The sequence below is a fragment of the Robertmurraya mangrovi genome (genome assembly GCF_034427655.1).
GTDB lineage: Bacteria > Bacillota > Bacilli > Bacillales > Cytobacillaceae > Robertmurraya_A > Robertmurraya_A mangrovi.
The window spans coordinates 346,030-403,700 of record NZ_JAXOFX010000003.1 but is presented as its reverse complement, the minus strand read 5'-3'; the positions used below and the strand labels follow the sequence as shown (position 1 = coordinate 403,700).

Here is a 57,671-nt window from a genome sequence, read left to right as displayed (position 1 = left end):
CTGATTTGTCATTTGTAGCCCAACTAAATAATTTACGAACAGAAGAAGTTATTCAAATTCACACCTCAAATTCTTATCATGTATATTTCCTTGGATTTTCACCAGGATTCCCCTTCCTAGGAGGAATGGACAATCGGATTGCTACCCCGAGAAGAGATACACCAAGGGAAAAAATTGCGTCTGGTTCAATAGGGATAGCCGGGGCACAAACGGGGATTTATCCGATTGAGACACCCGGCGGCTGGCGAATTATCGGTAGAACCCCCCTTACCCTCTTTAATCCAAAGAAAACTCATCCCACCTTATTAAAGCCGGGAGATACGATTTTATTTTTCCCGATAACAAAGGATGAGTTTTATAGCTGGGAGGATCGAACATGGGAATTACAGTAATTAAACCTGGGCTATTCACAACCATTCAAGACTATGGCCGATTTGGATACCAGCAGCTGGGTATCGTTCCTTCAGGTGCGATGGATTCTTATGCTTTAAGAATTGCGAACATGATAGTAGATAATCAAGATATGGAATCGACCATTGAAATAACGATGATGGGCCCCACCCTCCGCTTTGATAAAAGTGCTACTATTAGCATTTTTGGTGCTAACATGTCTCCAGAAATAAATGGAATCCCTGTACAAACGGGAAAACCCTTACTTATTCAAAGAGGGGAAATTGTTAGTTTTAGGAAGCTTGTATCTGGTGCTCGCTGTTATTTAGCTGTCCATGGGGGTATACAAGTTCCAAAGATTTTAGACAGTAAGAGTACATATGTAAAGGGAAGAATCGGAGGATTAAACGGACTACCTTTAAAAGCTCAAGATATTATACCTATCCAAGAGAGTAGAATGAATAAGAGAGCTAAATGGTTTTTAGCTCCAGAATGGTTTCAGTATTGTGTAAGTAAGTCCCCCATTCGAATCATAGAAGGTAAGCAGTTTAATATGTTTAATAAAAATGCAAAGAGGGATTTTTTACAAACCATTTATAAAATACAATCGAACTCAGATAGAATGGGATACCGACTACAAGGTGAACCTCTTTCCTTATCCGCACCAAAGGAGCTTATAACGGAAGGTGTAACAATGGGTTCTATTCAGGTCCCTCCTGATGGACAGCCAATTATCCTAATGGCTGATAGACAAACAACCGGTGGCTACCCGAAAATAGCCCAAGTAGCCTCTGTAGACCTTCCCATTTTAGCTCAAAAAAAACCGGGTGACGAGATTCACTTTGAAATGATTTCATTAGAGGCAGCTCAAAGCTTACTTATAGAACGAGAAAAACAACTACGTGTACTTAAAAAGATGATAAAAGAGCAGAATAGAGGTGAAGTTCAATATGTTCAAAATTGATTTAAATTGTGATTTAGGAGAAAGCTATGGTCCCTATAAAATAGGGAATGACCAAGAAATGATGAAATACATATCGTCTGCAAATATAGCATGCGGCTTTCACGGTGGAGATCCCTCCATTATGAGAGAAACGGTTCTCCTTGCATTAGAAAATGATGTTTCTATCGGCGCACACCCTGGACTCCCTGATTTAAATGGATTCGGACGCAGAGAAATGAATCTATCTTTAACGGAAGCTTATAGCATGGTAGTCTACCAGATAGGTGCCTTGCAAGCATTTGTCCAATCGGAAGGTGGAAAATTAACACATGTTAAGCCACACGGTGCCCTCTATAACATGTGTGCATCTAATGCATTATTAGCTGAGAAAGTGTGTGAAGCAATATATAGAGTGAATCCTGAATTAGTTTTATTTGGGCTTAGTAATAGTGAATTGATAACTGCAGGAGAAAAGATTGGATTAAAAACGGCAAGTGAAGTTTTTGCAGATAGAACTTATCAAAGGGACGGCTCTTTGACACCGAGATCGAAAAGTAACGCATTAATTGAAAATGTTCATGAAGCTTTAACTCAAGTACTAAAAATGGTAAAAGAACAGAAAGTAACAACAATCGATGGGATGGATGTTCCCATTAAAGCGGAAACAATCTGTTTACATGGGGATGGTCTACATGCTTTAGACTTTGCGAAACATATTAGTGCAACATTGTTAAAGGAAGGAATTGAAATCTCACCCCTATCCATTTGATAGGTAACAGTAGAAAAAGGACGAACGGTTAGTCCTTTTTCTACTATTTAACCCCTCACCTATTTTATTTTAATAGTAAAAGACTAAAGTTTTCATCTAATCTTTTGAGTTTAACTCCATTTCATCCCTCATACGTTCTTCTTCTTCATCTACACTGATTCGAGCAATTTGTTCCACAAGTTGATGATGGACTAAATCCATATCTTCTTGACATTCATAGACGTTTTCTTTTTTCATGAAAATCACTCCCTAATAGTGAAATTATTATTATAATTCCCTATTTTTACTGGATTATCAGACTGGGAGTGTCCGTAATTAAGGTGGAATTTATAATATTTTAATTCCTGTTAACTTTTTCAATGCCAAGCAAAATTGAGGCCATTCTTTTGGAAATGATTGTAAACCTTCCCTTTCATATATTTTTTCTTCTGTACAAAGTTTAATGGACCAGAAAATTCCATCAAGAACTAAGTATTCTAGTTGATAATCCTCTTCCCAATCTTGGATAGTTATTCGAGAAATCTCCTTCTTAAATTGAGAGACTGATCCAATCGTCTTTGGATTCCTTGTGGGAATGGGTTTACCTTCATCATTCCATTCAAAAACGTAAAATGTCTCTTTTATGAAATTAACTGTAATCTTATAGCATGGTCCTTGAAATGCTTCAAGTACAACTGTCAAGGCTATTAATTTAGGACTAGGTTTAATTGAGACTAGGTCATCTACCACTAGAAACAGGTCATTTTTTTGAGTTAGCACCGACCTTATCTGGGACACTTGTAATTTAAATTCATTTTCTACTTTTTTGTAATTCAAACTGTTTACTTCATCACATAAAGAGGATAACGTAACAGGACCTTTTTCTTCAATAATATTTATAATGAAGTCAAATATATTCATTTTTATTTTCCTCCAAACTGAAAAGAGCTTGTACATATACTTGATTATAGATTTTCATTTGCTCTTTGACTGTAACATTTAGCACTTTTCAAGTTATAGTAGGATAGTTTTACAAGGAGGGATTGAAGCTTAAAATCCAGGTAGAGGCAAAAAAAGAACCAGTCATATACTGGCTCCTTAACTATATGAATTTGCGCAATCTTGATGTTGCCCATAGATCATAGACAACATGATTTTTGATGCGTCTTCAGAAACAGCAGAATAGTCCTTTGCAAAGTGTTTCAAACTATCACAATATCCGACATTATCCTCTCCTACACCTTCTGACCAACTGACAAAGTTTCTAAAGTCTTCTAATGGATCATAGGATTCAAATGTAGCCACAATGTCAGAAGAAATACCTAACATAGACACTTCTATTCCTTTATATGTTTGTGGCTGATGCTCATCATATTTGACACATGCATAGAAAATCATTTGATTAAAACCACTCCTGTTATTGTAATGTACAATGTTTTAAAGCTTCCATTTAATTATTTTTCACTTAAAAAAGGCAAATTATGATTTTAATTTGGAATAGTTCATTACCTGTAACGTAGTATTACAGTTTAATCGTGCTAAAAAAGTCCATTTCCCATATAATTAAGGTTATACATAGTGATAAAAAATGGATTTCCCTGGAGGATATATATATGCATAAAAACCCAAAGCTTTATGAATATCTTTTGGACCATTGTTCCATCATTACAGAAAAGTGGATATCAACTTTAGGGTACTCCTCTCAGTCCGTCTATTCCCGACTAGCACCTTCTTCTGTAATTGAAATGTTAAAGGAACAGAATGAGCATCTTATTAAGATGTTAAGTAAAGTTTTTATTGAGGAAGAAAACGTATTCAAGAAGGATTTCCGAATTTGGGCTAAAAACGTGGCTGAAGAAAGGGTAAAAACGAACACACAGCTAATTGAAATTATTCAGCAATTTAAAAATTTTAGGCTGATTTTTTTTCAATTTATTCATCAATTTATTAATGAACATTCTAAATCGGTTAGTACTCAAGAAGTTTTACTTTGGACTGATTTAGTTAATCACGCCTTTTTAGAAATTATAGAGAGCTTTACTATCACCTATACTGAGATTACTGAAAAACAACTCCATGCACAGCAAGAAGTGATTAATGAGTTAAGTTCTCCTGTTATTCCAATTGCAAAGGGAAAAGGTGTTCTTCCACTAGTGGGATTAATTGATTCGGAACGAGCAAAATTCATTTTACAATCAACGTTGGAACAGTGCGGCGATAAAAAAATTACCGAAATATATATTGATTTATCAGGGGTACCTGTTATTGACACAATGGTTGCACATGATTTGTTTCAGTTAATTACAGCTTTAAAGTTTATTGGTGTTAAATCGACTCTATCAGGAATGAGGCCAGAGTTAGCCCAAACGGCAGTCCAATTAGGAATTGATTTTACAGAAATCTCCATTAAAAGTAATCTGCAAAAAGCTCTATCTTTATAAATAAAACTATTAAACTTCAAGACGCAAAGGATAAATAAATATCCTTGCGTTTATTTTTTATAATGATTAAAAAAACAAGTATGCTAATTTACATTAATAAAAAAAACACTACCACAAAGGTAGTGCCAAATAATATTATTTGAATAATGCAAAAGGTAAGTGATAAACAGTGTAGTTCTCTTGCTTAATAAAACCAAACTTTTCTGCTATTCGAATGGAATCTAGTCGAAAGCTTTCCGTTGTCCAGTGAGGAATAAGTCCATTTCTTAAACAGTCTTTTATGAAATCAAAAGCCATAATAGAAGCAAGACCTTTCCCTCGATGCTCCGTGCTGTATGTGTTTATCCCGATTTCGACATCTACACCACTGACGTAAACACCAATACAAGTACCGACCACCTGATCATTATAGAGAACTGAATACCCTAATCCTTTTTCAAAAAAAGAAGATGTTGTTGGCCAAAATTTTAAAATCTCTTCTGCGACGATATTGGAAGAGTCCTCCTCCAATAATTTTGGGCTGATTTTTATACACTTATATGGAGACGGAATACTAGTTTGGCTAGATTGATTAAACGTAAGTTCATCAAAATCAAATGGTACTCTCTCTCCCATTAAAAGTTTATTATTTTTAAAGATAGAATGTATTTTTGGCTCCCAAAGATTTCTCGGGTACAATTCTAGATTAAAACCGTCGTCACCGGTGGATAGTGCCTCTTCCTTTATCTTCTCAACAACAAATTTTTCTAAAGTATGATTAAATTCATCATTAAGATGATTGCCGCAAAGGAAAAACATTTCATTAGTTGCCCAAATAAAAGCCGTGGTTGGGTTTTCATATTGGTCTACAAATACTTTACCTCGGTTATTTTGCCCAACAACCCCACCAATAACTGGATTGTTAATCCCTTTAATAATAGGAAGTACTCTTTTATACTCATCTTGCTTTAGTTCAACTATCATTACAATCTCTCCGATCTGTAGTATATTCATATATTCTTAAAGAAGAATAACTACAGAAATGCGAAATGCTTTGTCGTTACAAAACACCCCCTTTAAATAAAGACTCTCTTCTAAAACTTTAATGCTTCTCACATATATAAACTGCTTAACAATTATTACGAAAACAGATTAAATAAATGGATAGGACGCTATGAGTTCACCCCATGGTGCTAACCCTTTTGGAGTAAAGCCTACGCTCTCATATAATTTATGTGCACTGAGATTTTCTTGATGATACCCAACCATAACGAGCTTGCAGTCTGGTTTCTTTTTGAGGTAGTCAATTACGTTCTCTAAAGCTGCTTTTCCATAACCTTTTCCTTGGTGCTTTTCATCAATCATCATTCTATAAATCCAATAATTTGAATCATCTGGGTCTAGTCCAAACATGGTAAAACCAATCATTTCGTTATTATTATAAATTGCCATCGCTTCAAAATTATTTAGAAACTGTACTTCCGCAATAGAGTAGAGGTTAGAGGCTACAAAGTGCTCCTGTTTCTTCCCCACTCTTAGTTCTATACACTCATCCCAATTATCTTTTGTAACTTTTTTTAATTGAATAGACACAATGACTTCCTCCTAAAATATCTTTAAACCTTTAGCGGAAGTACCTAGTCTATTAGTCTTCCGTTCTTAATTAAAAACCACCATAGAGATCATTTTCATACTACATCACTCCTTTAATCTTCTTTTTTTATATTACAAAGGAAATCTTTTCTTGTACAGTATAATTTTTGAAAGAGAATAATACCAACTATTAACGTCGTATTTTCGAAACCATACATATTTATTGGTTTCTTTTAACAACCTATTTCTAGGGAGGTGCTAATTTTGGAACCAAGAAAACCTGGAAATGAAAAAATGCCCGACTTTGATATCCTAAATGACCGAATGATTGCCAAACCAACTTCGCAACCATTTCTAGTTATTAAAACTAATTTAGATCCAAAGGACAGTACAGTAGATAATCCTTATTATCATGGCAAAGAAACTAATGACCAAGAGGAATTTAGAGATTATTTTGAAGAAAAATAAAAGACTTATTAGTGCAAAAAAGACACTGGCGTGTCTTTTTTTATTTTACATAACATTAACTTAAAAATAATATTAAATAAATTGAGACTTTTTATTAGAGACCATCGTCTAAACAGCAGAATTAAAAATGCTAAAATAAATGTTTAATGCAGGGTCCCGGGAACCGTGCTACCACCTTGGAGGTTTACTGACGTGAACAGTAGAAGCAATCTTGAAACCATAATTGCCACGACTGACGATCGATCCATTGTAATTGAATGTATTATGGACGAATACGGTACAGTCATAAAGAGGCTTATCTTTTCCTATGTAAAAGACTGGGATATAGCAAGTGACCTTACTCAAGAAGTGTTTATTACTTGCTATGAAAAATTAGAAACCTTTCAACAGAAATCTTCTTTTAAAACTTGGATTTATCGTATCGCAATCAATAAAAGTAAAGATTATTTAAAAAGCTGGAGTTACCGAAACATGGTGTTAAATGAAAAAATACTATTCTTTAAGAAAGACAATAATAAAGGGCCAGATGCCTCCATAATAGATAAAGAATTTAGTACCGAATTATCTAAAATCATCTGGGACTTGCCCGTAAAATACCGTGAAGTTATACTATTGTATTTTTATCAAGAACACACTCTTCATGAGATTAGTGAAATGTTAACGCTGCCCCTTTCCACTGTCAAAAGCCGTCTATATCGAGGGCAAGATAGGATAAAGAAAATGTATTTATTTAGTGATAGAGGTGAACAACATGGATAACGTAAAGAAAGAAATTCAAGGAGCTATTAACCATGAAATGAAAGATAGTAAGTCTACTTTTTCCGAATTTGAGAAACAAAAAGTGAGAAACCGAATTAATACACGTGAAAAATCAATAAAAAACACCAGATATCTTCTTCCTAAAGCTTTAACAGGTGTGGCAGTAGCGAGCTTTATTTTCATAGTTGGTGGATTCGTTGGTAGTCAAACAGGATTATTTGATGCACCTTTAGGCGAACATTCTAATACTCAAGCGGATGAATTATTTCCTAATCTTATGGTGGGTGACCAAATAAACGGTTGGACCTTAGTTGAAAAGAATCGGTTTAAAGAATCGAAACTTCTTACAGCAAGCTTTAGAGGAAGTTCAGCAGTAACGGGAACGATTAAGTATACGAAAAATCAATCTTCAGCTTACGCAACGTTTATTCCGGATCAAGATTCATTAGCTAACTTGCCGATTGATGATTATAGTCTCGCACCGATTATTGCCTTTAATTCCAAGGATCAACAACTTGTAGAAAAAACATTTGGCCTAGCAGCTTCAGCAGATATCGAAGGGGTAACGCTCATTCTGAATCAATATATTGTGAAGCATAAAGAAAATGAAGTGATACAAGATGAAGCAGCCATCGAAAGGATCTTGTTACCTAAGGAAGACGAACCTATCCAAAAACCTTTTTCGATTCAAAAAGATTCGGAAAATAGAATGGTTTTACAAGGTCATCTAAATTCCATCTATAATGAATTTAAATCTACAAAAACAGATGATTTATTAGCAGAGTTATCACCATCCGACGTTTTCCAGTTATGGATGTATGCGGAAGAAATCAAAGATTATCGTACGCAGTATGCACTATTTATAGATGATAAACAGTATGTAAAGACCTTTGAAACGGTTGAGGAGTATATAGATGCGAAGAAAGAACCGAATTCTTCCTCATTACTTCAATCAGTAAAAGAGGGCCAACTAAATGAGGTTATTGTAAACGACGGAACATCTTATATCTCAATAGAAGAAGAACTTGGTCTTGGCTTTGGGCTTTCAAAAGATGAAAAGGGAATTTGGAAAGTGAATTGGTCCCCGATTCAATAACTAGTATTGTCATTTGACGATCATAAAATAAATATGGAGACTCAGTCAATCCTATGAGTCTCCATTTTTTTCCGTTTATGCATAACTAATCATGTTTTGGATATTTTCCTACTACATGAATAGCCGTAATGATCCTCTTATTAATCCATTTACGATTTTCAGGCGTATTTAACTTTTCATATACCATTTTTCGACCTTCCTCACTTGTAATGTAATGGCTTGGAAGGTTATTTAAACTTAAAGCGATAATATCGTTTTTACACTTCTCACATTTACAGAAAGTTTGATAGTCTGGACCATTTATAGACATAGTTACTAACGCAATTACAATCTCTTCCATCACATTCTTGTAGCCAATCATATTTCCACTCCAACTTTATAATCGAAATTCATACTTAATTTTCAATATTTCTGCATTAGTTAATCAATGTCCTTTAATTTTTGATTCAAATATGTAAGTTAGTCAATTATACCTATACTCCTTGTACCTCAAAGCGGTGCAAATCACGGTTTTCTCCGATTACGATTAAGATATCATTTTTATAAATACGTTCATCTGCTACAGGCGAAATGATGATATCTTCTCCCCTTTGGATCCCAATAATATTACATCCAAACTTAGCACGTACATCTAAGTCTTGTAAGGTTCTTTGATGTAATTTTTCAGAGCAGACAATTTCAACAATGCTATGATCCTTAGATAGCTCGATATAATCAATTATTTTCTCAGAAATGACATGATGGGCAATTCTCTTGGCCATATCACGCTCGGGATGGATGACTCGGTCCGCACCGATCTTTTCTAAAACCCTTTGGTGGTAGATATTTGATGCTTTCACCCATACTTGATTTACCCCTAGTTCTTTTAAAAAAAGGGTCGTTAGTATGCTTGTTTCAATATCATGACCAAAAGAAACAATGACATGGTCCATGTTTTTTATTCCAAGCTCTTTAAGTGTATTTTCATTTATGGCATTTGCTTGAACGGCATGAGTAGCAAATTTACTGTATCTTTCAACCTTTTCTTCGTCTCGGTCAACTGCTAATACATCAACACCTAGATAGTGAAATTCCTCTACCAAACTTCCGCCGAATCTTCCTAGTCCAATCACTGCAAATTGTTTTTTCAAACTACCATCCCTCCTACATTCAGAAGTCCAAGGCTTGCTAAACTTACTATAATCATCCCCATTTATAGCTAATTGATGCATTAAACACCTATTCTATTGGTGTTTTAAACATTGAAAAAAAGCTAGAGAAATCTCTAGCTTCAAGAAGGTTATATTCAAACATTAATGACCTTGTTGACGGAATGTCATGTGTTGTTGTGTGTTATACGAAGGAATGTGTTGGCCGCTAACCGGTTGGTAGCTAGAGATTCCCATTTGAGTAGACATTTGTTGTTCCATTTGGTTACAAAGGTTAATCACTTCTTGACAACGTTGGATCGCAATATGATGATTTTGTAAGCTTTGTTGAAGATATTGAGCCGCTTGGCGCTCACGTTGAACTAATTGCTCAAGCATTTGAGCGTTTTGTTGTTCCTGTTGTAACATTTGTCTGTATTGTTGGTTCCCTTGTTCTGTTTGATTAATTAATTGTTGAGCAAGTTGTCTACATTCATTAATGACATTATGTGTATTATTCATAGTCATTCCTCCATTTAAATCTTTTAGGATTATGTTTATTGAAAACCATTTCTTAACTGATCTTCATTTGGTGCTTCTATATATTTTGCTAAAAGGTCATTTTGATTCACTAAAGTAGGGACTTGATAAAAACCTCGTCTATTCATATATTCAAATAATTCATAGGCTTGATCAGAACAGTTTTTAGCACTTTGAATAATCGTATCTCTTAAGTTTTTGTTCGAGATTTCAAGAGAAGCTGTCATTTTTACGACTGCACTTGATTTATGGATACTCAACATCCCTTGTGCAAGATCTTGGTCAGTCATATTCTGTATAGAAGGTTTAGGATAAACCTGCATTGGATTATCTAATCCGTATCTAGGCACAAACTCTGAAAAGACTTTATATGTGCTCTTCCCTTCTGTCATTGTTTCAGGTTTTTGTGTTAGCTGTATAAGCTGGTTGTACTCATTGATCATAAAATTCAATTGATGATGTAATATTTCTAATAAAGACTCATCCGTTACAAGTGTTTCATAAATATGAAATTGATTAATGCTATTAATCGCACAAGTTAAAACTTCATGGAGTTCTAGTACTTCATGTGCACCAAGTTGTTCAGTGTTCATTTCTTACCCCCGGGTAGTCATTTGGAATTCCAACGTTATCATCATCTAATTTACATTTACTTATACGAAGAATTTTTACCAAATTTTATATAATGAAAAATGGATTATTTTTATATATAAAAATGAAAAATAATTAGTGAGGTGTTAACTATGGAATATTGGCAAATTATTTTTAGAGCGATTATAGCTTTTTTCGTGTTATTAATTTGGTGTAGGTTATTAGGTAAAAAGTTAATAGCCCAAGTAACGTTTTTTGATTATGTAGCCGGAATTACGATTGGTTCCGTTGCTGCAAATATGATGTTAAATGTAAATATATCCCTTTGGGTAGGCGTAGCTGGTTTATCTATGTTTTGTTTACTCGCACTCGTTTTAGATTGGCTTGGTGTAAAATCTTACAAAGTTCGTAAAGTAGGAGATGGTGAGCCACTTCTTATTATTAAGCAGGGAAAAATATTAGAGGAAGCGATGAAAAAAGGCCGTTTGAATATGGATAATCTTCTTTTCATGCTCCGAAAGAAGAACATTTTTTACTTAGATGAAGTAGAACTTGCATACTTTGAAACAGATGGAACGATTAGTGCATTAAAAAAATCCGACATACAACCTGTCACACGTCAGGACATGAATTTATCAGCTCTTTCACGAGGAGTACCGCAAGCAGTCGTAATTGATGGGCATTTAATTAAAAAAGGACTGCAGGAATTAGGTAAAGACGAGAGATGGCTAAAGAAACAACTAGAGCATGTTGGAGTAGATGACTGGACAGAGGTTAAATTAGCTCAGGTTGATCAAACGAACCAAATGTATGTAGACAGAAAAAATGATCTACTGCACTAAAATTAAAATAGAGCCAGGGATTAGTATCCTCAATATATACTAATCCCTGTCTCTAAGGAGTTAAAAATGTTATTAAAATCTGGTGTTTCGGGTTTTTATTATAGAGATGAACCTCCGATGACAAATAGAAAAGAATTTAAAGAAACCTGCATTCATCTCTGTAGATTAACTGCTGGTACTTTATTAGAATTTAACCAACCTGAAATCAATGTGAATTTTTACGAAGCTATATTAGAATATGAAAAGGAAATCATTCACATTTTATTAAACGCTCATTACCCCTATTTAGCTTTTGCAAAATCCGTGAACGCTTTTAACATTGATTTTATTGACATACCAAGGTTCTTACCATATCAAGAAGGTTATCGTGTGTTAACATTTACTGAGTTATATGAACCGATACAATATAAAAATCACAAAAATCATCTGATATTAAATGAGAATGAATTAAACATCGCTGAACTAAATCAGATTAAGAGATGGAAGCCAGCAATAGTAGGTGAAATCATTTTTAACTTTTGGGATTAGATAGTGCCTAAGTGTATATCTCTTCCCATTCCTCTCTTAAAATACCCATTCGGATAGAATCATAATACTCCCCATTGTATTGTCGACACTTACGCATACGCCCTTCTAATTGAAGACCAAGTTTTTCAGCCACTTTCATCATGCGATCATTTCCTGACCAAGTGGTAATACCAACTCTTGGTACATCCTTTGTCTTAAAAATGGTATCAACCCAAAGCTTTAACGCTTCTGTTCCATATCCTCCGTTCCAATACTTTGGATTATAAATAACAATTCCTGCTTCAAGCCAATTGGAAGGTTGATGTTCCCAATAAAAGCTTACGGTACCAATAATTTCGCCATCCACATCAATAGCCATCCACCTTACTTCTTCTCCATTGATTTCTTTTATTTCTCTTTTATAAAAGGTTTCATAATCGATATGATTTAGTGGGAAGTATGGGGCATCCCATTTTTTCCATTCTGGATTTACCACTCCATAAATCAACTGCCATAATATTTTTAAATCATCTTCTTTTATTTTTCTTAACTTAACTTTATTACCGATAATGAATTCCATATTCATAAGCCCCCAAATCGTTCTTTATTTTCTATTAATAGACTTGGAAGATTCAAATCTAGAAAAATAAGTTACCCGTAAACTATTTATACCATTTATTGGCTAAAGATAAAAATAAAAAAGCCAGTTCCATTCAAGATAATTGGAACTAACTTATAAAGGGACCTCAAGTAAAATTTTCGTACCTTTTCCTATTTCTGATTGAATCAATAAGTCTCCACCCACTGATTTAGCTCTCTCATCCATGCTAAATAATCCGACACCACGGTTAGTATTAGACACATCAAAGCCTTTTCCCATGTCTTCTATTACCACTCTTAACGTATCTTCTGCTTCTCTTAAAGTGACCGACACCTTTTCCGTTTCGGCATACTTTCGAATGTTTGTTAGTGCCTCTTGAATAATACGATAAATGGTAATTTCCTTATTAGCCGTGAGACGAACATTTAAATAACAGTCAAATTGGACATCAATTTTATAATGATCAGAGTATCGTATTAAATAGGAACGTATTGCTGGAACGAGACCTAAGTCATCTAATACGGAAGGTCTTAATTCTTGCGAGATTTTCCTAACTTCTTCAATTAATTCTGTTGCTTCAACTTGTAGCTGATCAATTAGTGGGTGTTCAACTTGTGATTGAAGAATATTGATTGAGATTAAATGACTATACAAATTTTGTCCAATACCATCATGCAAGTTCCTCGATAGTCTTTTTCTCTCTTCCTCTTGTACATCGATAATTTTTGTCATCATTTGTTGTAATTGAACTTCGACCTTTTTTCTTTCGGTAATTTCGTAGCGTATCGCTAAATATTGATACGGCTTTCCCTCCTCATCGAGAAATGGAACGATAGTTGTGTCTACCCAGTAATAGGAACCATCTTTAGCCTTATTTTTAATTTCACCCTTCCAAACCTTACCGGAAGAGATCGTTTTCCATAAATCTTTAAAGAATTCTTTAGAATGATGCCCAGAATTAATAATTCGGTGATCTTTCCCTAATAATTCTTCTTTTGAGTATTTAGAGATGTTTGAAAATTGTTCATTAACAAACTTAATCATCCCTTTTTGATCTGTAATCGCCACAATGGAAGACGTATCAAGGGCAAATTTTAAATCAACAAGCTCTTGCATGGATTTCTTTAATTCTTCAACTACTCGTTTATAATCCGTTATTTCTTTTCTAATGGCTAAAAATTTATATGGTTTTCCATGTTCGTCTAAAAAAGGAACAATGGTTGTATCAACCCAGTAATATGTACCATCTTTCGCTTTGTTTTTAATTTCTCCGCTCCAGACTTTACCTGATGAAATAGTTTTCCATAAATGACTCATAAACTCTTTAGAATGATAACCTGAATTAATAATTCGATGGTCTTTTCCAAGTAGTTCTTCTCTACCGTACTTTGACACCTCACAAAATTTATCATTTACATATTGGATGACACCATGTTTGTCTGTAAATGCGACAATGGTGGATTCATCAAGAGCAAATTTTAAATCTACTAACTCACTAAAGGGGTTATTTTCTTTTAAATCAAAAAAACTTATAAAAAAATAGGGGTGTTCACCTAAACTAAAATAATTCGTTCGGAATAATAGCGGAAACTGTTTACCTGACGAATGTTTGGCAAATAACTGAGTAATGGCACCCTCTTCAACTTTGTCCAGAACAATGTCTGGTAATAGATGATTGATTTGGTAATCCTTAATATTTTTTTCAGTAAGTCCAAATATTTGACAAGCATGTTGGTTCATGTAGGAAATCTTTCCTGACTGATCAACTACAATAGTTGCTTCATTTGAATTCTTAGGAAAATGAATTCCTTTTCCCTTTGTAATTCTTTGCATATAGTCACCTTCTATATCAAATAAGATGATTTAACATGTCATCTAATTTGTTAGCGTACTTTTGTACAATCAATTGTTCTTCAACTGTAATGATATTCTTTGTTCTTCTTCCAACCAATAACACCCCTTTAGGGATTCCTTTAACATGGATGGGTACTGCATAGGAAAAAAGGAGTTTTTCTGCAAGCATAATCGGGTACTCCAATACTTTCCCTACAATATTGTTTGGAAAGTCATTTACACTCATCGGTCTTCCTGTTAGAATGACTCCCCCTGCAATTCCTTTCCCGTAACGAACTGTAATCCTCTTGTATTTGTCAGTGAGATTACCTGCAGCAAAGCGCCAGTTAATATCCGGTCCTCTTTTATTCTGTATAGCTAAACCAACAAAGTCACATTGAATCTCTTTTAACAATTCTTGACAAGCTTCATCAATCATTTCAGTTGCTTTTCCTACTAGCAATTCGTCTTTATACTCCATAACCTAGTAATCCTTTTTTAAGTGCATAAGTAACTAACTCAGGTCTTGTTTTCATCTGAAGTTTCTCCATTAAATTACCTTTATGAGTTTCAACGGTTTTTACACTAATAACGAGCTGTTCCGCTATTTCTTTATTAGAATATCCCTTTGCAATCAAAGTTAACACTTCTCGTTCTCGATCAGATAATAAATTGAATGAATCCGTATCACCCTGTTTCACTCCAACAATATATTCTTCCATTAATCTTTTTGTAGCAGAAGGATGGAGATAGGCATTCCCATTTGCCACTGTATGGATGGCTCCTATCAGTTCATCATGTGGAGCACTTTTTAAAATACAACCTGAAGCCCCCGCCTGGATGGCTCTAAACAGATATTCTTCATCGTCATGCATAGTTAAAATTAAGATAACTACTTCAGGCATGAGTTTCTTTAGTTCAGATGTAGCTGAAAGCCCATCCTTTCCGTGTGGCATGCTTAAATCCATCACGACAACATTGGGCTTTAATTCGAGTGCTTTCTGAATGCCTTCATTTCCTTCTGAAGCTTCTCCTATCACTTCCATTTCAGGGTGGTTATTTAATAGCATCTTCAAACCCATCCTGACAACAGAATGATCATCACATAATAATATTTTTATCAACTTTTTGATCCTCCTCGTCAAACATGACACCATTTAAATCATTGAAAGATTCACTTTTGATATTCCACTATTATAACGGTAGAAATACTCTAATAGTAGTACCTTCACCCATGATGGAAGAAATAGTACATTTTCCCCCTATTAGTAACATTCGCTCCTTCATGGCTGCTAAACCTGCTGATTTATCTTCAACAAGATTGACATCGAATCCGTTACCGTAATCAGTAATCTCAATAGATAGATGATCAGACTCCCATTTCAGCAGCATTTGCACTTTTGAAGTGTCTGCATATTTAGCAATATTCCCTAGCGCCTCTTGGCATACACGAAAAAGGGTAATGTTCTCTTGATCTTTTAAATTGTGTTCTTCCCCTTCGTTGATAAGGTCAACCATAATTCCATAAGTGGACGTATATAAATTTAGATAGCTTTTCAATGCAGGTGATAGTCCTAGAGTAGTTAATGTTGGTGGATGAAGCTCCACGGATAATAATCTAATCTCTTGGATTGTATGAGCGAGCATTTGATTCATTTCTTGTATATAGTTCTTCATATCTTCTTGTTCCATTCCAGACTCAATCACTTGAAGACCTGTAAATAGACTATATAAAGTTTGTCCTACTCCTTCATGAAGCTCTAGAGCAATCCGTTTAATTTCTTCCTCTTGAGATTGTATAATATAGGAACTGATTCGATTTTTAGCTTGAATAGTCTCCATTTAACCTTCCTCCCCCTTTTAGCACCTAAAACCTATAAGCAATATCACTAACTTGAAAAATAATAAAAAATAGAGATGGTCCCTCTCATCTTCAGAAGAAATGAAGAATATTGGAGACCATCTATTTAACTTATATTGTTTATGCGACTCTCTTAGATTCAGGAATTAATTTATGTCCAGCTCTTTGGTAGTAGTACCAGTTTAAACCAATCGAAATGACATAGAATGCAATGAAGAAGTAGAATGCTGTTACCGGAGTTCCAGTAGCTCCAACTGACCAACCAAATAACTTAGGAATAAAGAAGGAACCGTAAGCTGCAAATGCTGCAGTGAAACCTAGAACAGGTGCTGCTTCTTTAACAGGGAAGATATCCGGGATCATTTGGAAAGTAGAACCTGAACCGATACCTGCTGCTGCAAATAAGACTAAGAATGAAGCTAAGAATCCTGCAAAGTGTTTTTCAGTTGTAAAGTAGATAACAAAACCTGCTCCTACAGACATGAAAACTAAAACCCAAGCAGTTACTAACGCTCCACCTAATTTATCTGAAATCCAACCACCAATTGGTCTGAAGGCAGCTGCTAAGAATGCTCCTAAGAAGGCTAAACCAATATGCTCAGGGAACTGAGATTTTAATAATAATGGAAATGCTGCAGAATAACCGATAAATGAACCAAATGTTGCTACATATAACCATGTCATAACCCAAGTATGCTTACGTTTTACAATGACAAATTGATCCGCAACTGATTGTTTTGCATTAGGAAGATTATCCATTCCAAAGTAAGCTACGATTGTTAATATTACAATTGGAATTACCCAAACAAATGCTGCATTTTGAAGCCAAACTGTTGCTCCAGTTGGTAATACTTGACCATTACCAATTAATGCAAAAGTGCTTGATGTAATCACTAAAGGAGTAACGAATTGAACAACAGATACCCCCATGTTACCAAGACCACCGTTGATTCCTAAAGCTGTACCTTTTTCTTTCTTTGGAAAGAAGAAACTCATATTGGCTGATGCAGATGAGAAGTTACCTCCACCAAGTCCACAAAGTGCCGCTAGTAATAACATAACAGAGTAAGGTGTGTCTGGATTTTGTACAGCGAAACCAATACCTACTGCGGGAATGGCTAAAATAGCAGTTGAGAATACCACCCAGTTTCGCCCACCAAATTTACCTACTGAGAATGTATAGAAGAATCGTAGAGTTGCTCCCACTAAACCAGGCATAGCAGCTAAAGTAAACAACTGCTCTGGAGTATAGTTAAAGCCTACATCATTTAGTCTAACAGCAACAACGGACCAAATTTGCCATACAATAAACGCTAACATTAAAGTGGGTACTGAGATAAGTAAGTTTCTACGAGCGTGTTTTTTTCCTTCTGTTTGCCAAAAATGTTCGTCTTCTGGTTCCCAACGTGTAATTCGGTTTGTTCTACTCATGATTAATCTACCTTTCTGATGACGTAATATAATTCACTAAATGTATCAAAGGCGATCCATTCATCTTTGTTCATGGTAACTTTCGATGTTAATGGAACAGCAAAGAATCTTTTATGATCAAAGAAAATGCGGAGATGAGTATCATCTGGGCAAGTTTCTAACTTCACTAAACTTTTTCTAATGTAAGGAGCCTTTTCTTCTCCGTTTTTATCTTGAATAGAAATGTCTACAGCTGTAGAAACATATTCTTGTAGACTTTCTAAATTAATGGTTTCCACAACTTCCACACCCTTTTCGATTTGAATAAACATATAATTGATAGCCTTGTAGATAATTCCAAAACTCTTCGCCGCCGTTTTTTTCTAAATGAGTAATCACATCATCTTCCGAATCAAAACGACTCATCCCTTTTACTTCAGCTACAACCACTTGTGCCCCTTCTATCGACTTTTCTTCTAGATACCAATTAACACGAACATTCTTAAATACTTCTGACAGAATGTTGTCAATTTCCTTAGAAAAGTTTTCAGTAGACGGCTTCACAAAGCAAAAATCTAAATATGTTTCATTGTTCATTTATTTCACACCCTTTTGATCTTTTTTGAAGATCAAGATAGCAATTGGAAATAGTAAAATGTTTAATCCAGCAAGAATAATAGAGTTTGTATAGTTTTCAAAATAATATTGATGTACCATTTTTTGAGTAAAAATGATGTTAAGCATTAAAATCACTAGTAGTGCTGTAATTCCAAAGTATTTAGACTTCATAACGTTTCACCCTAACTGCGTAAACCGCTCCATTTTCCACTTGCACCTGAATTTCCGGTAGAGGACGTCTTGGAGGACCTGCTGTTGGTGCTCCTGTGTTCACATCAAATTTACCGTGGTGACATGGACAAATCATTTCACCCTTCTCTTTTTCCCAGAAAACAGGACAGCGCAAATGTGTACAAGCAGATTGATAGGCTACATACTTATCCTCAGATAAGCGAATCAGAATCGCATCGTCATGTTCACCAGGAAACTTGAAATCTACTGCATTTCCTATAGGAATGGCTTTCACATCTGTTATTTTCTTGTGTGGATACTCTTTATCTCCTAACCCCATTAATTCCTTTGCTGCCACAGCCCCCCATGGGAGAGAGGAAATAGCGAATACTCCTGCAGCCCCCACTAGAGTCTTCATAAACCCACGTCGATCTAATCTTCTTTCATTATTTCGATCAATGTTGTGTGTATAATTATCTTCGTTAAAGGGGATTTTATTATTTTTATCGTTCATGGAAATCCCTCCTAGAATAGCTTTGTGATACCCTGTAAAATACCAGGGAGATTGACTTTTACATTTGTTTCTCCTTCTAGATAAGGCATGCTTGTTACCCATTTATCGTTATCTAGATTAAATTTCTTTCTTTTAGCTTCAATTTCTTCATCGGTTAACCATTGTAAAGTGTCTGTTGGACATACACTTGCACACATCGGAGGAATTCCATCTTTTGTACGGTCGATACATAAGTCGCACTTATACATTAAGTTTTGTTCTGTATCAAATTTAGGAATTCCGTATGGACACGCAATCGTACAGTTTTGACATCCGATACATTTCTCAACTAACGCTGATAATACTGCACCTGTTTCGTGTATTTGAATTGCTTGAGCCGGACAGCTTCTCGCACATGCTGGATTCACACAATGAAGGCACATGAGTGGCATTGTTTGTCTGTTAACAAGTGGATTCACATCGTACACGTAGTTTCTGTTTCTTTCCTCATGACCACCACACTGTGTACATGCAGCTAGACAAGAACGGCATCCTATACAGTTTTCAAGTTCTAAATAAAGCCTCTTCTTCATTTATTGCACCTTCTTTGTTTCTAGTTTTACAATTTGTGCTGCACAAGCCTTAAATTCAGGCATACGTGACATTGGATCAAGTGCTGCGATTGTTAGTAGATTAATAGAGTCATCATGACCGAAATGATACGGTACAAACACTGTATCCTTACGTATCGCTTCTGTAATTTTCACTTTATATTTAGCTTCTCCACGTCGAGTATATAGACGGATGTACTCTTCGTGCTGAATGTTATATTTAGCTGCTGTTTCCGGATGAACTTCTACATATGGTTCTGGACACATATCAAGTAAGAACTGAATTCGTCTCGTCTGATTACCAGATAAGTAGTGATAAACGACGCGGCCAGTCGTTAACCGAAGCGGATACTCTGCACAAGGTTCTTCCGCTGGTGGACGGTACGGTAAGGCACAAATTTTTGCTTTTTTGTCTGGATGATAGAATTGTTTATCTAAGAACATATGAGGTGTTCCTTCATCCTCCGCATCCTTACAAGGCCAGAATACTCCATCTTGCTTCTCGATTTTATCCCAGGTAGCTCCGTAATAATCGGCATAGCCTCCTTTTGTTGCTAAGCGGAATTCATCACCGACATCTTTTGCTGTTTTTAAGTGTGAGAAATACTTCCCTCTACCCAATCGTTCAGCAAGTTCAACTTGCATTTCCCAGTCTGTCTTTGATTCTCCTAATGGCTCTTGAGCTTTGTTAATTTTAATAATACGACCTTCAATATTTGTAACCGTTCCTTCGTCTTCAGCCCAAGTTGTAGCCGGTAAAATAACGTCTGCAAACTCAGCTGATTCTGATAGATAGAAATCTGAACAAACCATAAAGTCTAAGTCTTTCATTGCTTTTCTTACAAAGTTTAAATTTGGTGCTGATACAGCTGGGTTCGAACATAATAAGTACAGCCCACGAATCACTTTTTGATCCATTAATTCAAACATTTCATATGCGGAAACCCCAGCTTGTGGCATTTCTTCTGGTGTGATCCCCCATACGTCACATACTTCTTTGACATGTTGTGGGTTAGCGATTTTACGGTAACCTGGTAGAGCGTCTGCTTTTTGACCATGCTCACGTCCACCTTGACCATTACCTTGGCCAGTAAATGTTGCGACTCCTGATTTCGGACGACCAATTTTACCTGTAACAAGTGCCATATTAGAATAGGCTGAGACGTTATCTACTCCTTTATGTTGTTGTTCAATTCCGCGAGCGAACATGACAACAGCATTTGGTGCTTTTCCGTATAGTTCAGCTGCACGAATAATTTTTTCCGGAGCTACCCCTGTTATTTCACTTGTATATTCTGGAGTGAACTCTTTTACTAATTCCATTGTTTCTTCAAAACCGTTTGTGTGTTTATCGATGAAATCTTGATCAATATGCCCATTTTGGATAAGTAAGTTAACAATTCCGTTTGCTAATGCTAAATCTGTTCCTGGGCGTATATCTAAGTGAAGGTCCGCTCTTCTTGCAATCGGTGTTTCACGAGGGTCAACAACGATTAAATAGCCTCCTCTTTCTTGTACAGCCCAAATTCTAAACATTGAAGTTGGATGACATTCAGCTGTATTACTTCCGGCAATGAACAAGCAATCTGTTTCATTAATATCTGACCAAGGTAGAGTTGAACCGCGGTCAACACCGAATGTTCTCATAAACCCACCAGCTGCACTCGACATACAGAAGCGACCATTGTAATCAATATATCTAGTTCCTAATGCAACTCGAGCGAATTTACCTGTTAAATAACATTTTTCGTTTGTCATCGATACGCCACTGAAAACTCCTAGTGAATCTTTTCCGTATTCTTGTTGCAGCTTCTGGAAGTTAGCTACAATTAAGCTATACGCTTCTTCCCAAGTAGCTTCACGGAATCCATCTTTCGTTCCTTTTAACGATTGATCATCGCGAATAAGCGGTTTTAAAATACGATCTTTATGATTAACTTGTTGGTAAGCCGTAACACCTTTTGGACACATTTTTCCATTCGTTACTGGCCATTCGTATCTAGGTTCAACACCAATAATTTGATTTGTCTTTGTATTTACACGTAAGTTCATTCCACATTGCATTCCGCAATAACTACAGTGCGTTTTAACTAGCTTTTCATTTGGATGATGTAAATTTTCTATATGTTTAGCCTTTTGCATTTTGATTAGCCTCCTTGACCTTCACTTCATGTGTAGGGAATCCAGAGAATACCGAGATACGATACTTTCTGCGACAAGGAAGACATAGCTCTGCAAGATGGTGATCTTCCTTTTTAAATTCCATATGATTCATTCCTAAAACTTCAACTACATCATTTGATTGTTCTGATGAAACAAACTCAGTTCCACAAACCTTACACTCTTTCATTGATTGCTCTCCGTAATGCTCACGGTAGTTTCTAGCAAAAACACTTAATGGTCTGAACGGAATGTGAGCTAATTTACCGAACGGTAGATAAATGAGTGTTACGATTACTGAATACTGGTGAATTAAAGACATAACTGAGTGTCCCCAACCCGCTAATACCATGTTTTGAAATGTTAATGCTAACCCTGTCACACTGATGAATAATAGTAGATAAAGTGGTAAAAAGTCGTAAATGAAATTTTGTTCCGCTCTTGCTTGCATATTTTTTAAGCGACGATATAGAGCCATACATACACCAGCAATAACCATGATTGCCGAGATATTTAAAGCGTTATAGAAAAGATAACCTAAGGCACCATCTGCTTTAATTGTCATAATGTCAATGCCCATGCCAACAACTGTGTAATATCCATTCTCTGGCATCGTGAAGTACATCCAACCGAATACTAGAGGGAAAGTTACTAGGCAAGAGATAATACATCCCCACCCCATCAAGATGTGTTGTGTCCAGCGATACAATCCTCTGTTCCAAATAAAGTTATACGTTGCTAGTTGCTCAACCGAAGTTTTTGGAGTTGATTTTCTAAAAAGTAATTTCAATCCTTTTTTAATGATAATCTTTGTTGGTGGCCTTTCTCCCCAAGCGATAAAGCGATAGAAGAATCCTCCAATAAAAACGATGGTTCCGACCATATATCCATAAAGATTCAAGTCAACATGTGTAAACATTCTTGTTCCGATAAATGATAGTAAGATTAGTCCGCTAATGGTTAAAAACATTGATTTTGCAAATTTTGATGCAAATGCATTGTTAATGGATTGTTTTTGTTTAGCTGCTGTTATTTTTGCTTCCATTTTTGCTCCTCCTCAAAACGATTAACTTATTTACATTTTAGGTGGGGAGCTGAAATTCACGTATCGGGGGATTTCCCCATCCTGTAGGGGAAATTCCCTTAGAGGTGGTAAGGAAGGATTTTAAACTAGCCCAAAACCCTTGATAAATAAGGGTTTGCACAAGCTTGATGAAATTGTGGCAGTTTTGTTACGCAAGATACTTTATAGGGGAAATTCCTTATTTGCTGTAAAAAAAACAAAAAAACTTGGTTTACCCAAGCTTTTTTCGTGAAAACTTATAAAGATTTATACTCCTTTTCTGTTCCGTCAGAAAACTCAACTTCTAATTCAAACTTCTTATAAGAAGAATCCAGTTCAAAGACATTTAATACTTCTTCAATTACTTTTTCATCTTCAGTCGTTTGATCGAATGTCAGCTTTTGAAACAGTGGTTTTAATCTTTCAAAAGCCTCGTCTCCTTGTAGTTGGACATCCTTTATTTGGTCTTTTATTTCCGCTTCCATTTCGTCCGTTTCATTTTCATAGCTAGCATCATATGATTTATTTTGCTCATATTCAATATCTAAATCAAAGCTTGAAAAATTAAACATCGTACCATCTTCGTTTTGCGCAGGATTTGTTTGCTCATTTGTGATATCTTCCTCTGTCTTAACCGGTGCATTTTCTGGTGGAGCAGAAACATCGTGCCTGTCATTATTACATCCTTGTACAATCAACAATACAAAAAGGGTAATAGATAACTTAATTAAATATGTCATTTACACAACCTCCTCTTGATTATTTTTACCAAAAAACAAAAAAAGACTCATTCACATGATGCGAACAAGTCAAAAATTTATACAAATATAATATAAGCTAGAAAAACAACGGTTGTTAAACTAAAACCTAAAGTAAATATTCCTCTTAATACGGAAGCCCAATTGTTCACTCCTGTAAATCCAATTAATCCTGAAACAAATATCCCTATTGAGGTATAAAACAAAATTTCAAGAGGATGAATATCAAACCATTTTATGATGCGTGTTTTTATGGATGTAGTTGAAACTAACATGATTAACAGAAAACATATAATGGATAAGTAAAATGAACTTATGTTAAATATTCGCCCCATTCGTACCTCCTTCTCTCACAAAGAATCTCTCACTATATATGAATACTTGTACACTTTTAAGTTCTTTAAATTTAATTACATTAAGTCCTATAATTACATTTATATTACTATCAATTAAAATTATCCTATAAATTTATCTCTTTTTAATAAACGTTTCCCTTTCATTTTTTGTTAACTCTATTAATATTACGGTTGACATATAATCTAATTTCCCTTTATCCTATATTTGTAACGAAAAACATTATATGGGGGAAATTTTCATGAAACTTAAGACAATTGACATCACACTAGCAGGAATGTTCGTTGCGCTTATGGCTGTTGGTGCTAACATCACTTCGATTGCACCTTTTATGGTAGTTGGTGGGGTACCAATTACTTTGCAAACATTTTTTGCTCTTCTAGCTGGTGCTATTTTAGGTAGTCGCTTAGGAGCTATCTCAATGGTCGTTTACGCATTAGTTGGGATGATTGGTGTTCCTGTTTTTGCACAATTTACTGGTGGTTTCTCAATTTTCATTAAACCAACATTCGGCTTTATTATTTCTTATGTTTTTACTGCATTTATAACAGGATATATCATTGAGAAAATGAACAAAACAGCAGGCGTATATGTTTTTGCAGCATTAGTTGGTATGGTCATTAACTATGTATTCGGAACAAATTGGATGTACGCTGCATATAAACTATGGGCAGCCGCTCCTGAAGGCTTTACATATAAAATGGCATGGGCTTGGATGGTTGTACCTTTACCAAAAGATATTATTCTATCAGTTTTAGCCGGTCTAATGGCCCTGCGTTTAGAGCGTACCGTTCTATCACGTAGTCAATTCAAACACCTTAGAAAGTCTGCCTAAATATTACTTTAAATTTAGTTGCTCTTTATTATTAAGGGCAACTATTCATTTCAAGGGGGATTCAGGATGAATTGGAAGGAATTAGCGACGGAAGTCATTAATGGGAAAGAACTTTCAAATGAGGAAGCACTCAGCATCTTAAATAGTAAGGATGAAGAGATTTTAGAATTGCTTAATGGAGCTTATACCATTCGTCATCACTACTATGGAAACAAAGTAAAACTAAATATGATTATTAATACAAAATCCGGACTTTGCCCTGAGAACTGTGGGTATTGCTCTCAATCTAGTATTTCATCAGCTCCTATTGAGAAATATAGAATGATGGATAAAGATAGTATTGTAAAAGGAGCAGAACAAGCCTACAACCTGAATGTTGGTACCTATTGCATCGTAGCGAGTGGGCGAGGGCCAAGCAACAAAGAAATTGGCGAAGTTGTATCTGCTGTTAAAGAAATTAAAGACAAATATAATATGAAGGTTTGTGCTTGTCTTGGATTATTAAAACCGGAACAAGCAACCCAGTTAAAAGAAGCTGGAGTTGACCGTTATAACCACAATATAAACACTTCAGAATCACACCATGAATCCATTACAACCTCGCATACATATCAAGACCGCGTTAACACGGTAGAAATTGTTAAAGAGTCGGGTATTTCTCCTTGCTCAGGAGTTATTATTGGGATGAGAGAAACAAAACAAGATGTAGTTGATATGGCTAAAAGTTTACGCGTTTTAGATGCGGACTCTATTCCAGTGAATTTCTTACACGCAATCGACGGTACTCCATTAGAAGGAACAAATGAACTAAATCCTAGATATTGCTTAAAGGTACTGTGTTTAATGAGATATATGAATCCAACAAAAGAGATTCGAATCTCTGGGGGACGAGAAGTAAACCTTCGAAGTCTTCAACCCTTTGGTCTTTACCCTGCTAATTCCATTTTTGTTGGTGATTATTTAACAACAGCGGGTCAGGAAAGTACTTCTGATCATCAAATGCTCGTTGATTTAGGGTTTGAAGTAGATTTTATAAAAGAGCCGGTAAATAATTAACTTTTGGAGATGAATCTTAAGATTCATCTCTTTGGTTTTTTCAAGGTTATTTACATTATACTTTGTCCGTTGATTTCCGCTCCAGCCACTTGCTTTCCGCAGGGAGGGATGGGAGCCTCCTCGCCGTTCCGTCTGTGGGGTCTCCCATTCCCTCTATCCCTGCAGGAGTCAAGTGGCTTCCGCTCCAATCAACTCAGTGTTCTGTACTCAGTCCCCATTTACATTTAAAAATCACATCAAAAGTCACTTTCAGTGTAATTTTACTCCATTGAAAATGTAATGAAATAACTAATCCCTATATTTATTGTGGGAAGATTCCTGAGGTGAAGTATGGTGCGGTTAATTAGTAACGGATTTCTTGTCCTTTTTTCTCTTTATACAATTCCTCAAACTCATCCTTTAGCATGGAATATACAACGGTGTCGTGGAAGTTAGTGCCATCGAAGTCGGTTTGCCTTAAGACTCCATCTCTATGGAAACCGTATTTTTCTAATAGTTTCTTTGAACCCACATTGTTAGCAAATATGTCCCCTACTAATCGATTTAGACCTAATACATTAAAAGTATAAGGAATCATTTCATTCAACACTTCTGTCATTACTCTCTTTTGCTGAAAATCCTTATGTATGACAACCCCCATTTCCGCTTTTTTGTGCCAAAAGTGTAGTTTGTGTAAACGGAATACACCAATTAATCTATTGGTTTTTTTATCAACAATAACCCAAGGAATCTCTTTTTCCCTCTTAAACCTATCTATACATGACAGAATATATTCCTTCATTTCTTCTACATTTTTAACTGGGTTAGGTGTAATGTATTTCATGGTTTCTCGGTCACTCATAAACTCAAACATATCTGGTGCATCATCTAGTTCCATTCCCCTAAGCACAAATTGACCTACCTCAATTTCAGGTATATTAGATAACATAGTCTCCACGTTCCTCTCTTTTGCTGATTAAATATCTATTCTAGAAAACAATCATGGTATCCTTTTTATTTTTTTGTGGTTTATACTTACAACAAAATAAAAAAATAGATCATACAGTGTTGACTCTAACGTTACGTTATAGCTTACGATACATTTAGAGGTGATGATTATGCATTATAAAATAAAAGAAATAGCTGATTTAATTGGTGTTAGTGTACGAACCCTGCATCATTATGATGATATTGGTTTGCTGAAGCCAGAGACGATTACTTCGGCCGGGTATCGGCTCTATACTTCACATAATTTAGAAAGACTTCAACAAATCTTATTTTTCAAAGAAATTGGATTTAACTTACAAGAAATTAAAGAGGTTTTAGATAGCCCAAACTTTGATCGGCGCACAGCACTATTAGAACATAAGCAAATCCTTCAGAAAAAGCGATCTCGCCTCGATGAAATGATACAAACGGTTGAGAAAACTATTCAATCGATTGAAGGAGGAATAAAAATGGAAAATAAAGAGATGTTTAAAGGCTTTAGTATGAGAGATATTGAGGAGCACAAGGAAAAATACTCTGAGGAAGCAAAACAGAAGTATGGGAAAGAATTAGTAGAGAGTGTTGAGGAAAAAACAAATAATTATAGTGAAAATGATTGGCAATCTATTCAATCAAAGACTGACGATATTTACTCTCGAATTTATAAACGAATGAACTTTGGCCCTTCGGATGAGGAGGTTCAAAAATCGGTTGGTGAATGGCGTCAACTGATTACGGATCACTTTTATGACTGCACCATTGATATTTTCAGAGGGTTGGGAGATTTATATGTAAATGACCCACGCTTTACTAAGAATATTGATAAACACGGGGAAGGGTTGGCAGCATTTTTAAGAGAAGCCATTCATGTATATTGTAATAGCCATTCAAAGGAATAATATTTTCAGGGTCTGCTCGCAAGGTGCAGACCCATTCAATAATATATTATGGCAAAGTAATTTTTATTGCTTCAAACATGACAGACTCAGTCAGCTTTTCCGTATGAATGCTCATTTCGTCTGATTTTTTAAATGTCTGTCTAAAAACATTATTTTCAACCAATTCAGCAGAAGGATGTTGATCTAGGTGTAAACTATCCCCTTTACCGTCTGTTAACCAAATTCGATTAAAATAAATATGTTGATCATGAAGATAGTTACTTTCAACGTTATATTCAACTGTTATTTCGTCTTTACTCTCAGTAATTTTCGAAATGATGATTTTCCCTAAATCACCTTTGTCTAAAGTAAGTGGTAGACTTTCCTTATTTAACACACGACTTACTTCTACTGAATTTATGTCTGACCAGGCAATATAAGGAATAATAGTGAGATTTTTAGTACCTTCTTTTATAGGTTCAAATAGGTTTTTTACTTTTGTAACCTCTATTCCATCATTTGATTCACCCGATCCCATACTATTAAGTGAGTCTAACGCTTGCCCCTTTTCATCAAAAATTTGAAAAGAAATAGAATTCGGATCAAACCTCTTTTTGTCAAAGCTATTTTTAATAGAAGCATGTAAATCCAATCCCGCGGGACCTGACTTAATTGCATCTATCGTTAACTTAGCACCCAATAAATCAGTAGAAATATTTGGCCTAACAACCTCAACCTCGTTTGATAACTCTACCGGAAACTTATACGCCCATTTTCCAGGTATTACTCCAACACTATCAAAAGTAATACTCATATCAAAACCAGCTGGCAGTTCTTCTGTTGGCATAATTTCTAATATTCCATTATATTTAGAAGGACTTTCTAAAGCACCTTTATTCGAAGAAGCAAAATTAATTTCTTTTCCATTTATTTTAATAACAGGTCTTTCTAAATCTCCTAAAGCTAGTAAAGATTCATGTGTATAAGCTAGTGATAAACGAGTTCCGTCATATAATACTTCATTTATAGATAGTGAGATTCCTTTATTTTTAACTGTTTGATTCACTTGTTGTGTCAATCCTTCAATACTTGCCGTTTGTAGCCCTTTATCTCCAATCTCATTGAAAATAGAACCAATTACCGGGATGTTAGAAACTACCTTTGCCATAGTTGGAGAAACGAATGCTGAACCTGCTAGTAAACCTATTCCTAGCATAGCTGCACTACTTGAATAAATCATATATTTCTTAACTCTACTAACTCTTGGTTTATTCATTTTCACTGTATTACTAATAATGGAATCGAGTTTATCCATTGGCACATTTATTTTATCCATTTCTTTTTTAAATTCAGGGAATTCCTTATTCATTGACACAGTCCTCCTTAATTTTTCCTCTTAGTAACTGGATTCCTCTATGAATATTGGTTTTCACGGTGCCTTCTGGACAATCAAGTATGGACGCAATTTCTTTTACTGTGTAATCTTTAAAAAACCTCAACATGAGTACCGTTTTATATTTTTCATCTAGTTCACCTAAGGATTCTAATAAATCTATTCGATCTTCTACATCTGAATATTGGTGTGGTAATCTGTCTTCAATGACTTCTCGATTCATTGGAACAATCCGATTTCTCTTCTTAATAAAATCAAATGCAGTATGTATGAGAATTCGGGTAATCCACGTCGAAAAGTATTTATCTTCCTTTAAATCTTTAATGGAAACTAAGGCTTTATAAATGGTTTCTTGAAAGATTTCTAATGCATCTTCCTCATTTTTGGCATACATATAAGCCATTTTATAGAGCTTCACCTTCTCTTCATCTAAAATATCCTGAAATGCATGATGATTTCCTTTACGAGCAAGTCGAACTTGTTTAATATTAACCAACTTCCTTGCCTCCCTTCTTCTAACTGTTAGAGAAACGAGCGCTACAAAACGTTTCAACTTTTTAAAAATATTTTCCGAATTACATGCAAAAAGCCTGATTCATATACGCTGAACCAGACTTAGCTCTTTTTTCGTTTGTTTCTATAAAGAAGAAATAAAATAATAATTATTATTATTGGTATTCCTATTATTAACGTAAGTCTCCCATGCTGAACAGCCATCTGCGCCACTATGTACCATCTTTTTCCTAACTGTTGGCCTAAGGTAAGAAAGAAGAGAACCCAGAATATCGCACCTAAGTATGCATAGATAGAAAACTTAGAAAACCGGAACATTGATATACCCGCTAGATAGGCAGTAATGTGGCGAACACCAGGTAAGAAGTAACCAAAAAATAAAAGTATTGGTCCCCATTTATTAAACAATCGCTGGGTATTCGCAATCTTTTGTTCAGTAATAAAAATCCTAGGGCCATATTTAGTTAGAAAAGGCAAACCTAATTTCAATCCTAAAAAATAGCTCAATGTAATCCCAGTCATCGCACCTAATAGCGAGGCAAATAACGCGATTGTATAATTCAGCTTACCTAAATATATGTTATATCCAATAAAAGTTAACAACACTTCATCCGGAACTGGTAACCCAACAATTCCAGCTGCCATTAATATGACGATACCTACATAACCATAATGGAGGATGATATCACTCCAAAATTCCATTTTGCTCACCACTTAATTGATTTCTTATTTAACACAAGAGAATCCTACACAATTTATTTATGAATTCTTTCTCATTCTACCTTAACTTGCTCATTTATTCTATTAGCTGCTAGAAAATAAAATAATATATCCTTTTCAATAGCTTTTGCTAAATGTTTATGGACATAATAATGGTGGTATTTAGTATTATGACTGCTTTAGTTCCCCAGTTTTAGGAGGTCTTTTTTTGAGTACCATTGAGAATCAAATTACTTTACATATAATTAAATTGTTAAAAGAAGGAAAAAAAGATCAATTTCAAACCGTTATTGATGAATATCAACCATATGACATAGCGAAGATATATGAAAATCTTCCAGAAAAACACCATACACGTTTTTTAATTTATTTAACGGCTGATCAAATTGCTGATTTAATTCAAGAGCTAGAGCATGATTTTCAATTAGAAGTACTCGGTAAACTTGGCGTTGAAAAATCAGGAGAAGTCATGAATTTAATGGATAATGATGACTTAGCCTCACTACTAGAGAATCTATCCCCTAGCAGGATTGAAGAACTTCTCTCGGGAATGAAAATAGAAGAATCTCAAATTGTAAAAGATATTATGAATTATCCACCGGAAACAGCCGGTAGATTAATGACTAACCGATTTGTTTGGATTCCCCAATACTATTCGGTTCGCGAAGCCGTCGATAAATTAAAATCCTTTGCCGAATATTCTGAGACAATTAATTATTTATATGTAATTGATGACCATAAAAAGTTAGTCGGGGTTGTCTCTTATCGTGACATTATATTAGCCGAAGAAACAGAAAAAATTGAAGATATTATGTTTAGTCGTGTAATATCAGTAACCGCTGATACAGACCAAGAAGAGGTTGCTAGGTTTATTGAGAGATATGACTTTATCGCTATTCCTGTTGTAGAGAATGAAATATTGGTTGGAATCATAACAGTTGACGATATTATTGATGTTGTAATTAGTGAAGCAACAGAGGATATAGAGAAGTTATCTGCAACAGGTAAAGCCATTGATTTTGATACGAAAGCCATTGTTGCTGCTTATCGAAGACTTCCTTGGCTGATTTTACTTTTGTTTATAGGAATTGTTTCTGGGACGATCATCAGTCAGTTTGAGGAAACACTAGAAAAAGTAGTTGCACTTGCCTTTTTTATGCCGATGATTGCGGGTATGACCGGAAATACGGGAACTCAATCTTTAGCGGTTGTAGTTCGTGGACTAATCACTAAAGAAGTAAACAAGAAGATTATTACTCAATTAGTGATTCGTGAGCTTAAAGTCGGCATATTTATCGGGGTTGTTTGCGGTATATTAATCACCATTATTGCACTAATCTGGCGTGGAGATGCAATACTAGGATTAGTCGTTGGTAGTTCACTAGTTATTACCTTGATTATCGGAACATTAGCTGGCACGATTATTCCCTTAATATTGTACCGCTTCAACATTGATCCTGCTGTAGCATCTGGACCACTTATCACTACCTTGAATGACATACTCTCTCTATTAATTTACTTTGGTCTAGCAACCATGTTTTTAGCACAGCTTACGTAATATTTACAATATATATAATACAAAGGAGGTTAATCATAAGATTAACCTCCTTTGTATTAAGGTACAATGGTGACGGTACATGGTGCTTCATGGATTACCTTATAGCTTCATTAAAATTTAAAAGTACTAGCTATCATTTTTAGTAAACCGATAAATGTCCAACAAATCGTTTACAAACTAACTTAGGCATCGGAGGTAGTGCCACGACCGTTAACGTTCCTTTTTCTATTTCTGTATGGCCCGCATCTCGAATACAATAAAATCCACTTTCCTCTAGCTTTTTCAGTTCCTCCTCACTTCCCTTTAGAATAACTTTTTTCATTCCAGACTGATACCATTTCACAAAGTCATTAAAATAATCGGGAAATTTCGAGTTTTGCGAGCTAACCATATTAATGGTACTTATAGTCGCTGCATGAGCAACCTGCGCAGCCACTTTCCCTGATGACATTTTTACATCTTTATTTACTATAAAGTACTGAACGATTTCATTGTCCATAATCATACCTCCTTCACATCTAAATGGTTATAAGCTAAAGAATTCGTTTGTATTTTAGGGAAAATTAAAAGAAATATGTTTTTATTTTATATTCACAACATGTAAGTTTCATACGATAATTAGCCAAATGACCTTAAATATCTTAAACCACGATTAGTTATTTTTCGTATAGATACAATTGACCATTTTTAGGATTCCTAATTTTTGGCCCTTGAAATCCTCTTTTCTTTAGTTCTTCCCCCATAAAAATCATTAAAGCTCCATGACTGACAATTAGTATATTTTTATTTACAGGTAAAATTTGATCTAAAAATTGATTTATTCTCATTTTGACATGTGCCTTTGTTTCCATTTGTGATTTATGGTCCATGAGCCATGCGGTACGTACGAGCAAAGCCCAAATAAAAAAGGGTAATTTTACTTTCCTATTTGTTAAAGGAAATATACTAATTTCCCTTAGCTCACTAAGCCTGTTTATTTCCCCAGAATAGATGTGTTGAGCGGTTTTTTCTGCGCGGTGTAAATCACTTGAATAACATTCATCCCAAATAATATCATTCAATTCTACTATACCTGTTTCTATATCCGCTTCGTTATACTCTTCAAACCATTTGATCATTTCTGCAGAAGTCACGAATTTTTTCGGATAATCCTTTTTAACCTTAAAGTGTCGTACTAATCCAATTTTCATTATCTTGATTACCTTTCCTATCCTAAGAAAATTAATTTCTTTCATTATATTAATTAATTTTATATGATTTTAGATTCGACTTCCATAAATCACCATTAAACTTGTTAATATTTTCATTGGAATTTATTTGGCAATGAAAACTACTAATGAATCATGTTAAGGTTATATGGAGTTTTCAAAGGAGGTATAGAAGGATGAAAAAACTAATATCCCTCATCACATTTGCATTTACTATGTTTGCCGTTCAAACTAGTGCACTTGCTACTAGTTCACATACAGTAAAAAAAGGTGAAACTTTCTGGACTATTGCAAAAAACTATGGGGTACCTGTCAATCATTTGATGACAGCAAATAATACAAAGCATGATCAGATTTGGCCTGGACAAACCGTGAAGATTCCAACCAATTCTATTTCATTAGAGGAAAGAAAGTTACTAGCTAGACTAGTAGAAGCTGAGGCAAAAGGTGAACCTTATGCTGGTAAAGTTGCAGTTGCCACTGTTGTCTTAAATCGTGTTGAAAGTGATATCTTTCCTAACACGATTAAAGGTGTTGTCTATGATAAACACCAGTTTACACCAGTCTCTAACGGTGAAATTAATAAGCCTGCAAGTGCCGAGTCAACTCGTGCCGTTAATGAGGCAGTAGCTTTCCATGGTAAAGGTAGCGGCTCACTCTACTTTTATAATCCAAAAAAGACATCTAACCAATGGCTTCGTTCTAAAAAGGTAACTGTTCGCATTGGTGAACATATCTTTGCTAAATAATAAGAAATATACTTTTGTCTTAATACATTTATACTACACCGTTTCATTGTACGAGCATAACTTGTACTAAGCAATGCATTAGCTCCCTATTTTAAGACAGTAATTTTACTGTCTTTTTTTTGTCTATTTTTCTAGGCTTAAAAAATAAAGAGAGACAAATGTCTCTCCACTTTTATGATTGTTTAATCTTGTCTGATAAATACATTAAATCCGGCATTTCTTACTCGATCAGCATATTCTTCTGCTCTTTTTCGATCGGAAAAAGCACCAATCTGTACACGAAACAATCCATCATCTTCAAATACATAAGTGGGAAGCTGTTTTTCTCTTGCTCTTCTAGCTAATCGATTGGCATTACTCTCTTCTTGAAAAGCTCCGATTTGTACTCGAAACAATTTACCTGTTTGACTCCCTGTATTCCCCGCCCTTGAACCAGAGTCTGAATCACTATCAGGTGCCTGAGTTGCTGTTTTTTTTAACTTAAATGCTCTAACCAATCCATTTACATGACCTCTAGCTATTTTTTCAACATTTGATTTTAAAATGGAGGCATCTGATGAGTTGTCAATAAACCCGTTTTCAGTTAGGATCGCATCCATATTTGTTTCTCTAAGAACATGAAAATTGGATTGTTTTTTGCCTCGATCTTGAAAATTAACCTGTTTTAATACCTCTGAATGGATATATGACTGGTAAGTCGTTGTCGGTCTCCCTACATTGGGATACACGTAACTTTCAAACCCTCTGCCACCACCTGCATTAATGTGAATAGACAGGAAGAAGTCTGCACCCCAGCTGTTTGCAGCGTTTGTTCGCTGAGATAAACTCACTGTTTGGTCGCCGGTTCTACTCATTCTTATTGACACATCTTCATATTCTTTAAGCAATATGCTTCTAACTCTTCTAGCAATCTGTAGGGTAACATTTTTTTCTTGTAGGCCGTTTCCGACAGCTCCTGAATCTGATCCTCCATGGCCTGGGTCAATAAAAATTTTCACCAATATGATCACCTCATAATAATGTATGAGAGGATGTCATATTCGACTGTGTTATTACCCAAAAAACACTATTGGAAAATAATGTTAATAAACTACTCTATACCTTTATTAAGGATTGTTTATTTTATAGGATAGTATAGATAGAAATATAACGGCATTAATAAAATTATTACACCTAGCAGACTAATGACTAGAGGTGCAAATTTCATTTTTTCTTGTTGATATATATGCCATGCGTACGAAAGTGTGTAATAACACGTATATATACATAAAAGATAAACTACCCAACTCATCAAGAATCAGTCCTTTATTTCGGAAATATCTCTTGGACTTAACTTTTTTCCAAATTCAGTTAAAGTTACATCTACTTCTATTTTTATTTCTGCATTTGGATATGACTTCATCCAATCATAGTCTTCATACTCTGTTAAAGTCCAAAATTTCTTTCTTGCTTGATTTGACCAGTTAAAAGGTTCCGCTTTAAATTCTTTTTGAGTTCTTTCAATTAATTTACTAGCATGTTCATAATACTTCCGTTCGAAATAGTCTTTCAATTTACTTTGATTACTAAGATTCTCTACATAGTCAATCAAGCTAGGTATTGCTAATACTTTAATGTCAAACCATTGTTTTACCTTAATAACTGGATACTCTTGATGTACATCAATACTTACATCCGTACGTACATTGGTGGCTTTTCCAGTTATTCTAAAATCTGGATTTATAGGATCGTCATACGTAAAGATTAATCGTTCAGGTCTCATTTCTTTTTGCAGTATTAACGCTACCCTTACTTCCTCACCTGTCATTGTTCCAATCATTTTGCCTTCTTTAAATACTGCTGCCCCGATAATCTGTATATCTGACCCACCTCTTTTATTAATTTCTCCAGGTAAGAAGTTATCCTCATCTTCCGTATCTTTAGGTTCTTCCGATGTTGCCGTTGTATATATTGCTAGTGCCAATCCGGCATCCGCTGAAGTCGCTCTTAGAAAATCATGCATGGTTGAGTTCGGTACTAATGCATTTCTTTTCCAGCGCCTGGACATGAAATCATAAAATTTATGAGGGCTAGCTTCAAATGAGGGTTTATTATTCCTGAGATATTCCGATGCTTTCTCTTTTGAGATTAGTACATGCATATCTCTTCTAATTTGTCTTTCTCTCATCATTGAACTCATAATATGAAAAAAATCATTAGACTTGGCCAATTCCTCACTAATAACAATCGCTTTTGTATGATAAAAATTTATATTTCTTGTTTCAGAAGAATTAGTCATATCTCTGGCTGAAAATGGGTCAGGGGCAGTTAAGGTAATCGTTTCTACTTCATTAGCATTATTATCCTCACCCGCTCTTCCTGCACTCGGATTTGCAATTTGAAAAGTTATATCAATCCCTTTTTCTCCTACTGAAGGCTTATCCAAGCCTATTACAAGAACAAACCCCTCTTCTTCAATTTCAATTTTATCGGAGCAGCCGCTAAGGATTACAAAGGAGAACAATAAAAAAAATAAAAGAGTTTTTTTCATTACCTTTCACCCCTTATTTTATGGATGCTCCAAAGTAAAATTGGTAAAGAAAAAATAAAACCTGAAGTCATATTTAAAACAAAAGGACCTCTGATTTGAAAAGAATTAATAATAAAGTTCTCAGGTAAATATCCCAATAATATGACAAGAAGTCCAAAAGGGAGAAGGAGTGGCTCAAATTCCTTTAATTTTAAACTGTAAGCAAAAATTGCCGTAGATATATATAAATAGATGGAAAATCTAATGATACTAGCTACGCTCCAAAACCCCAGAAAGACAGCTTCGATATTTGTAATAAATCTTCCTAATCTAACAGCCCTAGTAATTTCTTGGAATGGATAGGTGATATTTTCAATACCCGGAAAGTCAAAATACATGATATAAATGGTTAAAAACATAACCAATTCAAATATAACTAGTGCATAACCAATTAAACTTGCTTTTCGAAAACTCTCATAGTTTTTAAAAAAAGGAAATACAACTGAGAAAAACATGATATCAGCAAATATAGAAGAGTAACTGATAGAGTTTTTAATGATAGTAAGAGCCCCATAACCACCGATAGGAAAAATATAGTTAAAGTTAACTTGATTTGTTACCATTAAAATTCCAATGACCATAAAAGCTTTTATATAAGGTAACGAAATCCAGGCTGTATTAGCAATTGTATTTAGCCCCCGGTTGGCTAAATAATAACTGGAGCCAATTAATAATAAAAACAGCACTATGATATTTGTGTTCGGAAAAAACATGGTTGAAATAATATCAACGTAACTCCTACTATTCGTAACTGTACTCGAGTATGAACTTAAAAATAGGCACATTCCTAATAAAAAACCAACATACTTACCCGTTAATGAAAAAATAATTTCAATTAAGTTTTTATCTTTATAAAATTTTAACAGTTTTAATAAAAATAAAAGCGGAACAAACATGATTAAACCCGATAAAATTGGAACCATCCAAGCGGCATTTGCTGTTTCTTTATATAACAGAGTTGGAGTCATATCCGTAAATTTTATGCCCATACTTAATAGGATGATCGCTACAAATTCTCTAGTTCCAACTTTACGATCAGTAGGTTTAATCACTGATTTTGCACTCCCTCCGGCTTTTTCTTACGTTGTTTATTTTGAGGATGCACGTTAAATGGTCTTAACCATTGTTTCCATATTGGCGGACGAACAATCAAATCCTTTGATGATGGATAGAAAGGTGCCAAAGGAGATAAAAAGGGTACATCATAAGAGGTAACGGAAGTTAAGTAACCGATACTCATAACAATACAAGCTGCAATTCCATAAAATCCCCAAAAGCTTGCAAATATTAAAAAGAGGTACGTTGATAAACGAATCATATAACTAAATGATAGATTGGGAATGGCAAATGAAGCTAATCCAGTTACTGCAACCACTATAACTAAAATAGGACTAATTAAATTTGCTTCTACTGCAGCCTGACCTAAAATCAAAGCCCCTACTATACCGATTGTTGGCCCAATTGGACTTGGAACTCGAACTCCACTCTCTCTTATCAATTCAAATGCGCCTAGAAGCATTACGACTTCAAATATTGCCGGGAAAGGTACTCGTTCCCTAGTTGCTGATATAGCCAAAACTAAGTCAGTTGGCAGCATTTCAATATGATAATTGGTTGTAGCTATGTACAATGATGGCGTGAGAATCGTAACAAAAATGGCTATTAGGCGAATAATTCTAATGAAATTCCCATAAAACCATCTAGAATATGCATCTTCTGGCGTATGAAAAAGTCCCCAAAAAGTAACAGGTACGATTAAACAGCTTGGGGAATTATTCATAATTAAGATTACATGTCCTTCTTTTAAGAAAGCCGCTGCTCTATCTGGTCTCTCTGTATAAAGAACGGTAGGGATTAAAGAGTAAGGACGTTCTTCAATATGCTGTTCCAACAAAGCTAAGTTTAATACTTCATCCGTATCTATTTCATTTATTCTATTTCTAACTTTATCTAGTAAATCGGGGTTAACGATATTTGTCATATAAAGAATTCCTACTTCATTTACAGCCATTTCACCCACTTTACTATACTCAGCTATTAACTCAGAAGATTTTATTAACTTCCTTACTAAGGAAAGATTAATGTCCATTGATTCCGAAAAGGCTTCTTTTGGTCCCTTTAAAACAGCTTCATCTTCGGACTTCTCTACACCTCTTGACTCAAAACCAGGCGTACTAATTTCTAAGTAGAACGGTGTATCCTCTACGAATAGGAGAGTATAACCTGAAACAATTTTTTCAAGAGCATTCTCTAATCGGCTATTGATTCCAACATTACTAACAGGAATGATTCTCTTCGCTAAAAAATCAAGTTGATCACTATCATCAACATTTTCTAATGAATTTTCCTGTTGTAAAGGTCTTACTATACTTTCATCAACAACTTTTACATCCACCGTTCCGTTTAGATAGGCAATGTATCCGTCAGCCTTAAGGGATTTAATGTATACCTTTCGAACAAGCAAATCATAATTATTATGTGATTGAAAATGTTCCTGAATATCTTGTATAGAAACCCAATTGTTAGTAGTACGATACTGATTTGTCTCTTCTGAATTTATCTTATTCAAAGCTATCACCTAGGTCTTCAAATTAATTACACTTTATCCTTTGCAAATAATGTTTAATTATTCTCCTATTATTACCTATTTAAAAAATTCGAGCACACATAGAGTATTTATAAAGAAAGGTGGTTCTGTTTGCTAATAACAACAAATAGAACCACCATTTATTTTATTAAAAATAGCTATATTCACTAACCTATTCATCAGCTACATAACTGCTAGCAGATAATAGCAATAAGCTACACTATGAGGATTACTTTTATTTTGATGCTGTTTTTAAATATTGATCAATCACTCGATTAAGCCTTTGTATTTGAAAGGCATATTCAAAAATAGCAGACGCTGTTACTACTAATCTTAATCTTTTTGCTTCCTCGTTTTGGTTTTCATTCATTATCTTTTCTAAAAACCTACTACTTTCTATTAATACGCTGGCTCCATATTCATCAGCATGTTTTCTAACCTTACCCTCATATCTTAATAAAAAGTACTCATGGCATTTGATTAGATACTCTAAGTGACTGTCAAAAGATCGATTTTCTTCTTCATTTGTATTAGATTGAAAATAGTGCTCATGTATATTTTCTAACAATACTTCACCTTGTTGTAGGGATTGTAACATATGCCTAAATACAACTATTTCCCTGACATCAAGAGGATTTAACTTTGACATTTTCTCCCTTTCCTCGTCAAATGTCTTAAAGAGTTCTTCTAGTTTATTAATATCGGTTTTTAATTTGTTTAATTGTTTTTGATAAGACGATTCAGTCAATTCATTAGAAATAGCAGTCCTTATAAGCAAGGACATATTTTGAAATGTTTCTTCACTTTTCTCCAAGTAGTTCTTTTTATATTTTGGAGGAAAGATTGTTAAGTTAACAAGAAAGGCTGAGCCAATTCCAATCATGATAATCACAAATCGATTCAAGGTAAAGAGCCAATCCTCATCACCTGGCGCACTCATGATTGCTAATACCGTGACTAGTGTCAGGGCAATCGCACTTTCTAATTTAAGATTTAAACAAATAATGATGACAATGATCATAACAATTCCAATAATAACAGGGTCATTGCCGATAAAATTAATGGTGAACAATGCAATAGCAGCCCCAAGTGTGTTTGCCATTAGTTGGTCAACAACGTGCTTCCATGTTCGATAAATAGAGGGCTGAATAGTAAAGATCGCAGCTACTCCCGCAAAAATGGCAGGTTCTAATTGAAGAAATGAACATATGTATAATGCTAATGTGACAGATACACCTGTTTTTAATACTCGAGGTCCTAAATTCATCGAATCATTTCCTTCTAAAAGTTATATTATATTGGAAGGGTTACCCTTTTCATGTCTATTATAGCATGTACAAGATTTACATGATTGAAATAAACAAACCCGTCAGTTGACGAGTTTGTGAGTAAATTCTTTAATTTTAGTAACGAATAGATTATATCTTTTTTGCGAAGTTTAACAACATTCGCTAGTAATTTGCATAGAAAATTTTACACTCTACCCTATTTTAATTTTAGGTATATACTCTTCTAGCCATTGTAAATTCGATTTTGTAACTTCACTGTTCATTAAATTTTCTAGACTTGGCGGATATCCGCTACTACGCATATATTGATAAAGTCTTGCTAAGATAGAATGGTAATTCAATTCCTCACACATTAGTAACCATTTTTCAGCTGTTTCACTCTTTATGGTACAAAATGAATATTTCTTCTCTATAAGAACTAAGATTTTAAACATTTCTATTTTAGTCACTTAATACCAGCCCTTATATCTTATTAACTTCATCAGTATTTCCAAAGAGTTTACAGATTACTCTTTATAATGAGGAGAAAGTAAAAACACCCTAACTCGGGTGTTTAAATTAAAGGTCTTCCTGCATCAGGAGATAAATTTACATCTCCTTCTCCTATAATAAAAGGACCGTCTGGACTCCCATCACCGTTCTTATCTAATTCTTTAGGAATCAAGGTCATTTTTTGTACATCTTTGTTCTCCTTTAGTTCATTATCTCGAAACTGATTTTCCTTCATTTCCTCACCTTCCTTTTTATTAGTTTTAGTTAATAACTTCTAATTATACTTTTTTGGCGTATGAATAATTGGGTTCTATATAGATAACTAATAGGACAAACCGTATACAACAGAAAGTATTTAACATAACAAACATTTATGTAGTTAATACGAAAAAAATAACCACCTATATATAAGTGATTATTTTTTATTTCCTATAAACTTTACCTGATACTGGGACATGATCCTCATTAAAACCAAGGATTTCACTGACTGTTACAAATTCATAGCCTTGTTCAGATAATTTTTCTAGCAATATTTTTACTGCGTCTGCAGAAGATTGATGAATATCATGCATCAATATGATATCTCCATCTGTTACATTGGTCATTACGTGATTAACAATTGTTTTCGTATTTCGGCTTTTCCAATCAAGTGTATCAATAGACCAAAGGATGATAGGTAAGTTCACCACTTCAGAGACAACCTGATTAGTAGATCCATATGGGGGACGCAATAAGGTAGGTTTCGTCCCAGTAATGGAGTAAATTGCTTTTGAAGTTTTTTTAAGTTGCGATTCAATATCAGAATTCTTTAGTAGGGTTAGTTGTTTATGATTCCAAGTATGATTCCCTATTTCATGACCTTCTTCATGAATCCTTGTAATCAATTCGGGATAGTAATTGACTCTATTTCCTAAAACAAAGAATGTTGCTTTTCCATGATTGTCGTCAAAATAATCTAAGATTTCTTTAGTATATTGACCATGTGGGCCATCATCAAATGTAAATGCCACTCTTTTTTTAACTGACCCTTTTTTGCTCTTTTTTGTTTTTTCTTTTGTTTTCTTCTCGGTTACAACCTTCTTCTCTTCCTTATCTTTTTTATTACGCTTTTCTTTTTCTAATAATGGAAGAAAATCATCTTTAATTAGAAACTCTAATTCATCCCAGCTAATGACAATTACAGGTGATCCAATTTCCTCTGGGCCTACTTGATTTTCTCCAAACTGAATGGTGAGCTCTTTATTGGTAAAATGAAATTGTCGAAAATTGGATCGAATCGGTTTAGTTCCTATATTTAACCAGTCTGATTGAAGAGATTTCTTAATTGTATCGTCGCTCTTTAATTGTTCAACAGATATTTTAGATAACTTCTCTAAATACCCTTCATTTAAAAAGATATCTTCCAAGATAATTTGTTTACCTGTCTCTAAATAAAAATTCATAGGAATGGTACGCTCTTTGATCACTTTTTCATCACCTAAGAAGGTGGATTCTGTAAAAACAAGAGAAACCAATTCTTTTGTTAAGTACTCAATTCTAAAGTCGACATTATAATGATGTGGCCAACCCTCGATTTTTTCTTTATTTGTAAACTTCTCCACAAACGTATTAATTCTATCATTCAAGATACTTCTTACTTGTGTATCAATTTTCGATTTATTAAAAATGGGATAATGGACTGCGTAGCGATAGTGGTCATTTTCAACAATTTTACTTTCTACTTCTATACCAGGGTATTTTGATGAAGTGGATTTAATCACTTCTTCATTTTTCGTCTTCGTTTCTACTGGCAAAACTTGCTCTTCATTCCGAAATTCACAAGCTATAACTACTAATAATATAAACAAAATGGGTAAAATACGTTTGATCATGACGACTCCTTACTACTGCTATTACACGAATATATTTCCCAAAGTAACAGATATAAATTTTTATTATATTTAAATAATGATAATATTTTACTATAATGATAATCAATTAATATTACTCTTACATAATACCATCTATTTCGACATCTGTGTTAAAGTCCGACGAATTTATTAAGTTTTTGTTACAAATATTACGAAATGACTAAGTATTTTATACTAGTATAAGATTGTGAATGAACAAAAAAAGAGACGGTGTATGTATCACACCATCTTTGTCATCTTCTTATTATATCTTTGGTGGTCTACGATCCTCTTTCCAATCTACCCCATTTATTTTTCCAACAGATGCCATCAATATCGACATATGCTCTTTCCCATTGATTCCTAGAAACTCATTCATTTCTACATCATACCAGTGACCCATTGTACATACACCTAATCCCATTCCGTTAGCAACAGTATGTAGGTTTTGGGAGACATGCCCAGCGTCCCATAAAATATATCGATAGGCTCTTTCTTTATATTTGGCTCTAGTTCTCTCTAGCATTGCCGTCCAGACAAAATTCACTCCAGCTACTTTAGCCATTTCTTGATGATCAGTTACTGTAAAAGCAAAATCAGATACGTCCTGAATCTTTAAACCTTCTAATATCCAATCTTTCACATTCAAATGATATAGACCTGGTTGAACTCCTTCTACAAAATTAATTAAAAGATAGGTCTCAATAGGAAATAGAGCACCCGCTGAACAACTCGTTCTTAATTGATAATCACCCATATCTGCTGTAATTCCTTGAGTCCCCCATAGTAAGATGTTTAATTCATTTAAAGAAAGTGGTTGCTCGACAAAATTTCGTTTCGATCGTCTACTACCTAATAGTTTCCACAGATTGATTTCTTCATATTGACTAAAATCAGGTTTTCCCAGCTTAATTTGAACAGCTGCCTCAGGATAGGTTAAGTAAGTTTCTGGTCTCTTAGCTGGATCATAGCCTTTAAACAAATCCTTATCCATTGTCTTTAATGAATAACTCGTTTCTTTTAAAAATTCATCACATAAATCAAACCTTGTTCTTAACATATAAACCCTTCTTTCTTGTAATATCATCTAATCATCAGTATAGTAAAATTTATCGTATTAGTAAAATTATACTTTTTAATCTTTAATATTAGTAAATTCTAATGCATGGAGTTGAATGAATGAATTTTTTACATTATCAGGTGTATATAAAAGTGGTAGAAACGAAGAGCTTTACAAAAGCTGCTGACAAGTTAGGCTATACTCAGTCAGCTGTTTCACAAATGATTAATAGTTTGGAGAAAGACTTAGGAGTCAAATTATTAAATCGCAGTAAAACTGGAATAACTACAACTAAAATTGGCGAACGAGTACTTAAGCATATTCGAGAAATCATTCAAATACAAAATGTGATGAGGCAAGAAGCGGCCTCTTTTAATGGATTTGATGAAGGAACGATTAGAGTGGGTACGATTCCTAGTTTATCAAAATTGATGCCTCCTATCATTCGTTATTTCAAACAACATTTTCCTGGAATTGAATTAATCATTTTTGAGGGGGGAAATGATTCTGTCCATGAATGGATTCAGAATGGAGAGATTGATGTAGGCTTTGTTTCAAGACAAGAAGGTGATATACAATATATCCCTCTACTTAAAGATGAATTATTATTATTCAGTCCAAAAACATTATTCCAAAATCATCCTGCTATTAACATCAAAAGTATAGAAGAGTATTGTTATGTTATCCATAAAGGGGATTCAGATCAAATTATTCAATCTATTTTTGAAGAAATTGGAATTAACCCTAATATTCGTTATGAGATTCAAGATGTATCAACAATCCTAACCATGGTTCAAGAAGGCTTTGGTTTATGTATATTACCTAAGTTAGCATTACCCTCTCAAATTCCAAATGTTAATGTGCATTCACTGACGCCTTCTCTCTATCGTGAATTAGGAATAGCCGTAAAATCAATGGATCACCTCTCACCAATCACGGCAGAAATTATTTTAGTAGCAAAAGATTTGGTTCAATAGCACGCAAAAATTGGTGTAATAGCTTGTATAATCTTGGCTAATTTTATAAAACCTATATTGATGTCATTTTCAGGAGGCACTAGTAATGAAATTTATATGGGTTATTGGTCTGCTTCTGCTTACACAGCAAACGGTTGGGACTGGTCAATTAACAATAAAAGAAAAAGAAGATACGCTAGCAGTCGTAGACAAAAAGGAATTCTTACTTCCTATTCCCGGTTCTGAGGTAATCAATCAAGATAAGTATCTTCGTTTTTTAGACCAAATTGAGGCTAAGGTTTATGAACCAGCCGTTAATGCTAAAATCAACCATAATGGAGCATTTATATCAGAAAAAGTAGGACATAAGCTTTACAAAGAAAAATTCACAGAATTATTTCTCACTAGTATGTTTAGGCAGGATACTTCTATTATTAGCGTTCCAACTCTCCCTGTGCACCCACGTGTGGATCGAGATTTATTGGCACAAATTAGAGTAAAACAAATTGGTCAATATGTGACTTACTTTAACAACCATAACCAAACACGCTCTCATAATATTAACTTAGCTACTGAAGCAATAAATAATCATGTCATCTTTCCTGGAGAAACATTTTCATTTAATAAAGTGGTTGGAAAACGCACGGTAAAAAAAGGATATATGCGTGCACCCGTCATCGTTAGAGGGGAATTATCAGAAGATATTGGTGGAGGAATCTGTCAAGTATCCTCTACCCTATTTAACGCAGTTGATCGGGCTGGGGTGAAGATACTGCAAAGATATTCCCACAGTAAGCGCGTTCCTTATGTACCTCCTGGGAGAGACGCAACCGTGAGTTGGTATGGCCCGGACTTTACTTTTCAAAATAATTACTCCCAACCCATACTCATTTTAGCTAGAAAGTACGGGGGCTCCGTAAATATAAGATTATTTTCATCAGATGATATAGAATTTGAGCCACGTAAAGTTCCTAGTGCTTCTAAAAAGTTGCCTGAAGAGGTGCCAATTGATAGTACAGAAATCAAAGAAACGGCCAATTAAAGAAGTGATGGAGTAGGATAATTACTTACTTCTCACTTCTTTCTGGCTACACAAGTTGCTGACTCGTCCTCACACTTACCCACTCTTTTGTCTTAGCTATTAATTCTCTAAAAGATTGTTCACATGAATAAGTATGATTAGCTGAATCAACTTCAACTCTATTAGTTAATCCTTGAACTCTCTTGTTAAATGCTTCGTTGTATTGTGTACAATAAGCAACCGGAATTTCTTCATCTGACTTACCATGGATAAGTAATACATCTCCCGTAAATCGTTCTAATTCTTTTAATGGTTGATACTTTTTTAATGACTCAAAGAACTTATTGCTAAAAGAATAACCTAAATAATCCAATTTATTAGTAGAGCCAAGCCCTCTGACTAAGTTTGTTCCCACTATATTGGTGATATCTTCAAAAGGTTTGGCTACAGCAGACCACATGATTAGATGTTTTATACAAGTATCCCGAACAACCGTAAGAAGCGCCGTAGCTCCACCCAAACTATGACCTAGAAGGAATACTCTTTCCTTATCAACATGGGATAGCCCAAGAGCATAATCAATGACTACTGTTGTTTGGTCAATCAGTTCATCTAAACAAGTGTCTCCATAATGTCCTTCACTTTCTCCGCATCCGGAATAGTCAAACCTTACTACTATGCAATTTTCTTTAATTAACTCCTCGGCTGTTTTGACGAATAAGCGATTAACCCCTATTCTACTGCCTACAAATCCATGACATATAATCACTAAAGGGTAAATAGACTTAGTTGTGCCATATTCCCTTTCTTCTAGAGGATAGTGAATGGTTCCAGCCAGCTTTTTGTTATTCCAATTTATATGTATCTGTTTGTACATACTTCCCCCGCCATCCCTTCTCTCAACTATGAACTATTCCCTTTTTTTATCTTTCTAATTTCCTCTTCTAAATCCGTTATCGGTAATTCAAATAGCTGTAAATTTCCTTTTTTATAAACTCCTAATAGGAGCAATTCATCAATTAATTTTTCTTTCGTATCTAATTCACTCATTGTAAATCCTCCTGACAAAAATAAAAAACCTCTCCTTATCGCCATTCCGGAACAATAAGAAGAGGTTGGGTTTATAATCATCAGCTCATCTTATCTGTCAAGCTCAAATAGCTTGTTGGAATTAGCACAGTTCTCAATGTGAGCCTGCTGCCGAGGTGTCATAGGGCCAAATCCCTCTACCTCTCTGGATAAGAATTAATTCGTATTAAGTTTATAGGATTAAATATAAAACACTTTTTGCTAGCTGTCAATCAATCCATATTACAATTATATTTCAATTATATGTCAACTGTTTTACAGGTGACAGGCACCTAATATAATTGAAGGTACTTAATTTTAATTTCATTTGAGAGAATATCAGAAACAGGCACAATTGTGATCTTTCTTTTTTCTAATTCTTTTGCTGATTCAAATATACCAGTTGAGCAAACCTTTCCAGTTACTCCAACATGACCTATCGCAACTCCGGTCCCCTCTTGTTCAGTGATTTTCGCTAATAGAGACATCTGTTTTTTCACATGCGGGATGGAGGCTACATCATCCAAAAATACGTCTCTTTTGATAATAGGAACACCTAGTTCTTTTGCTACTTTAGGAAATTTTGATTTTGAACTAGTAGCACTATCAACAATATAAAGTCTCTTCTCTTTCGCTACCTCAACTATAACCCTTACAATATCTTCCTTTTCAACAACTAACGAGCCCATATGATTGTTTAAACCTAAAGCATATGGAACACTATCAATTGCTTCTGTTACACGTTTCCTTACTTCCTCTAAAGGTAAATCTGCTGTAATGGGTTTTGGACCTAACCATGACATTTTCCCCTTTTTGGGCTGCATCGGTAAATGGACCATGACTTCAAATCCATTTTTATGAGCCCACTCTGCATGCTCCTTAGATGTTTCCGTAAATGGCATGACAGCCACCGTAATCGGTACATCCCCTTCTAAAAACTCTTTTACTCCTCCAATTCCACCACCAAAGTCGTCTATAATAATGGCAGCTTTTTTCTGTTGGGTCTGGGCATTACTTGTTAAAGTAGCAAAAATGGTAAGCAAGATTGAAATGAAAACAACTAGGCACCTTTTCATAATTCCTCCACCATTCCTTCGTATAATAATCAAAAGTACTATCACTGTAAAAGCCTTCTATTTAATGTAACCGGTCCAATCATGCCTCATTCTAATTTGCTTGGAAAAGAAGTCATAAAAAAAACAAGCATCCACAATTCATGCTTGTTTCTCACCTATCTATTAAGAAGCTTTTTTATCCATTGCTGAATAATGATTCTTTGTTTGTATCAAACGTGATGAAGTGGAAAGTAAGATCGCTAAAACAATCGAGCAAAGAACAAATGCTCCTAGCATAGTTGAACCATTTACGATTAATGAATAGACCATTGGTGATTGTCCTTCTGGTGCATATTCACCCCAGAATACGAAACCGGCAACAAAATGCCAGAAATAACGAGCTACACTTCCAATAAAAGTAGCAATGACAATCCAAATCATTAAATTTTTCTTATCTCCATTTTTCACACATTTTTGAATCACTTGATAAAATAGTCCAGCAAATCCAATAAAAGCAAAGGCAATAAAATACTCAATAACAAATTGTACTGGGCTTAAGAAATAAATGTCCCCAACTGCTACTTGCAATAAGCCCCATAGGAAACCTGATGCCAAAGCTACTTTGAACCCCCAGCGGAATGCAACGATAAAGATTGGAACCATTGCAAAAGAAATTGAAATTGACGGTGAAACTTTGATTGAAGGCAATAAATCTAAAATTAATGCAAATGCAGCGAAAAAAGATGCCTCAATCATTGGTAATAACCCCATTTTTTTCATAAAAAAACCTCCCTTTCCAAGTTTAAACACAACCTCAAGGGAGATATTGAAAGCAGACAAAATTAATTTCATCTATCAATCCACATTCCTGCGCTAGCATTAACTAACAGGTTCAAAGGGTCAGAACAGACAAATCTGCTCACTCTCAGCCATACAGCTCCCCTTGTGGTTACGTTTATGTAGTTGTTTACGTTCATCAGTATAACGTAAATATCCCTATTTGAATAGGGTTTATTTTCATTATTTTAACATAATTTCAAAACAATCCTAATCCTCTGTTATCTTTGGAAAAACTCTACCCATTCACCTTCAGGGCCATAAATGAAAAAGTAACGATATCCATTTGGAAGGACAGTGATATGATCATCAACAAATTTGACATCTAACGCTTTCACTCTATCAAATTCTTCTTCGATGTTATCTACTGTTACAGCCAGGTGATGAACTTTTCCTTCTGCTGGTAGAGAGTCATTATAACCTTGTATTAATTCTAGCTCAGTTTCATCCGAACCTTCAAATCCTAGAAAAGCAAGTTTTAGAGCGCTATCCGAATGTGGAACATGTGCCTTTAATTTAAAGCCAACCACATCTTCATAAAATTTTATTGATTTTTCAATATCCTTAACCATAATTCCCACATGATCTATTTTTTTACCCATTTGAAAATCTCTCCTTTTACTATTTTCTGAAAATAATAATTAATATTAATTCTTCTAAATCTAATAGTCAAGAAATCGAAACTATCAAACATTATTACGGTAACTCGACCAACTAAGAGGTCAAGCAACTTAAAAGAGCCAACTATTAAGTCAGCTCTCGTCAATCTTCAAATTAAATTTTAAATCGGGACATAACACTTTGTAATTGTTCTGCCATTAGTGATAAGCTTTGAGCACTTGCAGAAACTTCCTCTATGGTTGCTACATTTTCTTCTGTACCAGCACTTACTTCTTGTGTGGAAGCTACGCTAGCTTCTGCTATTTTTTTCACTTCGTTAATTGATTCGACCATTTGATTACTTAAAGCGCTTAGCTCTTCTAAAGCAGAGGATACTTCTTCGACTTTATGTGTAACTTGATCAATAGAACTTTCAATGTGAGCAAATGCTTGACTAGCTTCACTCGTATAATTTAATCCCTCTTGTACTTCTTCATTTTGCTCTTCCATTGAGCGCACCGCTTGATCAGTTTCATTTTGAATTAAGGAAATCATTTTTGTAATTTGATCAGCAGACTTTTTGGATTCTTCGGCTAGTTTACGAACTTCGTCAGCAACTACGGCAAATCCTTTACCATGCTCTCCTGCTCTAGCCGCTTCTATTGCCGCATTTAGAGCAAGTAAATTGGTTTGATCCGAGATGGTTGTAATTAGATTTACAATATTACTAATTTCATTTGATCGTACACCTAAAGAGCGGATAACCTCCGTTGTCTCGGAGACAGAATCATTGATTTTATTCATTTGTGTTACAACTTTGGAAATAGAAGAAGAACCTTTTTTGGTTACCTCATTCGTCTTTTCAGCTGTTTCTAACATATCTTCACTACTGCGGGTAATTTGTTCAATTCCAGATGACATTTCACCAACAGAGTTCTCAACTTCATTAAAGTGACGTAGTTGTGTTTCCACACCTTCCGCATTTCGTTGAACTAGATTAGCAATCTGTTCACTTGCAGAAGTACTTTCCTGTGCACTTGCATTTAACTGTTCACTGCTTGAGGCTACTTGTGATGCGGAGTCTCGAACCTGACCTACTACCCCTCGTAGGTCCTCAACCATACGATTGACTGATTCGACCATTTGACCAATCTCATCTTTACTCTTTACTTTAATGGTTTCAATTGAGAAATCACCTTTTGCTACCTTCTCAATCGCTCTTGAAGCCTTTACGATAGGTCTCGCTAATTGGCCAGAAACAAGAATAGCCAACCCTAAAGCAAGAATAACTGCAACGATACTTATTATAATTACAGTTAAACGAATACCGTCTACAGATTTTGAAGTTGCTTTTGTACCCTCTTCTAAGCTCTTTTCTTGGATGGCAATCAATTCATTTCCCTTGGCTAAAAAATTGCTTCCTATCGTTTTGGCATCGCCCTTTAGGATAAGCAAATATTCTAATTCTTCATTTGCCTTTTTATGTACAACTTGCTGAGCAATTGTTTCCTCAAATTGAACCCCAATTTCTTCAAGCTCTGTTAATATTTTTTTGCCCTCTGGTGAAACAATACTAACTTTTAAAAGTTCCAATTCTACCTTATAGTCTCTTAGAGCCTGTTTATACTCTTCTAAATAACTGTTGCCACCTGTTAGAAGATAGGCACGAATCGCACTTGATTGTTCTAACATTTCTTCTTTTAATTTTTCTACTTGCATCAGCTTGGTGACTCGATCTTCAATGAGTTCATTATAGGACTTGTCCACTTTCATCAGTTGGTATATCCCTGTTCCGGAAACTGCCAACAAAAGAATCAAAACTAAACCAAAACTACCTATTAATTTTTTTCTCACGGTCATGTTTGTACTATTTTTAATCAATCGATTAACAAGCTTATTCTTGCTTGCCCCCTTCATATGTAATCACTCCTTTAGCCCTTATTAATTTAGATACATTATACCAGTTTTTATAGAGAAAACTGAAAATAAAGGTAATTTTTTTATTTTTACTATATAACAGTAAAAAAGTCCTAGTTATTAAGTCGAATTCTATACTTGGTCGTTCCAATTCTATTTATAGTAATTATCATATATAAATGGATATACTAAAGCTTAACTATATGTAACATTCTGAACAAAGGAGGTTCAATAATGGACACTCTAACCATTAGAATTATTTTTATATTAGGCCTTATTACTGATCTATTTCTAACATTATATTTGTTTAGAATTATGGATGAAATCGGTGTAGGAGCATTTATTCTATTAGTTGTCCTCCTCTTTGGGGGAACGATATTTATGTATTTTATTTTAAGGAGAAATATCAAAACAAAACGCTAATGCCTTCTAGACATTAGCGTTTTGTTTTGTAGAGTAACATCTCAGTTAATATAGTTTTTCTTGGTAAAAGTAATTTGGCTTTATGATTTCATCTTTGTAACCTCGATGAAAGATGTGCGTAGTTGCAGGTGATACAGGGGGAATCAACCAATCCCAATCTCCGGTTAGATTTCGGTTAGCCGCTTGCTCCTTTTGTTCAAACAATTTAAATTGATGTGCAGCGGTATGATGGTCGACAATGCTTACCCCTGCATTCTTATAGGAATGTAAGACTGCAATATTCAGCTCTACTAATGCTCGGTCTTTCCAGAGTGAAGAGTTCCTATTCATATCAAGATTTAGTTGTTCTGCGATTTTTGGCAACATATTGTAGCGGTAGTCATCGGCTAAATTCCTTGCCCCAATTTCTGTGCCCATATACCATCCATTAAACGGGGCTGCCGTATAGCGAATCCCGCCGATTTCTAGACACATATCAGAAATAAGAGGAACCGCATACCATTTTACTTGTAATTCCTCGAACCAGCTAAGCTCAGGGTGATGAATAGAAACCTCTAAAACATGTGTCTTAGACAAAGGAAATGGTTTTGGTGAAGACTCATTTATTTGAATCACTAGTGGTAAAACATCAAATGGAGTCCCTTCTCCTTGCCAACCTAGTTCCTCACACTTTTTCGTTAGAGCAATAGATGCTGGGTCACCTATAACACCATATTCTGTTTCATATCCAGCATAACGAATCAACTGATGGTTCCAAATTCTAATTCTATTTTGATCTGATTCTTGTTTAAAAATAGTAATAGTAGGTCTAATTTGTCCATTGTTTGTAGCGAATTGAATATGGTCTTCTAATGCCTCAAATATGTCCGATTCTGTATTTAGATTTCTCTTATCTCGAACGGTCAAACTGTCCCAAAACAGTCTTCCAATACAACGGTTGCTGTTTCTCCAGGCCATTTTAGCACCATGTTCTAATTCCTCAAAGGTATGTTCATAGTACCCAAATTCAGTAATCTTTTCTTTTATTTGAAGTATTCTAAGATTTATTTCATCATCGTTCTTGTGCAACTCTTTATAACAAGTAGTTATAAATTGTTCTGCTTCAGCAAGCAATTGATCTTTCAACTGCTGAGCCCCCTATCTACATAAAAACTAACAAAATTATCCCCATCTTATTTCAGAATGAACGAACTTGTCAAACCTCCGTATGCCTTGCTAGATTTCAATGCTTATAAACATGCATGGTTATGTCCCATTTTATATATCTAACTCTAATTCAACGAGTTAACTATACGTTGAACAATTTCTTCCCCGCTTAATATCTTCTCTCCTCCACCTTGGGCTTGGGTTTCGTTTCCTCCACCTTTTCCGTTAATCAATGGAAGAATATTTGCAACAAGGGCTTTCATATTAACAGCTGCCTCTTTACCTCTGCTACACACAATCTGGATTTGATTTTCGTTTTCGGAAATTAAGAACACATTTAACTCTTCCTTTTTTGATACCAGTATTCTTGCTTGTTTTTGGAGTTGTTGGATGGTTCTTCCTTCATAAACTTGGCCAACAATTTGATGTTGATTAATGATTGAGGACTGATTTAGTAATAGGTCCGTCTCTAAATGAAGTAATCGGTCAGTTGATTCTTCTAATAGCTTTTCAAGTTCCTTATTTTTATCTAAAAGTCTTCCAACGGCTAGTTCCATGTCTTGTTCAGGTGCATTTAATTGTTGGGTTAGTTTGGATAAGACTTGGTGTTTCTGATAAAAATGCTTTAACACTCGATTACCGCAAATAAACCCAAGGCGAACTTTTTTCTTCTGTCTCTCCCAATCAAGAATTTTTATAGATGAAACTTGGCCTGTTGAGCTTGGATGAGTTCCTCCACAACCGTTGTAATCAAATTCAGGTATGATCACTAGCCTTATATCTTCTGTAACGGTTGGTTTCTTTCTTAAAGGATATTGTGTAACTTCCTCTAAAGTAATCCATTTCGTTTCAATCGGTCGGTTCTCTAATATTATTTGATTTGCTAGTTTCTCAGCTTCACGAACTACTTCTTCTGTTAATTCTTCTACATTCAAATCAATGGTTAGTGTTTCATTTCCTAAATGGAAGCCGATTGTTTCCATGTCAAAAAGCTCCGCGAAAGCAGCAGAGAGAATATGTTGTCCTGCATGCTGCTGCATGTGATCAAATCTTCTCTCCCAATTGATTACACCAGACACTTCAGCTTTACCCTCTAATGGTCTATTTATGTAATGTCTTATCTCATTGTCAACTTCTTCTACGTTTATCACGTCAACTCCATCTATTTGACCTGTATCAAAAGGCTGTCCTCCACCAGTTGGATAAAATGCTGTTTCCCCTAAAACAACATATGTATGGCCATTCTCATCTTCTTGCTGTTTTAATAATTTTGTTGAAAATGATTGGATATAAGAATCTTCGTAATATAATTTTTTCATCGATAATCTCCTTAATTGGGGTCAGTCCCCCTTTATTACATTAAAGGGGGACTGATCCCGTTTTCTAATACGCTTTAGCCCAGTAAACTAATTTTTCGGCTTCTTTACCGCAACATACACAGTTACTAGAAACTTTCTCTTGTTCAAATGGGATACATCGTGAAGTGGCACTTGTTTGCCCTTTGATTTGATCTTCACAATCTTTATCGCCACACCACATTGCTTTGATAAACCCTGGGTTGCTTTCAAGATTTCCTTTAAATTCATCCATATTGGTTGCTACTGTTGTCTTCTGTTCACGTAGCTCTCTTGCTCTCTCATACAGATTTTGCTGTATATCTTCTAACATTTGTGGAAGTTTTGTTTCTAGTTCTGCCATTGGAACAAACGTTTTTTCACCCGTATCTCTTCTTACTAGAACAACCTGTTTGTTCTCAATATCTTTTGGTCCCACTTCTAAACGTAGCGGAATCCCTTTCATTTCGTGTTCATTAAATTTCCAACCAGGTTTTTTATCACTAGCATCTATTCCTACTCTGGCAATTTTAGAGAGAGTCGCTTTCAAATGATAGGCAAAATCAAGTACTCCCTCTTTATGCTGAGCAATTGGAACAATCATCACTTGAGTTGGTGCCACTCTAGGAGGAATAATTAATCCTCGATTATCACCGTGAACCATGATCATGGCCCCGATAACTCGAGTAGTGAATCCCCAAGAAGTTTGGTGCACATATTGTAATTCTCCCGTTTGGTCACTAAATTGAATCCCAAATGCTTTAGCAAAGCCGTCTCCTAGATGATGGGAAGTTGCTGATTGTAAAGCCTTTCCATCATGCATCAAACTTTCCACCGTATAAGTAAACTTAGCACCAGCAAATTTTTCTTTTTCCGTTTTTTGTCCCTTTAATACTGGTATCGCTAATACATTTTCAAGTACATCTGCGTATACCTCTAGCATTTTCGTTGTCTCTTCATGGGCTTCCTCATCCGTTGCGTGACAAGTATGCCCTTCCTGCCATAAAAATTCTAAAGTACGAAGGAATGGCCTTGTTGTCTTTTCCCATCTTACTACGTTACTCCATTGGTTATAGAGCTTCGGTAGGTCTCTATAAGAATGAATAATATTTTTATAATGCTCACAGAATAGTACTTCCGAAGTAGGACGTACACACAAACGTTCTACTAACTCTTCAGAACCTCCATGAGTCACCCAAGCTACTTCTGGTGCAAACCCCTCAATATGATCCTTTTCTTTTTGTAATAAACTTTCAGGAATAAATAAAGGCATATAAACATTTTCATGACTTGTTTCCTTAATCCGAAAATCTAATTCATTTTTTATGTTCTCCCATAGAGAATAACCATAAGGTCGAATAATCATAGATCCTCTTACACTTGAGTAGTCAATTAAGTCTGCTTTCGTAACAACATCTGTGTACCATCGTGCAAAATCCTCGTCCATGTTCGTAATCTCTTTAACAAAATCCTTAGCCATCTGGCTTCACCTCATTATTCTCATTATTTTATTCCTTCAGCTAGAAAAATAAAAAAGCCCCACTTCATAAATAGGGACCAATAATTTGGCGGTACCACCCTAATTTATAAAGCGAGGCTTTATACACTCTTTCACTCTAACGGATTTATTCCGCTCTATCTTCACTTGTTTCGATAGAGAACTCAAAGGCAGGTTCAAATGGTATCTTTAGAAATCTCCCAGCAAGTGATTTCCTCTCTGTAAAAGATCTTACATTTTACTAATCCTTATCAACGTTTCGTATATTTTTTTCAAAATTATATATATAGATGAATATATTGTCAAATTGAATTTTACATTGTCCACTCTTTATGCTTTAGAAACCTCACTCAGTTCATAGTAATGAATTTTTGCAGGTCGATAAACAAAAATACACAAAACGATTGAGATGACGATAGAAATTCCACTAAAGACTAAGCATATAAACTGAAGGCTCAGTATTTCTGCTAGAAAACCTAGCATGAGGGTGAAAACAATCTGGATAATAGCTTGTATGAGATTCGTAGTGGAACTAAAACGCCCCATCATATTGATTGGAACATTATTTTGGAAAAATGTCATATAACCAGTATTCGCAAATGCAGAAAACACTCCAAATATGATAAATCCAACAGCCGCTAAAAACAGTGTGGACGATGAATAAAAGACGAAATAGCCCCCTGCTGTGAGAATCATACCTAATCCTATAAACATTCTTAACGAAATCTTATTTGCTACAAGCGTTGCTGCAGAAGACCCTGCTAAATAGGCACCTCCAGCAATACTCAAAAGTAAACCATAATCTCTTTCGGTTAAGCCTATAACTCCTTTAATAAACGTTGCTTCTTGAGAGTCTAACGCAAAACCAATTAATGTAGCTATTTGAAATAGTAAATAAATAAAACTAAAATAGCCGGCTGTTTTACTAAAATGAAGGACGGATTTCCAATCTTGAGAAACATGAGCTAGAGTGATTCGCTCTCTTTTGCCTTCCGTTTGATTATCAACATTAGGTAAGTAGTAAATAATGAGTGCACAAACTATAAATGAAATCGCGTTAATAAAAATACAAACATCAATACTTGTATACATAATGAGTAGACCAGAGATACTTGGTCCCACTAAAAATGCCCCAGATGATGTAAAACTAAAAATGGAATTAAAACGCTTCCTTTTTTCTGGAGGAACTAGCTTGGTCATATAGGTAGTTGAGCTTGGTCCAAATAAGGAACCAGCGATGTTTACGATAAACATTAATACATATATTCCCCATAAAGAATTAATAAATGGGATACACCCAATGAGTATTCCTCTAACAACATCGGTTATAATCATTAAATGTCTATTATTCATTCGGTCAATTAGACTTCCTGACCAAGTATTGGTTACGAGGACAGCTAATGGCCTTATGATAAACAGGCCCGCAACAGCTGCGGGTGATCCTGTTAAATCCAGAATTAATAGGTTAATAGCAACAAAATAAATCCAGTTTCCAAGATTCGAAACTCCAATGCCGGATATAAGTAATAATGGGTTTTTCCAAGTTTGCATATTTTCATTCTCCTACATTATACTGCCCGATTAATTTTTTGAGTTTTCCCCTCCTGACAGACGCCAATAACTATAGATAAAAATAAACATCATTATAGAAATGATAGTAGACATCCAATCTAATAGAATAGGAGCCCTCTTATTTACCTCAAACAAAATGATTCCATCTCCAACTTTGTTACTTACGCTAAATAAAACTCCGTAACATACATTCAACCCCCAGTGAATGCCCGTTGTCATCCAGATGGAATTAGTTTTATAAATGGCATATGTTAGGCTCAGTCCTAAAGCGATAGAAAATATTGTATTTTGAACGCTAAACCCAGCAAACCAAATGTCATCAAAGGAGTAAATCAAAATCGACAATATGAAAATTAAATATATGGGTAGTTTCCCTTTTAAAGAATTAAACACTAGGCCCCTTACAATCATGTCATTTATTAATGAACCTAAACCAAACCCAACTAATACTACTATTAAAATAAGGCCGCTTTCTGTAAAAGATTTCATACTGATATATTCATATTTATTAAAAACAAAACTCAA

Annotated in this window: 67 protein-coding genes, 2 riboswitches and 1 other annotated feature (2 of these 70 only partly in view); of the genes, 17 read left to right on the top strand and 50 right to left on the bottom strand. The window is 34.9% G+C overall.

The genetic code is table 11. The features are described 5' to 3' along the window. The 3 genes in view from pxpB to SM124_RS07670 are tightly spaced (each overlapping or abutting the next) and all read left to right on the top strand, a layout consistent with a single transcriptional unit that may run on beyond the window. On the top strand, positions 1-392 hold the 3' portion of the coding sequence (pxpB, locus tag SM124_RS07680; protein ID WP_322445917.1) for a 5-oxoprolinase subunit PxpB. The gene continues 316 nt to the left of window position 1, outside the view; only the last 392 of its 708 coding nucleotides appear in the window; the start codon falls outside the window, past its left edge; the stop codon is at positions 390-392. After that, positions 377-1,354: a 5-oxoprolinase subunit C family protein gene (locus tag SM124_RS07675; protein ID WP_322445916.1), complete on the top strand. Its 978-nt coding sequence runs from the start codon at positions 377-379 to the stop codon at positions 1,352-1,354. Before pxpB ends, SM124_RS07675 begins: the two co-directional genes overlap by 16 nt. Further along, complete coding sequence (locus SM124_RS07670) at positions 1,341-2,102, top strand: LamB/YcsF family protein (protein ID WP_322445915.1); 762 nt, start codon at positions 1,341-1,343, stop codon at positions 2,100-2,102. The genes SM124_RS07675 and SM124_RS07670 overlap by 14 nt, the downstream gene beginning before the upstream one ends. 96 nt (positions 2,103-2,198) lie before the next feature. On the opposite strand, the gene SM124_RS07665 is transcribed toward SM124_RS07670, so the two are convergent. The 3 genes from SM124_RS07665 to SM124_RS07655 form a co-directional block, all read right to left on the bottom strand. Further along, a complete protein-coding gene (locus tag SM124_RS07665; RefSeq protein ID WP_322445914.1) occupies positions 2,199-2,339 on the bottom strand; it encodes a hypothetical protein in 141 nt (46 codons plus the stop codon). Between the two features lie 90 nt (positions 2,340-2,429). Further along, complete coding sequence (locus SM124_RS07660; RefSeq protein ID WP_322445913.1) at positions 2,430-3,002, bottom strand: hypothetical protein; 573 nt, start codon at positions 3,000-3,002, stop codon at positions 2,430-2,432. 177 nt (positions 3,003-3,179) lie between these two features. Beyond that, positions 3,180-3,479, bottom strand: coding sequence for a hypothetical protein (locus SM124_RS07655; RefSeq protein WP_322445912.1), 300 nt, complete (start codon positions 3,477-3,479; stop codon positions 3,180-3,182). Positions 3,480-3,694: 215 nt separating this feature from the next. Here SM124_RS07655 and SM124_RS07650 point away from each other — a divergent pair, with 215 nt between their 5' ends. Next, on the top strand, positions 3,695-4,522 hold the full coding sequence (locus SM124_RS07650; protein WP_322445911.1) for an STAS domain-containing protein: 828 nt from the start codon (positions 3,695-3,697) through the stop codon (positions 4,520-4,522). Between the two features lie 135 nt (positions 4,523-4,657). Here the strand turns inward: SM124_RS07650 and SM124_RS07645 are convergent, their stop codons facing one another. Continuing rightward, complete coding sequence (locus tag SM124_RS07645; protein WP_322445910.1) at positions 4,658-5,485, bottom strand: GNAT family N-acetyltransferase; 828 nt, start codon at positions 5,483-5,485, stop codon at positions 4,658-4,660. A 168-nt stretch (positions 5,486-5,653) separates the two neighbouring features. Next, positions 5,654-6,094 (bottom strand): GNAT family N-acetyltransferase, encoded by a 441-nt coding sequence (locus tag SM124_RS07640; RefSeq protein WP_322445909.1) that lies wholly within the window; start codon positions 6,092-6,094, stop codon positions 5,654-5,656. 264 nt (positions 6,095-6,358) lie between these two features. Here SM124_RS07640 and SM124_RS07635 point away from each other — a divergent pair, with 264 nt between their 5' ends. From SM124_RS07635 to SM124_RS07625, 3 genes are all read left to right on the top strand, one after another. Then, positions 6,359-6,562: a hypothetical protein gene (locus tag SM124_RS07635; RefSeq protein WP_322445908.1), complete on the top strand. Its 204-nt coding sequence runs from the start codon at positions 6,359-6,361 to the stop codon at positions 6,560-6,562. Between the two features lie 192 nt (positions 6,563-6,754). After that, the gene (locus tag SM124_RS07630) at positions 6,755-7,321 is read left to right on the top strand and encodes a sigma-70 family RNA polymerase sigma factor (protein ID WP_322445907.1); all 567 of its coding nucleotides are present in this window, start codon (positions 6,755-6,757) and stop codon (positions 7,319-7,321) included. Continuing rightward, on the top strand, positions 7,314-8,417 hold the full coding sequence (locus SM124_RS07625) for a hypothetical protein (protein ID WP_322445906.1): 1,104 nt from the start codon (positions 7,314-7,316) through the stop codon (positions 8,415-8,417). Before SM124_RS07630 ends, SM124_RS07625 begins: the two co-directional genes overlap by 8 nt. Positions 8,418-8,502: 85 nt before the next feature. On the opposite strand, the gene SM124_RS07620 is transcribed toward SM124_RS07625, so the two are convergent. The 4 genes from SM124_RS07620 to SM124_RS07605 all read right to left on the bottom strand — a co-directional run bounded on the left by SM124_RS07620 (position 8,503) and on the right by SM124_RS07605 (position 10,677). Further along, positions 8,503-8,778, bottom strand: coding sequence for a late competence development ComFB family protein (locus SM124_RS07620; RefSeq protein WP_322445905.1), 276 nt, complete (start codon positions 8,776-8,778; stop codon positions 8,503-8,505). Positions 8,779-8,890: 112 nt separating this feature from the next. Next, on the bottom strand, positions 8,891-9,547 hold the full coding sequence (locus SM124_RS07615; RefSeq protein ID WP_322445904.1) for a potassium channel family protein: 657 nt from the start codon (positions 9,545-9,547) through the stop codon (positions 8,891-8,893). A 162-nt stretch (positions 9,548-9,709) separates the two neighbouring features. Beyond that, a complete protein-coding gene (locus tag SM124_RS07610; protein WP_322445903.1) occupies positions 9,710-10,066 on the bottom strand; it encodes a hypothetical protein in 357 nt (118 codons plus the stop codon). A 35-nt stretch (positions 10,067-10,101) separates the two neighbouring features. Beyond that, positions 10,102-10,677, bottom strand: coding sequence for a spore coat protein (locus SM124_RS07605; RefSeq protein ID WP_322445902.1), 576 nt, complete (start codon positions 10,675-10,677; stop codon positions 10,102-10,104). Positions 10,678-10,827: 150 nt separating this feature from the next. On the opposite strand from SM124_RS07605, the gene SM124_RS07600 reads away from it, so the two are divergent. Then, positions 10,828-11,517 (top strand): DUF421 domain-containing protein, encoded by a 690-nt coding sequence (locus tag SM124_RS07600; RefSeq protein WP_322445901.1) that lies wholly within the window; start codon positions 10,828-10,830, stop codon positions 11,515-11,517. Between the two features lie 117 nt (positions 11,518-11,634). Then, complete coding sequence (locus SM124_RS07595) at positions 11,635-12,045, top strand: hypothetical protein (protein ID WP_322445900.1); 411 nt, start codon at positions 11,635-11,637, stop codon at positions 12,043-12,045. 7 nt (positions 12,046-12,052) lie between these two features. Here SM124_RS07595 and SM124_RS07590 read toward each other — a convergent pair whose 3' ends face one another. From SM124_RS07590 to SM124_RS07520, 15 genes are all read right to left on the bottom strand, one after another. Beyond that, positions 12,053-12,604 (bottom strand): GNAT family N-acetyltransferase, encoded by a 552-nt coding sequence (locus SM124_RS07590; RefSeq protein WP_407691381.1) that lies wholly within the window; start codon positions 12,602-12,604, stop codon positions 12,053-12,055. 153 nt (positions 12,605-12,757) lie between these two features. Then, positions 12,758-14,458 carry a sensor histidine kinase gene (locus SM124_RS07585; protein WP_322445898.1) on the bottom strand — a complete coding sequence of 567 codons (1,701 nt, stop codon included), beginning with the start codon at positions 14,456-14,458 and terminating at the stop codon, positions 12,758-12,760. Positions 14,459-14,474: 16 nt separating this feature from the next. Then, entirely contained in the window at positions 14,475-14,939 is a 465-nt protein-coding gene (locus tag SM124_RS07580; RefSeq protein WP_322445897.1) for a GAF domain-containing protein, read from the bottom strand. Then, entirely contained in the window at positions 14,929-15,582 is a 654-nt protein-coding gene (locus SM124_RS07575; RefSeq protein ID WP_322445896.1) for a response regulator, read from the bottom strand. The genes SM124_RS07580 and SM124_RS07575 overlap by 11 nt, the downstream gene beginning before the upstream one ends. 70 nt (positions 15,583-15,652) lie before the next feature. Further along, positions 15,653-16,300 carry a sensor histidine kinase gene (locus SM124_RS07570; RefSeq protein ID WP_322445895.1) on the bottom strand — a complete coding sequence of 216 codons (648 nt, stop codon included), beginning with the start codon at positions 16,298-16,300 and terminating at the stop codon, positions 15,653-15,655. Between the two features lie 139 nt (positions 16,301-16,439). Further along, positions 16,440-17,750, bottom strand: a complete 1,311-nt coding sequence (locus SM124_RS07565; protein WP_322445894.1) for an MFS transporter — start codon at positions 17,748-17,750, stop codon at positions 16,440-16,442. 2 nt (positions 17,751-17,752) lie between these two features. Then, positions 17,753-18,028 (bottom strand): hypothetical protein, encoded by a 276-nt coding sequence (locus tag SM124_RS07560; RefSeq protein ID WP_322445893.1) that lies wholly within the window; start codon positions 18,026-18,028, stop codon positions 17,753-17,755. Then, positions 18,015-18,326, bottom strand: coding sequence for a hypothetical protein (locus SM124_RS07555; RefSeq protein ID WP_322445892.1), 312 nt, complete (start codon positions 18,324-18,326; stop codon positions 18,015-18,017). The genes SM124_RS07560 and SM124_RS07555 overlap by 14 nt, the downstream gene beginning before the upstream one ends. Beyond that, on the bottom strand, positions 18,327-18,518 hold the full coding sequence (locus SM124_RS07550) for a hypothetical protein (RefSeq protein ID WP_322445891.1): 192 nt from the start codon (positions 18,516-18,518) through the stop codon (positions 18,327-18,329). It lies immediately after the preceding gene. Beyond that, positions 18,508-19,032 carry a QcrA and Rieske domain-containing protein gene (locus SM124_RS07545; protein WP_322445890.1) on the bottom strand — a complete coding sequence of 175 codons (525 nt, stop codon included), beginning with the start codon at positions 19,030-19,032 and terminating at the stop codon, positions 18,508-18,510. The genes SM124_RS07550 and SM124_RS07545 overlap by 11 nt, the downstream gene beginning before the upstream one ends. Positions 19,033-19,043: 11 nt before the next feature. Beyond that, positions 19,044-19,604, bottom strand: coding sequence for a 4Fe-4S dicluster domain-containing protein (locus SM124_RS07540; protein ID WP_322445889.1), 561 nt, complete (start codon positions 19,602-19,604; stop codon positions 19,044-19,046). Then, entirely contained in the window at positions 19,605-21,764 is a 2,160-nt protein-coding gene (locus tag SM124_RS07535) for a molybdopterin oxidoreductase family protein (RefSeq protein ID WP_322445888.1), read from the bottom strand. After that, on the bottom strand, positions 21,751-22,827 hold the full coding sequence (locus tag SM124_RS07530) for a hypothetical protein (RefSeq protein ID WP_322445887.1): 1,077 nt from the start codon (positions 22,825-22,827) through the stop codon (positions 21,751-21,753). The genes SM124_RS07535 and SM124_RS07530 overlap by 14 nt, the downstream gene beginning before the upstream one ends. Before the next feature lie 275 nt (positions 22,828-23,102). Beyond that, positions 23,103-23,585: a YusW family protein gene (locus SM124_RS07525; RefSeq protein ID WP_322445886.1), complete on the bottom strand. Its 483-nt coding sequence runs from the start codon at positions 23,583-23,585 to the stop codon at positions 23,103-23,105. Positions 23,586-23,662: 77 nt separating this feature from the next. After that, a complete protein-coding gene (locus SM124_RS07520; protein ID WP_322445885.1) occupies positions 23,663-23,938 on the bottom strand; it encodes a hypothetical protein in 276 nt (91 codons plus the stop codon). 260 nt (positions 23,939-24,198) lie between these two features. Here SM124_RS07520 and SM124_RS07515 point away from each other — a divergent pair, with 260 nt between their 5' ends. Together SM124_RS07515 and bioB are read left to right on the top strand one after the other, a co-directional pair. Next, complete coding sequence (locus tag SM124_RS07515) at positions 24,199-24,792, top strand: biotin transporter BioY (protein WP_322445884.1); 594 nt, start codon at positions 24,199-24,201, stop codon at positions 24,790-24,792. 66 nt (positions 24,793-24,858) lie between these two features. After that, positions 24,859-25,848: a biotin synthase BioB gene (gene bioB, locus SM124_RS07510; protein WP_322445883.1), complete on the top strand. Its 990-nt coding sequence runs from the start codon at positions 24,859-24,861 to the stop codon at positions 25,846-25,848. Positions 25,849-26,191: 343 nt separating this feature from the next. Here bioB and SM124_RS07505 read toward each other — a convergent pair whose 3' ends face one another. Further along, a complete protein-coding gene (locus tag SM124_RS07505; protein ID WP_322445944.1) occupies positions 26,192-26,776 on the bottom strand; it encodes a GNAT family N-acetyltransferase in 585 nt (194 codons plus the stop codon). A 169-nt stretch (positions 26,777-26,945) separates the two neighbouring features. Here SM124_RS07505 and SM124_RS07500 point away from each other — a divergent pair, with 169 nt between their 5' ends. Next, a complete protein-coding gene (locus SM124_RS07500; RefSeq protein ID WP_322445882.1) occupies positions 26,946-27,713 on the top strand; it encodes a MerR family transcriptional regulator in 768 nt (255 codons plus the stop codon). A 46-nt stretch (positions 27,714-27,759) separates the two neighbouring features. On the opposite strand, the gene SM124_RS07495 is transcribed toward SM124_RS07500, so the two are convergent. From SM124_RS07495 to SM124_RS07485, 3 genes are all read right to left on the bottom strand, one after another. Beyond that, the gene (locus SM124_RS07495) at positions 27,760-29,061 is read right to left on the bottom strand and encodes a DUF4179 domain-containing protein (RefSeq protein ID WP_322445881.1); all 1,302 of its coding nucleotides are present in this window, start codon (positions 29,059-29,061) and stop codon (positions 27,760-27,762) included. Then, a complete protein-coding gene (locus SM124_RS07490) occupies positions 29,054-29,581 on the bottom strand; it encodes a sigma-70 family RNA polymerase sigma factor (protein ID WP_322445880.1) in 528 nt (175 codons plus the stop codon). The genes SM124_RS07495 and SM124_RS07490 overlap by 8 nt, the downstream gene beginning before the upstream one ends. Positions 29,582-29,700: 119 nt before the next feature. Next, a complete protein-coding gene (locus SM124_RS07485) occupies positions 29,701-30,300 on the bottom strand; it encodes a DedA family protein (protein ID WP_322445879.1) in 600 nt (199 codons plus the stop codon). A 226-nt stretch (positions 30,301-30,526) separates the two neighbouring features. Between SM124_RS07485 and mgtE the strand changes: the two genes are divergently transcribed. Continuing rightward, positions 30,527-31,876 (top strand): magnesium transporter, encoded by a 1,350-nt coding sequence (mgtE, locus tag SM124_RS07480; RefSeq protein WP_322445878.1) that lies wholly within the window; start codon positions 30,527-30,529, stop codon positions 31,874-31,876. A 139-nt stretch (positions 31,877-32,015) separates the two neighbouring features. On the opposite strand, the gene SM124_RS07475 is transcribed toward mgtE, so the two are convergent. Together SM124_RS07475 and SM124_RS07470 are read right to left on the bottom strand one after the other, a co-directional pair. Next, the gene (locus SM124_RS07475; protein WP_322445877.1) at positions 32,016-32,375 is read right to left on the bottom strand and encodes an aminoacyl-tRNA hydrolase; all 360 of its coding nucleotides are present in this window, start codon (positions 32,373-32,375) and stop codon (positions 32,016-32,018) included. A gap of 157 nt (positions 32,376-32,532) precedes the next feature. Then, positions 32,533-33,066, bottom strand: coding sequence for a histidine phosphatase family protein (locus SM124_RS07470; protein WP_322445876.1), 534 nt, complete (start codon positions 33,064-33,066; stop codon positions 32,533-32,535). Between the two features lie 194 nt (positions 33,067-33,260). Here SM124_RS07470 and SM124_RS07465 point away from each other — a divergent pair, with 194 nt between their 5' ends. Further along, positions 33,261-33,833 (top strand): cell wall hydrolase, encoded by a 573-nt coding sequence (locus tag SM124_RS07465; protein WP_322445875.1) that lies wholly within the window; start codon positions 33,261-33,263, stop codon positions 33,831-33,833. Between the two features lie 182 nt (positions 33,834-34,015). On the opposite strand, the gene SM124_RS07460 is transcribed toward SM124_RS07465, so the two are convergent. The 9 genes from SM124_RS07460 to SM124_RS07420 all read right to left on the bottom strand — a co-directional run bounded on the left by SM124_RS07460 (position 34,016) and on the right by SM124_RS07420 (position 43,719). After that, positions 34,016-34,834, bottom strand: a complete 819-nt coding sequence (locus SM124_RS07460; RefSeq protein WP_322445874.1) for an N-acetylmuramoyl-L-alanine amidase — start codon at positions 34,832-34,834, stop codon at positions 34,016-34,018. A gap of 296 nt (positions 34,835-35,130) precedes the next feature. Further along, entirely contained in the window at positions 35,131-36,363 is a 1,233-nt protein-coding gene (locus tag SM124_RS07455) for a Ger(x)C family spore germination protein (protein ID WP_322445873.1), read from the bottom strand. Continuing rightward, a complete protein-coding gene (locus SM124_RS07450; RefSeq protein ID WP_322445872.1) occupies positions 36,363-37,454 on the bottom strand; it encodes a GerAB/ArcD/ProY family transporter in 1,092 nt (363 codons plus the stop codon). Before SM124_RS07450 ends, SM124_RS07455 begins: the two co-directional genes overlap by 1 nt. Continuing rightward, complete coding sequence (locus tag SM124_RS07445) at positions 37,451-38,971, bottom strand: spore germination protein (RefSeq protein WP_322445871.1); 1,521 nt, start codon at positions 38,969-38,971, stop codon at positions 37,451-37,453. The genes SM124_RS07450 and SM124_RS07445 overlap by 4 nt, the downstream gene beginning before the upstream one ends. A 253-nt stretch (positions 38,972-39,224) precedes the next feature. Next, positions 39,225-40,256: an FUSC family protein gene (locus tag SM124_RS07440; RefSeq protein ID WP_322445870.1), complete on the bottom strand. Its 1,032-nt coding sequence runs from the start codon at positions 40,254-40,256 to the stop codon at positions 39,225-39,227. Positions 40,257-40,469: 213 nt separating this feature from the next. Continuing rightward, positions 40,470-40,727 carry a replicative helicase loader/inhibitor gene (locus tag SM124_RS07435; protein ID WP_322445869.1) on the bottom strand — a complete coding sequence of 86 codons (258 nt, stop codon included), beginning with the start codon at positions 40,725-40,727 and terminating at the stop codon, positions 40,470-40,472. 104 nt (positions 40,728-40,831) lie between these two features. Beyond that, complete coding sequence (locus tag SM124_RS07430; protein ID WP_322445868.1) at positions 40,832-41,005, bottom strand: hypothetical protein; 174 nt, start codon at positions 41,003-41,005, stop codon at positions 40,832-40,834. 187 nt (positions 41,006-41,192) lie between these two features. Beyond that, positions 41,193-42,641, bottom strand: coding sequence for a polysaccharide deacetylase family protein (locus SM124_RS07425; RefSeq protein ID WP_322445867.1), 1,449 nt, complete (start codon positions 42,639-42,641; stop codon positions 41,193-41,195). Positions 42,642-42,924: 283 nt separating this feature from the next. Continuing rightward, a complete protein-coding gene (locus SM124_RS07420; RefSeq protein WP_322445866.1) occupies positions 42,925-43,719 on the bottom strand; it encodes a SagB/ThcOx family dehydrogenase in 795 nt (264 codons plus the stop codon). Positions 43,720-43,838: 119 nt separating this feature from the next. Here SM124_RS07420 and SM124_RS07415 point away from each other — a divergent pair, with 119 nt between their 5' ends. Further along, a complete protein-coding gene (locus tag SM124_RS07415; RefSeq protein ID WP_322445865.1) occupies positions 43,839-44,696 on the top strand; it encodes a LysR family transcriptional regulator in 858 nt (285 codons plus the stop codon). Positions 44,697-44,781: 85 nt separating this feature from the next. Next, positions 44,782-45,717 (top strand): VanW family protein, encoded by a 936-nt coding sequence (locus tag SM124_RS07410; protein WP_322445864.1) that lies wholly within the window; start codon positions 44,782-44,784, stop codon positions 45,715-45,717. Between the two features lie 46 nt (positions 45,718-45,763). Here the strand turns inward: SM124_RS07410 and SM124_RS07405 are convergent, their stop codons facing one another. The 6 genes from SM124_RS07405 to SM124_RS07380 all read right to left on the bottom strand — a co-directional run bounded on the left by SM124_RS07405 (position 45,764) and on the right by SM124_RS07380 (position 51,173). Further along, on the bottom strand, positions 45,764-46,573 hold the full coding sequence (locus SM124_RS07405; protein ID WP_322445863.1) for an alpha/beta hydrolase family protein: 810 nt from the start codon (positions 46,571-46,573) through the stop codon (positions 45,764-45,766). A 26-nt stretch (positions 46,574-46,599) separates the two neighbouring features. Continuing rightward, a complete protein-coding gene (locus SM124_RS07400) occupies positions 46,600-46,746 on the bottom strand; it encodes a Fur-regulated basic protein FbpA (protein WP_322445862.1) in 147 nt (48 codons plus the stop codon). 87 nt (positions 46,747-46,833) lie between these two features. Then, a riboswitch (SAM riboswitch) is annotated at positions 46,834-46,941 on the bottom strand. Between the two features lie 116 nt (positions 46,942-47,057). Beyond that, complete coding sequence (locus SM124_RS07395; protein ID WP_322445861.1) at positions 47,058-47,840, bottom strand: divergent polysaccharide deacetylase family protein; 783 nt, start codon at positions 47,838-47,840, stop codon at positions 47,058-47,060. 162 nt (positions 47,841-48,002) lie between these two features. Further along, positions 48,003-48,599 (bottom strand): energy-coupled thiamine transporter ThiT, encoded by a 597-nt coding sequence (gene thiT / locus SM124_RS07390; protein WP_322445860.1) that lies wholly within the window; start codon positions 48,597-48,599, stop codon positions 48,003-48,005. Between the two features lie 68 nt (positions 48,600-48,667). After that, positions 48,668-48,773: riboswitch (TPP riboswitch) on the bottom strand. 104 nt (positions 48,774-48,877) lie between these two features. After that, positions 48,878-49,258 (bottom strand): VOC family protein, encoded by a 381-nt coding sequence (locus tag SM124_RS07385; RefSeq protein ID WP_322445859.1) that lies wholly within the window; start codon positions 49,256-49,258, stop codon positions 48,878-48,880. A gap of 172 nt (positions 49,259-49,430) precedes the next feature. Continuing rightward, positions 49,431-51,173, bottom strand: a complete 1,743-nt coding sequence (locus tag SM124_RS07380) for a methyl-accepting chemotaxis protein (protein ID WP_322445858.1) — start codon at positions 51,171-51,173, stop codon at positions 49,431-49,433. Between the two features lie 234 nt (positions 51,174-51,407). On the opposite strand from SM124_RS07380, the gene SM124_RS07375 reads away from it, so the two are divergent. Next, a complete protein-coding gene (locus tag SM124_RS07375; protein WP_322445857.1) occupies positions 51,408-51,596 on the top strand; it encodes a hypothetical protein in 189 nt (62 codons plus the stop codon). Positions 51,597-51,641: 45 nt separating this feature from the next. On the opposite strand, the gene SM124_RS07370 is transcribed toward SM124_RS07375, so the two are convergent. The 5 genes from SM124_RS07370 to SM124_RS07350 all read right to left on the bottom strand — a co-directional run. Further along, complete coding sequence (locus tag SM124_RS07370) at positions 51,642-52,721, bottom strand: nitric oxide synthase oxygenase (protein ID WP_322445856.1); 1,080 nt, start codon at positions 52,719-52,721, stop codon at positions 51,642-51,644. Between the two features lie 146 nt (positions 52,722-52,867). Then, positions 52,868-54,061 (bottom strand): alanyl-tRNA editing protein, encoded by a 1,194-nt coding sequence (locus SM124_RS07365; RefSeq protein WP_322445855.1) that lies wholly within the window; start codon positions 54,059-54,061, stop codon positions 52,868-52,870. Positions 54,062-54,125: 64 nt separating this feature from the next. After that, on the bottom strand, positions 54,126-55,556 hold the full coding sequence (gene proS, locus SM124_RS07360; protein ID WP_322445854.1) for a proline--tRNA ligase: 1,431 nt from the start codon (positions 55,554-55,556) through the stop codon (positions 54,126-54,128). Between the two features lie 69 nt (positions 55,557-55,625). Next, positions 55,626-55,838 (bottom strand) — a binding site (T-box leader). 66 nt (positions 55,839-55,904) lie between these two features. Next, a complete protein-coding gene (locus tag SM124_RS07355; RefSeq protein ID WP_322445853.1) occupies positions 55,905-57,125 on the bottom strand; it encodes an MFS transporter in 1,221 nt (406 codons plus the stop codon). Positions 57,126-57,155: 30 nt separating this feature from the next. After that, positions 57,156-57,671, bottom strand: the 3' portion of a protein-coding gene (locus tag SM124_RS07350; RefSeq protein WP_322445852.1) for a CPBP family intramembrane glutamic endopeptidase. Its footprint extends 249 nt past the window's final position; the window shows 516 of its 765 coding nt (coding positions 250-765); its start codon lies beyond the right edge, outside the window; it ends in the stop codon at positions 57,156-57,158.

Excerpts from the sequence above, each read along its gene's own strand:
- SM124_RS07675 (WP_322445916.1), top strand. The coding sequence starts at position 377 with ATGGGAATTACAGTAATTAAACCTGGGCTATTCACAACCATTCAAGAC.
- SM124_RS07670 (WP_322445915.1), top strand. The coding sequence starts at position 1,341 with ATGTTCAAAATTGATTTAAATTGTGATTTAGGAGAAAGCTATGGTCCC.
- SM124_RS07665 (WP_322445914.1), bottom strand. The coding sequence starts at position 2,339 with ATGAAAAAAGAAAACGTCTATGAATGTCAAGAAGATATGGATTTAGTC.
- SM124_RS07660 (WP_322445913.1), bottom strand. The coding sequence starts at position 3,002 with ATGAATATATTTGACTTCATTATAAATATTATTGAAGAAAAAGGTCCT.
- SM124_RS07655 (WP_322445912.1), bottom strand. The coding sequence starts at position 3,479 with ATGATTTTCTATGCATGTGTCAAATATGATGAGCATCAGCCACAAACA.
- SM124_RS07650 (WP_322445911.1), top strand. The coding sequence starts at position 3,695 with ATGCATAAAAACCCAAAGCTTTATGAATATCTTTTGGACCATTGTTCC.
- SM124_RS07645 (WP_322445910.1), bottom strand. The coding sequence starts at position 5,485 with ATGATAGTTGAACTAAAGCAAGATGAGTATAAAAGAGTACTTCCTATT.
- SM124_RS07625 (WP_322445906.1), top strand. The coding sequence starts at position 7,314 with ATGGATAACGTAAAGAAAGAAATTCAAGGAGCTATTAACCATGAAATG.
- SM124_RS07620 (WP_322445905.1), bottom strand. The coding sequence starts at position 8,778 with ATGATTGGCTACAAGAATGTGATGGAAGAGATTGTAATTGCGTTAGTA.
- SM124_RS07610 (WP_322445903.1), bottom strand. The coding sequence starts at position 10,066 with ATGAATAATACACATAATGTCATTAATGAATGTAGACAACTTGCTCAA.
- SM124_RS07605 (WP_322445902.1), bottom strand. The coding sequence starts at position 10,677 with ATGAACACTGAACAACTTGGTGCACATGAAGTACTAGAACTCCATGAA.
- SM124_RS07600 (WP_322445901.1), top strand. The coding sequence starts at position 10,828 with ATGGAATATTGGCAAATTATTTTTAGAGCGATTATAGCTTTTTTCGTG.
- SM124_RS07595 (WP_322445900.1), top strand. The coding sequence starts at position 11,635 with ATGACAAATAGAAAAGAATTTAAAGAAACCTGCATTCATCTCTGTAGA.
- SM124_RS07590 (WP_407691381.1), bottom strand. The coding sequence starts at position 12,604 with ATGGAATTCATTATCGGTAATAAAGTTAAGTTAAGAAAAATAAAAGAA.
- SM124_RS07585 (WP_322445898.1), bottom strand. The coding sequence starts at position 14,458 with ATGCAAAGAATTACAAAGGGAAAAGGAATTCATTTTCCTAAGAATTCA.
- SM124_RS07580 (WP_322445897.1), bottom strand. The coding sequence starts at position 14,939 with ATGGAGTATAAAGACGAATTGCTAGTAGGAAAAGCAACTGAAATGATT.
- SM124_RS07570 (WP_322445895.1), bottom strand. The coding sequence starts at position 16,300 with ATGGAGACTATTCAAGCTAAAAATCGAATCAGTTCCTATATTATACAA.
- SM124_RS07565 (WP_322445894.1), bottom strand. The coding sequence starts at position 17,750 with ATGAGTAGAACAAACCGAATTACACGTTGGGAACCAGAAGACGAACAT.
- SM124_RS07555 (WP_322445892.1), bottom strand. The coding sequence starts at position 18,326 with ATGAACAATGAAACATATTTAGATTTTTGCTTTGTGAAGCCGTCTACT.
- SM124_RS07550 (WP_322445891.1), bottom strand. The coding sequence starts at position 18,518 with ATGAAGTCTAAATACTTTGGAATTACAGCACTACTAGTGATTTTAATG.
- SM124_RS07545 (WP_322445890.1), bottom strand. The coding sequence starts at position 19,032 with ATGAACGATAAAAATAATAAAATCCCCTTTAACGAAGATAATTATACA.
- SM124_RS07540 (WP_322445889.1), bottom strand. The coding sequence starts at position 19,604 with ATGAAGAAGAGGCTTTATTTAGAACTTGAAAACTGTATAGGATGCCGT.
- SM124_RS07535 (WP_322445888.1), bottom strand. The coding sequence starts at position 21,764 with ATGCAAAAGGCTAAACATATAGAAAATTTACATCATCCAAATGAAAAG.
- SM124_RS07530 (WP_322445887.1), bottom strand. The coding sequence starts at position 22,827 with ATGGAAGCAAAAATAACAGCAGCTAAACAAAAACAATCCATTAACAAT.
- SM124_RS07525 (WP_322445886.1), bottom strand. The coding sequence starts at position 23,585 with ATGACATATTTAATTAAGTTATCTATTACCCTTTTTGTATTGTTGATT.
- SM124_RS07520 (WP_322445885.1), bottom strand. The coding sequence starts at position 23,938 with ATGGGGCGAATATTTAACATAAGTTCATTTTACTTATCCATTATATGT.
- SM124_RS07515 (WP_322445884.1), top strand. The coding sequence starts at position 24,199 with ATGAAACTTAAGACAATTGACATCACACTAGCAGGAATGTTCGTTGCG.
- bioB (WP_322445883.1), top strand. The coding sequence starts at position 24,859 with ATGAATTGGAAGGAATTAGCGACGGAAGTCATTAATGGGAAAGAACTT.
- SM124_RS07505 (WP_322445944.1), bottom strand. The coding sequence starts at position 26,776 with ATGTTATCTAATATACCTGAAATTGAGGTAGGTCAATTTGTGCTTAGG.
- SM124_RS07500 (WP_322445882.1), top strand. The coding sequence starts at position 26,946 with ATGCATTATAAAATAAAAGAAATAGCTGATTTAATTGGTGTTAGTGTA.
- SM124_RS07495 (WP_322445881.1), bottom strand. The coding sequence starts at position 29,061 with ATGAATAAGGAATTCCCTGAATTTAAAAAAGAAATGGATAAAATAAAT.
- SM124_RS07485 (WP_322445879.1), bottom strand. The coding sequence starts at position 30,300 with ATGGAATTTTGGAGTGATATCATCCTCCATTATGGTTATGTAGGTATC.
- SM124_RS07475 (WP_322445877.1), bottom strand. The coding sequence starts at position 32,375 with ATGGACAATGAAATCGTTCAGTACTTTATAGTAAATAAAGATGTAAAA.
- SM124_RS07470 (WP_322445876.1), bottom strand. The coding sequence starts at position 33,066 with ATGAAAATTGGATTAGTACGACACTTTAAGGTTAAAAAGGATTATCCG.
- SM124_RS07465 (WP_322445875.1), top strand. The coding sequence starts at position 33,261 with ATGAAAAAACTAATATCCCTCATCACATTTGCATTTACTATGTTTGCC.
- SM124_RS07455 (WP_322445873.1), bottom strand. The coding sequence starts at position 36,363 with ATGAAAAAAACTCTTTTATTTTTTTTATTGTTCTCCTTTGTAATCCTT.
- SM124_RS07440 (WP_322445870.1), bottom strand. The coding sequence starts at position 40,256 with ATGAATTTAGGACCTCGAGTATTAAAAACAGGTGTATCTGTCACATTA.
- SM124_RS07430 (WP_322445868.1), bottom strand. The coding sequence starts at position 41,005 with ATGAAGGAAAATCAGTTTCGAGATAATGAACTAAAGGAGAACAAAGAT.
- SM124_RS07425 (WP_322445867.1), bottom strand. The coding sequence starts at position 42,641 with ATGATCAAACGTATTTTACCCATTTTGTTTATATTATTAGTAGTTATA.
- SM124_RS07420 (WP_322445866.1), bottom strand. The coding sequence starts at position 43,719 with ATGTTAAGAACAAGGTTTGATTTATGTGATGAATTTTTAAAAGAAACG.
- SM124_RS07415 (WP_322445865.1), top strand. The coding sequence starts at position 43,839 with ATGAATTTTTTACATTATCAGGTGTATATAAAAGTGGTAGAAACGAAG.
- SM124_RS07410 (WP_322445864.1), top strand. The coding sequence starts at position 44,782 with ATGAAATTTATATGGGTTATTGGTCTGCTTCTGCTTACACAGCAAACG.
- SM124_RS07405 (WP_322445863.1), bottom strand. The coding sequence starts at position 46,573 with ATGTACAAACAGATACATATAAATTGGAATAACAAAAAGCTGGCTGGA.
- SM124_RS07400 (WP_322445862.1), bottom strand. The coding sequence starts at position 46,746 with ATGAGTGAATTAGATACGAAAGAAAAATTAATTGATGAATTGCTCCTA.
- SM124_RS07395 (WP_322445861.1), bottom strand. The coding sequence starts at position 47,840 with ATGAAAAGGTGCCTAGTTGTTTTCATTTCAATCTTGCTTACCATTTTT.
- thiT (WP_322445860.1), bottom strand. The coding sequence starts at position 48,599 with ATGAAAAAAATGGGGTTATTACCAATGATTGAGGCATCTTTTTTCGCT.
- SM124_RS07385 (WP_322445859.1), bottom strand. The coding sequence starts at position 49,258 with ATGGGTAAAAAAATAGATCATGTGGGAATTATGGTTAAGGATATTGAA.
- SM124_RS07380 (WP_322445858.1), bottom strand. The coding sequence starts at position 51,173 with ATGAAGGGGGCAAGCAAGAATAAGCTTGTTAATCGATTGATTAAAAAT.
- SM124_RS07375 (WP_322445857.1), top strand. The coding sequence starts at position 51,408 with ATGGACACTCTAACCATTAGAATTATTTTTATATTAGGCCTTATTACT.
- SM124_RS07365 (WP_322445855.1), bottom strand. The coding sequence starts at position 54,061 with ATGAAAAAATTATATTACGAAGATTCTTATATCCAATCATTTTCAACA.
- proS (WP_322445854.1), bottom strand. The coding sequence starts at position 55,556 with ATGGCTAAGGATTTTGTTAAAGAGATTACGAACATGGACGAGGATTTT.
- SM124_RS07355 (WP_322445853.1), bottom strand. The coding sequence starts at position 57,125 with ATGCAAACTTGGAAAAACCCATTATTACTTATATCCGGCATTGGAGTT.